Annotated in this window: 50 protein-coding genes and 1 pseudogene (2 of these 51 cut by a window edge); 30 read left to right on the top strand and 21 right to left on the bottom strand. The window is 71.3% G+C overall.

The features are described 5' to 3' along the window. Positions 1-360, bottom strand: the 5' end (the start) of a protein-coding gene (locus ACZ56E_RS18705; RefSeq protein ID WP_471215682.1) for a helix-turn-helix domain-containing protein. 516 nt of this gene lie to the left of the window's left edge; 360 of the gene's 876 nt are visible here — the first part of the coding sequence; its start codon is at positions 358-360; the stop codon falls past the left edge of the window. A gap of 192 nt (positions 361-552) precedes the next feature. Here ACZ56E_RS18705 and ACZ56E_RS18700 point away from each other — a divergent pair, with 192 nt between their 5' ends. Next, a complete protein-coding gene (locus ACZ56E_RS18700) occupies positions 553-690 on the top strand; it encodes a hypothetical protein (protein ID WP_471215376.1) in 138 nt (45 codons plus the stop codon). Positions 691-786: 96 nt separating this feature from the next. Here ACZ56E_RS18700 and ACZ56E_RS18695 read toward each other — a convergent pair whose 3' ends face one another. Further along, complete coding sequence (locus tag ACZ56E_RS18695; protein ID WP_468600371.1) at positions 787-1,038, bottom strand: hypothetical protein; 252 nt, start codon at positions 1,036-1,038, stop codon at positions 787-789. Positions 1,039-1,842: 804 nt separating this feature from the next. On the opposite strand from ACZ56E_RS18695, the pseudogene ACZ56E_RS18690 reads away from it, so the two are divergent. Next, positions 1,843-2,478, top strand: a pseudogene (locus tag ACZ56E_RS18690) (GntR family transcriptional regulator); the annotation flags it as partial. Between the two features lie 90 nt (positions 2,479-2,568). Here the strand turns inward: ACZ56E_RS18690 and ACZ56E_RS18685 are convergent. Continuing rightward, the gene (locus ACZ56E_RS18685) at positions 2,569-3,930 is read right to left on the bottom strand and encodes a glutamine synthetase family protein (protein ID WP_055564891.1); all 1,362 of its coding nucleotides are present in this window, start codon (positions 3,928-3,930) and stop codon (positions 2,569-2,571) included. Between the two features lie 350 nt (positions 3,931-4,280). On the opposite strand from ACZ56E_RS18685, the gene ACZ56E_RS18680 reads away from it, so the two are divergent. Then, positions 4,281-5,519: a globin domain-containing protein gene (locus ACZ56E_RS18680; RefSeq protein WP_471215374.1), complete on the top strand. Its 1,239-nt coding sequence runs from the start codon at positions 4,281-4,283 to the stop codon at positions 5,517-5,519. Between the two features lie 33 nt (positions 5,520-5,552). On the opposite strand, the gene ACZ56E_RS18675 is transcribed toward ACZ56E_RS18680, so the two are convergent. Then, complete coding sequence (locus tag ACZ56E_RS18675) at positions 5,553-6,020, bottom strand: RrF2 family transcriptional regulator (RefSeq protein ID WP_471215372.1); 468 nt, start codon at positions 6,018-6,020, stop codon at positions 5,553-5,555. A gap of 136 nt (positions 6,021-6,156) precedes the next feature. Between ACZ56E_RS18675 and ACZ56E_RS18670 the strand changes: the two genes are divergently transcribed. Together ACZ56E_RS18670 and ACZ56E_RS18665 are read left to right on the top strand one after the other, a co-directional pair. Next, complete coding sequence (locus ACZ56E_RS18670; protein ID WP_471215370.1) at positions 6,157-6,816, top strand: DUF3105 domain-containing protein; 660 nt, start codon at positions 6,157-6,159, stop codon at positions 6,814-6,816. Then, a complete protein-coding gene (locus ACZ56E_RS18665) occupies positions 6,813-7,436 on the top strand; it encodes a DUF305 domain-containing protein (protein WP_468600379.1) in 624 nt (207 codons plus the stop codon). Before ACZ56E_RS18670 ends, ACZ56E_RS18665 begins: the two co-directional genes overlap by 4 nt. A gap of 422 nt (positions 7,437-7,858) precedes the next feature. Here ACZ56E_RS18665 and ACZ56E_RS18660 read toward each other — a convergent pair whose 3' ends face one another. Next, positions 7,859-8,830: a hydroxyacid dehydrogenase gene (locus tag ACZ56E_RS18660; protein ID WP_471215680.1), complete on the bottom strand. Its 972-nt coding sequence runs from the start codon at positions 8,828-8,830 to the stop codon at positions 7,859-7,861. Between the two features lie 371 nt (positions 8,831-9,201). Here ACZ56E_RS18660 and ACZ56E_RS18655 point away from each other — a divergent pair, with 371 nt between their 5' ends. From ACZ56E_RS18655 to ACZ56E_RS18640, 4 genes are all read left to right on the top strand, one after another. Then, complete coding sequence (locus tag ACZ56E_RS18655) at positions 9,202-10,056, top strand: ABC transporter permease (RefSeq protein ID WP_468556710.1); 855 nt, start codon at positions 9,202-9,204, stop codon at positions 10,054-10,056. A 29-nt stretch (positions 10,057-10,085) separates the two neighbouring features. Continuing rightward, positions 10,086-10,949, top strand: a complete 864-nt coding sequence (locus ACZ56E_RS18650; protein WP_468601779.1) for a carbohydrate ABC transporter permease — start codon at positions 10,086-10,088, stop codon at positions 10,947-10,949. A gap of 57 nt (positions 10,950-11,006) precedes the next feature. Then, entirely contained in the window at positions 11,007-12,644 is a 1,638-nt protein-coding gene (locus tag ACZ56E_RS18645; protein WP_471215368.1) for an extracellular solute-binding protein, read from the top strand. Between the two features lie 121 nt (positions 12,645-12,765). After that, complete coding sequence (locus ACZ56E_RS18640; protein ID WP_471215366.1) at positions 12,766-13,830, top strand: LacI family DNA-binding transcriptional regulator; 1,065 nt, start codon at positions 12,766-12,768, stop codon at positions 13,828-13,830. 165 nt (positions 13,831-13,995) lie between these two features. Here the strand turns inward: ACZ56E_RS18640 and ACZ56E_RS18635 are convergent, their stop codons facing one another. From ACZ56E_RS18635 to ACZ56E_RS18625, 3 genes are read right to left on the bottom strand one after another with little or no spacing between them, the layout of a single operon-like run. After that, positions 13,996-14,793: an alpha/beta fold hydrolase gene (locus ACZ56E_RS18635; RefSeq protein WP_471215364.1), complete on the bottom strand. Its 798-nt coding sequence runs from the start codon at positions 14,791-14,793 to the stop codon at positions 13,996-13,998. After that, positions 14,790-15,542: a DUF998 domain-containing protein gene (locus ACZ56E_RS18630; protein ID WP_471215362.1), complete on the bottom strand. Its 753-nt coding sequence runs from the start codon at positions 15,540-15,542 to the stop codon at positions 14,790-14,792. The genes ACZ56E_RS18635 and ACZ56E_RS18630 overlap by 4 nt, the downstream gene beginning before the upstream one ends. A gap of 43 nt (positions 15,543-15,585) precedes the next feature. Continuing rightward, the gene (locus tag ACZ56E_RS18625; RefSeq protein ID WP_471215360.1) at positions 15,586-17,052 is read right to left on the bottom strand and encodes an APC family permease; all 1,467 of its coding nucleotides are present in this window, start codon (positions 17,050-17,052) and stop codon (positions 15,586-15,588) included. Positions 17,053-17,122: 70 nt separating this feature from the next. Between ACZ56E_RS18625 and ACZ56E_RS18620 the strand changes: the two genes are divergently transcribed. The 4 genes from ACZ56E_RS18620 (at position 17,123) to ACZ56E_RS18605 (ending at position 22,340) form a co-directional block, all read left to right on the top strand. Then, positions 17,123-17,638 carry a hypothetical protein gene (locus ACZ56E_RS18620; RefSeq protein ID WP_471215358.1) on the top strand — a complete coding sequence of 172 codons (516 nt, stop codon included), beginning with the start codon at positions 17,123-17,125 and terminating at the stop codon, positions 17,636-17,638. Between the two features lie 136 nt (positions 17,639-17,774). Continuing rightward, entirely contained in the window at positions 17,775-19,490 is a 1,716-nt protein-coding gene (locus ACZ56E_RS18615) for a multicopper oxidase family protein (protein WP_471215356.1), read from the top strand. 192 nt (positions 19,491-19,682) lie between these two features. Beyond that, positions 19,683-20,501 carry a DUF4190 domain-containing protein gene (locus tag ACZ56E_RS18610; protein WP_471215354.1) on the top strand — a complete coding sequence of 273 codons (819 nt, stop codon included), beginning with the start codon at positions 19,683-19,685 and terminating at the stop codon, positions 20,499-20,501. Between the two features lie 78 nt (positions 20,502-20,579). After that, positions 20,580-22,340: an NAD+ synthase gene (locus tag ACZ56E_RS18605; protein WP_471215352.1), complete on the top strand. Its 1,761-nt coding sequence runs from the start codon at positions 20,580-20,582 to the stop codon at positions 22,338-22,340. Between the two features lie 49 nt (positions 22,341-22,389). Here ACZ56E_RS18605 and ACZ56E_RS18600 read toward each other — a convergent pair whose 3' ends face one another. Further along, on the bottom strand, positions 22,390-23,601 hold the full coding sequence (locus tag ACZ56E_RS18600; protein WP_471215350.1) for an MFS transporter: 1,212 nt from the start codon (positions 23,599-23,601) through the stop codon (positions 22,390-22,392). 187 nt (positions 23,602-23,788) lie between these two features. After that, complete coding sequence (locus ACZ56E_RS18595) at positions 23,789-24,820, bottom strand: endonuclease/exonuclease/phosphatase family protein (protein ID WP_471215348.1); 1,032 nt, start codon at positions 24,818-24,820, stop codon at positions 23,789-23,791. A gap of 327 nt (positions 24,821-25,147) precedes the next feature. On the opposite strand from ACZ56E_RS18595, the gene panB reads away from it, so the two are divergent. The 3 genes from panB to ACZ56E_RS18580 all read left to right on the top strand — a co-directional run bounded on the left by panB (position 25,148) and on the right by ACZ56E_RS18580 (position 28,439). Continuing rightward, complete coding sequence (gene panB, locus ACZ56E_RS18590; RefSeq protein WP_471215346.1) at positions 25,148-26,029, top strand: 3-methyl-2-oxobutanoate hydroxymethyltransferase; 882 nt, start codon at positions 25,148-25,150, stop codon at positions 26,027-26,029. Between the two features lie 563 nt (positions 26,030-26,592). After that, the gene (locus ACZ56E_RS18585; protein ID WP_468600400.1) at positions 26,593-27,615 is read left to right on the top strand and encodes an ATP-binding cassette domain-containing protein; all 1,023 of its coding nucleotides are present in this window, start codon (positions 26,593-26,595) and stop codon (positions 27,613-27,615) included. Continuing rightward, on the top strand, positions 27,612-28,439 hold the full coding sequence (locus ACZ56E_RS18580) for an ABC transporter permease (protein WP_468600401.1): 828 nt from the start codon (positions 27,612-27,614) through the stop codon (positions 28,437-28,439). Before ACZ56E_RS18585 ends, ACZ56E_RS18580 begins: the two co-directional genes overlap by 4 nt. A gap of 26 nt (positions 28,440-28,465) precedes the next feature. On the opposite strand, the gene ACZ56E_RS18575 is transcribed toward ACZ56E_RS18580, so the two are convergent. Together ACZ56E_RS18575 and ACZ56E_RS18570 are read right to left on the bottom strand one after the other, a co-directional pair. Beyond that, on the bottom strand, positions 28,466-31,789 hold the full coding sequence (locus tag ACZ56E_RS18575; protein WP_471215343.1) for an ATP-binding protein: 3,324 nt from the start codon (positions 31,787-31,789) through the stop codon (positions 28,466-28,468). Between the two features lie 43 nt (positions 31,790-31,832). Beyond that, positions 31,833-32,558: a hypothetical protein gene (locus ACZ56E_RS18570; RefSeq protein ID WP_471215341.1), complete on the bottom strand. Its 726-nt coding sequence runs from the start codon at positions 32,556-32,558 to the stop codon at positions 31,833-31,835. A gap of 126 nt (positions 32,559-32,684) precedes the next feature. On the opposite strand from ACZ56E_RS18570, the gene ACZ56E_RS18565 reads away from it, so the two are divergent. The 3 genes from ACZ56E_RS18565 (at position 32,685) to ACZ56E_RS18555 (ending at position 37,276) form a co-directional block, all read left to right on the top strand. Then, positions 32,685-34,631: a trypsin-like serine peptidase gene (locus tag ACZ56E_RS18565; RefSeq protein WP_471215338.1), complete on the top strand. Its 1,947-nt coding sequence runs from the start codon at positions 32,685-32,687 to the stop codon at positions 34,629-34,631. A 91-nt stretch (positions 34,632-34,722) separates the two neighbouring features. Further along, positions 34,723-36,360: a M1 family metallopeptidase gene (locus ACZ56E_RS18560; protein WP_471215334.1), complete on the top strand. Its 1,638-nt coding sequence runs from the start codon at positions 34,723-34,725 to the stop codon at positions 36,358-36,360. 118 nt (positions 36,361-36,478) lie between these two features. After that, the gene (locus ACZ56E_RS18555; protein WP_471215331.1) at positions 36,479-37,276 is read left to right on the top strand and encodes a site-2 protease family protein; all 798 of its coding nucleotides are present in this window, start codon (positions 36,479-36,481) and stop codon (positions 37,274-37,276) included. A gap of 22 nt (positions 37,277-37,298) precedes the next feature. Here the strand turns inward: ACZ56E_RS18555 and ACZ56E_RS18550 are convergent, their stop codons facing one another. The 3 genes from ACZ56E_RS18550 to ACZ56E_RS18540 all read right to left on the bottom strand — a co-directional run bounded on the left by ACZ56E_RS18550 (position 37,299) and on the right by ACZ56E_RS18540 (position 39,453). Continuing rightward, entirely contained in the window at positions 37,299-37,505 is a 207-nt protein-coding gene (locus ACZ56E_RS18550; protein ID WP_468304084.1) for a hypothetical protein, read from the bottom strand. Positions 37,506-37,607: 102 nt separating this feature from the next. Further along, positions 37,608-38,324, bottom strand: coding sequence for an NADPH-dependent F420 reductase (npdG, locus tag ACZ56E_RS18545; RefSeq protein ID WP_471215327.1), 717 nt, complete (start codon positions 38,322-38,324; stop codon positions 37,608-37,610). A gap of 49 nt (positions 38,325-38,373) precedes the next feature. Further along, entirely contained in the window at positions 38,374-39,453 is a 1,080-nt protein-coding gene (locus ACZ56E_RS18540) for a sialidase family protein (RefSeq protein WP_471215323.1), read from the bottom strand. A 79-nt stretch (positions 39,454-39,532) separates the two neighbouring features. On the opposite strand from ACZ56E_RS18540, the gene ACZ56E_RS18535 reads away from it, so the two are divergent. Both ACZ56E_RS18535 and ACZ56E_RS18530 read left to right on the top strand, forming a co-directional pair. Then, the gene (locus tag ACZ56E_RS18535; RefSeq protein WP_471215321.1) at positions 39,533-40,135 is read left to right on the top strand and encodes a hypothetical protein; all 603 of its coding nucleotides are present in this window, start codon (positions 39,533-39,535) and stop codon (positions 40,133-40,135) included. A gap of 88 nt (positions 40,136-40,223) precedes the next feature. Beyond that, a complete protein-coding gene (locus ACZ56E_RS18530; RefSeq protein ID WP_471215319.1) occupies positions 40,224-41,507 on the top strand; it encodes an MFS transporter in 1,284 nt (427 codons plus the stop codon). A gap of 96 nt (positions 41,508-41,603) precedes the next feature. Here ACZ56E_RS18530 and ACZ56E_RS18525 read toward each other — a convergent pair whose 3' ends face one another. Next, positions 41,604-41,837, bottom strand: a complete 234-nt coding sequence (locus tag ACZ56E_RS18525) for a hypothetical protein (RefSeq protein WP_468600420.1) — start codon at positions 41,835-41,837, stop codon at positions 41,604-41,606. Positions 41,838-41,916: 79 nt separating this feature from the next. On the opposite strand from ACZ56E_RS18525, the gene map reads away from it, so the two are divergent. Both map and ACZ56E_RS18515 read left to right on the top strand, forming a co-directional pair. Beyond that, positions 41,917-42,774 carry a type I methionyl aminopeptidase gene (map, locus tag ACZ56E_RS18520; RefSeq protein WP_468600422.1) on the top strand — a complete coding sequence of 286 codons (858 nt, stop codon included), beginning with the start codon at positions 41,917-41,919 and terminating at the stop codon, positions 42,772-42,774. A 186-nt stretch (positions 42,775-42,960) separates the two neighbouring features. Continuing rightward, the gene (locus ACZ56E_RS18515) at positions 42,961-43,629 is read left to right on the top strand and encodes a biliverdin-producing heme oxygenase (RefSeq protein ID WP_471215315.1); all 669 of its coding nucleotides are present in this window, start codon (positions 42,961-42,963) and stop codon (positions 43,627-43,629) included. A gap of 43 nt (positions 43,630-43,672) precedes the next feature. Here ACZ56E_RS18515 and ACZ56E_RS18510 read toward each other — a convergent pair whose 3' ends face one another. From ACZ56E_RS18510 to ACZ56E_RS18500, 3 genes are read right to left on the bottom strand one after another with little or no spacing between them, the layout of a single operon-like run. Continuing rightward, positions 43,673-44,341: a PhzF family phenazine biosynthesis protein gene (locus tag ACZ56E_RS18510; protein ID WP_471215313.1), complete on the bottom strand. Its 669-nt coding sequence runs from the start codon at positions 44,339-44,341 to the stop codon at positions 43,673-43,675. Positions 44,342-44,356: 15 nt separating this feature from the next. Next, positions 44,357-45,871 carry an HtaA domain-containing protein gene (locus ACZ56E_RS18505; protein WP_471215310.1) on the bottom strand — a complete coding sequence of 505 codons (1,515 nt, stop codon included), beginning with the start codon at positions 45,869-45,871 and terminating at the stop codon, positions 44,357-44,359. Between the two features lie 53 nt (positions 45,872-45,924). Further along, a complete protein-coding gene (locus ACZ56E_RS18500) occupies positions 45,925-47,385 on the bottom strand; it encodes an HtaA domain-containing protein (protein ID WP_471215308.1) in 1,461 nt (486 codons plus the stop codon). Positions 47,386-47,519: 134 nt separating this feature from the next. Between ACZ56E_RS18500 and ACZ56E_RS18495 the strand changes: the two genes are divergently transcribed. The 5 genes from ACZ56E_RS18495 to ACZ56E_RS18475 all read left to right on the top strand — a co-directional run bounded on the left by ACZ56E_RS18495 (position 47,520) and on the right by ACZ56E_RS18475 (position 52,406). Then, positions 47,520-48,533 (top strand): heme/hemin ABC transporter substrate-binding protein, encoded by a 1,014-nt coding sequence (locus tag ACZ56E_RS18495; protein WP_471215305.1) that lies wholly within the window; start codon positions 47,520-47,522, stop codon positions 48,531-48,533. Positions 48,534-48,580: 47 nt separating this feature from the next. Further along, positions 48,581-49,669 (top strand): FecCD family ABC transporter permease, encoded by a 1,089-nt coding sequence (locus tag ACZ56E_RS18490; RefSeq protein ID WP_471215303.1) that lies wholly within the window; start codon positions 48,581-48,583, stop codon positions 49,667-49,669. Further along, entirely contained in the window at positions 49,660-50,517 is an 858-nt protein-coding gene (locus ACZ56E_RS18485) for a heme ABC transporter ATP-binding protein (protein ID WP_471215301.1), read from the top strand. Before ACZ56E_RS18490 ends, ACZ56E_RS18485 begins: the two co-directional genes overlap by 10 nt. A gap of 31 nt (positions 50,518-50,548) precedes the next feature. Beyond that, complete coding sequence (locus ACZ56E_RS18480; protein WP_471215298.1) at positions 50,549-51,334, top strand: FTR1 family iron permease; 786 nt, start codon at positions 50,549-50,551, stop codon at positions 51,332-51,334. 85 nt (positions 51,335-51,419) lie between these two features. Beyond that, the gene (locus ACZ56E_RS18475; protein WP_471215296.1) at positions 51,420-52,406 is read left to right on the top strand and encodes an SCO2278 family lipoprotein; all 987 of its coding nucleotides are present in this window, start codon (positions 51,420-51,422) and stop codon (positions 52,404-52,406) included. A 27-nt stretch (positions 52,407-52,433) separates the two neighbouring features. On the opposite strand, the gene ACZ56E_RS18470 is transcribed toward ACZ56E_RS18475, so the two are convergent. Beyond that, positions 52,434-53,171, bottom strand: coding sequence for a bifunctional DNA primase/polymerase (locus ACZ56E_RS18470; protein WP_468600444.1), 738 nt, complete (start codon positions 53,169-53,171; stop codon positions 52,434-52,436). 168 nt (positions 53,172-53,339) lie between these two features. Between ACZ56E_RS18470 and ACZ56E_RS18465 the strand changes: the two genes are divergently transcribed. Beyond that, on the top strand, positions 53,340-54,182 hold the full coding sequence (locus ACZ56E_RS18465) for a glycerophosphodiester phosphodiesterase (protein WP_468600446.1): 843 nt from the start codon (positions 53,340-53,342) through the stop codon (positions 54,180-54,182). Here ACZ56E_RS18465 and ACZ56E_RS18460 read toward each other — a convergent pair. Further along, complete coding sequence (locus tag ACZ56E_RS18460) at positions 54,154-54,801, bottom strand: TetR/AcrR family transcriptional regulator (protein WP_471215293.1); 648 nt, start codon at positions 54,799-54,801, stop codon at positions 54,154-54,156. The genes ACZ56E_RS18465 and ACZ56E_RS18460 overlap by 29 nt on opposite strands. A 235-nt stretch (positions 54,802-55,036) precedes the next feature. Here ACZ56E_RS18460 and ddaH point away from each other — a divergent pair, with 235 nt between their 5' ends. Continuing rightward, positions 55,037-55,588 carry the 5' portion of a dimethylargininase gene (ddaH, locus tag ACZ56E_RS18455; RefSeq protein WP_471215292.1) on the top strand. The gene runs 282 nt beyond the window's last position, so 552 of the gene's 834 nt are visible here — the first part of the coding sequence; its start codon is at positions 55,037-55,039; its stop codon lies beyond the right edge, outside the window.

Below are 55,588 nucleotides of genomic sequence, written 5' to 3'. Positions count from 1 at the left end.
CGCGTTTCTCAGGTCGTCGACGATCGTTTCCAGCTCCTCGATCCGTGCGCGCAGCTCCTCCACCTCCGTGACGAGGTCATTGGACGACGGCCGCCGACGCTCCGAATTTGCCCGGATCCACGCCTCGTGCCACGGCTTCCACGGCTGACGGCATCCCTCGGTGATGAACCTCTCGAAGGTGTCCTCGCGCGGGCAGGACCGCCCCTTGAACAGACCCGAGATCGTGCCCTCGGATAGCTCGCTGCGCTGAGCCACCTGATTCTGCTTCAGCCCGAGCGCCGCGACGAGCGCCTTGGCCGCGGCGGCGAGTCCGGCCGGCGACGACACCTGGGCCGGGTCGGGCAACTGCCCCCGCTTCATTCCCTGCACCGCACTCCCCTTCAGAGTTCAAAGCTTCACCACTCTAAGGTGAACCCCTCCCGTGAACAGGCGTTTCTTGCGAAGTCACCGCAACTTCGAAGCTGCCGTTCAGGAAGCCCCATGAACCCTCCCGTTCCTGCTGAAGTCATCGCGACGAAGCGATCGACATGGAGGTTCTCGGTGCACGAGGAAATGAGCTTGCGAGCCCTGGTGCTGCTGCTGGTGGGGGCACTGGGCACCTACGCGGCTCTGCACAACGCGGAGCTGGGAGCGGCACTGGTCGTCGGCGCGAGCCTGATGACCGTCCTCACTCTGATCATGCGCCGGTGAGCGTGGGCCCCTCGCGGGGAACGGAAGCCCGCACCGTGCAGCGTCTACAGCACCTACAGGTGCTTGCGGGGCTCGAACGCAGTGGCCATCGCAGGCTCATGGGCCGGAGCGCTCACGAGGCTGGCCAATCAGCGAGCGCAGCACCGGCACCGTGGAGCCGGCCGCGGTCAGCCCAGCAAGCACAGCGCCCGCCAGGGGGACATCCGTCAGCGCGGCGAGGGCGCCGACGACCAGCCCGAGCACGAGCGCGGTGAGCAGAACGACGGTGGTGTGCAGGGACAGAAACGGCGGCTCCGTTTCAGAGCCGCTCCGGCCGGGCTGCGCCGGCGGCGGTGTCATCTGGGTCATGCCAGCAGCATCACCCCAAACGTGCCGCCGACCTGCACCAATCGAACAAGCTGAGTCCTAGCCCGATCAGGACCGCCCCCTACCGAACACATCACCGTCGTGTTCCGGGTCGTTTCGCTGTGTCCAGTGCCGTTCCGGTCGGGTGGGTTTACGCTGCTGCCCACAAACACGCTCCGGGGGGACGACGTGGCAGCCAATGGCGGGGACGATGGAGGCAGTTACGCGGCGACGCTGCAGGAGCTGGCTGCGGCGTTCACCGAGCTGAAGCGGGATCGTGGAGCCCCCTCCTACGACCGCATCCTCGTGCGCGGAAAGAAGGTGTGCGGCGAGCGGCATGCGATGTCGAAGGGTTCGGTGAGCGAGGTGTTCGCCGGGCGGCGGGGCCCGGCCTCCCTGGACCGGCTGCTGTGGCTGGTGCGCGCCCTGTTCTCCTATGACGACGGAGAAGAGGTGAAACCACCCGACCGGCGTGACCCCGAACTCCAGGTCTGGAGGGACCATTGGCACACTCTGGAGCGCGCCAGAGCCGCTGCCCGCCGTGCGTCTTCGACGGATGACGCGGAAAGAGTGCTCGCGGCCGACCGGGACTCGGTTGCGGCCACCCCTCTGCTGGAGGGCATTGAGCCCGACGACACATTCTTGCGGTCCGGAAGGCATCAGCGCCGCAGCGCCTTTGAGCTCCCGAACGATCTCCCCACACCCGCCACACTGTCAGCGGGAGATGACAGCGCGGGCACAGCCAGCCGGGAGGCGCCGCCGCCATCGGATACCTCGTTCGCCACACCGTCGACCCTGCGCCTCGCGGAGGAGCCACAGCCGACGATGGTCGGGCTGCCACCGAGGCTCGCGCTGGCGTTCTCGGCGCCTGAAGTCCGCTTGGACGCGGCCTGCCTGACCGCGGAGACGCTGATGCTGGCGCTGGGTGAACCGGTGCGGCTGATCCACGAGGGCCGCATCCGCCCCCGGTCGATCGACGTGCGGATCCTGCTGCCCTCCCGAGAGATCAACCTGGCGTTCCCGATCTCTGTGCAGAGCCCCAGAGACACATCTGTGAAGATCCTCGACGGCGATCTGGTCCACCAGCGCTGGCTCGAGCAGCGCAACGTCCAAGGGCAAGTCCTGCGTCACAATCTGCTGGCGCTTCGCTCGTCGCACGGCATCGATGTCCGTGTGACTTTCCGCGCGCTGCCCTTCACCCCGTCCATGAAGCTGTACCTCCTCAACGGGACGGAGGCCCTGATGGCGTACTACATGATCACCAAGCGGGAGGAGGAGGTGGATAGCCAGACCCTGGAGATGTACGACACCTTCGGCGCTGCGTCCCTCCTCTTCTCCTACGAGCGTCGGGCAGGCATGCGGGACGCGGCTTTCGTCGACCAATCGCAGAAGTGGTTCGACGCCCTCTGGGAAACCATTGCGACAGACCTGACACTCTCCTAGTGCCAGCCCCAGGCAGACAGCCGAGAGGGCCCTCGGCCGGCGACCGTGGGCCCTCTCGGTGAAGCGAGCAAAGAGCGCTCTGACCTGTGCCTACAGCACCGGCAGGTTCTTCCGCAGTTCGAAGGCGGTGACCTCGCTGCGGTACTCCTCCCATTCCTGCTTCTTGTTGCGCAGGAAGAAGTCGTAGACGTGCTCGCCGAGGGTCTCGGCGACCAGTTCGGACTTCTCCATGAGTGCGATGGCCTCGCCGAGGTTCTGCGGGAGGGGCTCGATGCCCAGGGCGCGGCGTTCCGCGTCGCGCAGGGCCCATACGTCGTCGTCCGCGCCCGGCGGGAGTTCGTAGCCCTCCTCGATGCCCTTCAGGCCGGCGGCGAGCAGTACCGCGTAGGTGAGGTAGGGGTTGGCGCCGGAGTCGATCGAGCGGACCTCGACGCGTGCCGAGCCGGTCTTGCCCGGCTTGTACATCGGGACGCGGATCAGGGCCGAGCGGTTGTTGTGGCCCCAGCAGATGTACGAGGGGGCCTCGCCGCCCGCGCCCGCGGTGCGCTCGGAGCCGCCCCAGATGCGCTTGTAGGAGTTCACCCACTGGTTGGTGACGGCAGAGATCTCCGCGGCGTGCCGCAGCAGGCCCGCGATGAAGGAGCGGCCGACCTTGGAGAGCTGGTACTCGGCACCCGACTCGTAGAACGCGTTGCGGTCACCCTCGAAGAGGGAGAGGTGCGTGTGCATGCCGGAGCCCGGGTGTTCGGAGAACGGTTTCGGCATAAAGGTGGCCTGGACGCCCTGTTCGAGTGCGACCTGCTTCATGACCAGGCGGAACGTCATGATGTTGTCGGCCGTGGAAAGCGCGTCGGCGTAGCGGAGGTCGATCTCCTGCTGGCCGGGGGCGCCCTCGTGGTGGCTGAACTCCACCGAGATGCCCATGGATTCCAGCATGGTGATGGCCTGGCGGCGGAAGTCCATGCCCACGTTCTGCGGGGTGTGGTCGAAGTAGCCGGAGTTGTCGGCGGGGGTGGGCCGCGAGCCGTCCAGCGGCTTGTCCTTCAGGAGGAAGAACTCGATCTCCGGGTGGGTGTAGAAGGTGAAGCCCAGGTCGGACGTCTTGGCGAGGGCCCTCTTCAGTACGTAGCGGGGGTCCGCGAAGGACGGGGAGCCGTCCGGCATCAGGATGTCGCAGAACATGCGGGCCGTGCCCGGTGCCTCCGCGCGCCAGGGCAGCACCTGGAAGGTGGAGGGGTCCGGCTTGGCGATCATGTCCGACTCGTACACCCGGGCGAAGCCCTCGATGGCCGAACCGTCGAAGCCGATACCCTCGTCGAATGCCTGTTCCAGCTCGGCCGGGGCCACTGCCACCGACTTCAGGAAGCCGAGGACGTCCGTGAACCACAGGCGCACGAACCGGATGTCGCGCTCCTCCAACGTACGGAGCACGAATTCCTGCTGCTTGTTCATCTTCCGCTTCCACCCATCCTTGCTGGTCAGGCCGCCTGCATTCGCGCCCCGGGGCACACCGGGCACACGAGCATCCCACTCCTTGGTTTCGCGCGCGTTGCGGACCCCGGGCCGCGGTGTCCGCACCGCGCCGGTGGCCGCTTCGCCGCTGCGTGCCGCTTGCCGCTCTGTGCCCATAGTGCCTGCTCCACGGCGCGGCCGTAACGGCGGCAGGCGCAGCCCCCCGGCGACTATAAGTTGCATCTTAGATGTTAATTTGAGCTCCGAAACAGACAAGGGGGGCGCAACCCTCCCGTACCGCGTCCTGCCCATCGGCACCCGGCGGTGCCCATCGGCGTGAGGAGCCCACGTTGCTGTCAGAACAGTCGGCCGCGACCGTCCGTGCCACCCTGCCCGTCGTCGGAGCGGCCATCGGGGAGATCACCGAACGGTTCTACGACCGGCTCTTCGACGCCCATCCGGAGCTGCTGCGCGACCTCTTCAACCGCGGCAACCAGGCCGCGGGCACCCAGCGGCAGGCCCTGGCCGGCTCCATCGCCGCCTTCGCGGTCCACCTGGTGGAGCACCCCGACGAGCGGCCCGACGTCATGCTGAACCGCATCGCGCACAAGCACGCCTCGCTCGGCGTGGCCCCAGGCCAGTACGAGACGGTGCACCGGCACCTCTTCGCCGCCATCGTCGAGGTGCTCGGCGACGCGGTCACGCCCGAGACCGCCGCCGCCTGGGACGACGTCTACTGGCTCATGGCCAATGCCCTCATCGCCATCGAGGCCCGGCTCTACGCCGAGCAGGGCGTCACCGCGGGCGACGGCGGCTGGCGCGAGTGGGAGGTGGTGGACCGCGTCGAGGAGACCGCCGATGTCGCCACCGTCCGGCTGCGGCCCGCCGACGGGGCGCCGGCGCCGGGCTTCCGCGCGGGGCAGTACGTGTCCGTGCAGGTGCAACTCGGGGACGGGGCACGGCAGATACGGCAGTACAGCTTGTCGGGCGGGGCGGGAGGCGGGGCGGAGTGTGGGGCTGGGGCCGGAGTGTGGCAGATCAGTGTGAAGCGGGTGACGGGGGGTGCCGGGACGCCCGAAGGTGAGGTCTCGAACCATCTGCACGCGCGCGTGCGCGCAGGGGACGTCCTGCGCGTCTCCCCGCCGTACGGGGATCTCGTCCTCGACGAGACCGACGCCGACGTACCGCTGCTGCTCGCCTCCGCCGGCATCGGCGTCACCCCGATGATCGCCATGCTGGAGCAGCTCGCCGCCACCGGACACCGCGCGCCGGTCACCGTCGTGCACGCCGACCGCTCCCCCGCCGAGCACGCGCTGCGCGCCGACCACGAGGCGTACACCGGCAAACTCCCGGACGCCACCGCGCACTTCTTCTACGAGCGGCCCGAGGCGGGGCACCCCGCGGAGCTCACGGGGCTCGTCGATCTGGCCGTGCTTCCCGCGGTCGCGCCGGGCACGCGCGCGTACCTGTGCGGGCCGCTGCCGTTCATGCGGACGGTACGTTCCCAGCTGATCGGGCGCGGTGTCGCCGCCGCGGACATCCACTACGAGGTGTTCGGGCCTGATCTGTGGCTGGCGGCGCAGGACTGAAGGTGACGGCTGAGGGCTGAGTGGACGCGGGGCTCAGGTGTCGTCGCGGAGTGTCTCGGGGGTCGCGTCGCGGGTTGTGATGCCCAGGAGCAGGGGGCCCGTCGGGGCTGCCACGATGTCCGCCACCGTGAGCGCGTCCAGCGACGCGTAGAAGGCCTCTTGCGCCCTGCGCAGCGCGTCCCGCAGGCGGCACGCCGCGTTCAACGGGCACGGCGCGCCGCCGCCCTCGCAGTCCACCACGTCTCCCGTGCCCTCGAAGGCCCGCACCAGCGCGCCCACCGACGCCGTGCGGCCCGCCTCCGTCAGCGCGAGCCCGCCTCCCCTGCCCCTGCGGGCCACCAGCAGACCCATCTTCTGGAGCTCGGCGACGACCTTCGCCTCATGGGTGTACGGCACCGCCATGTCGGCGGCCACCTCGCGTGTCGTGGGGGCCGCTCCGGTCGCCACGGCCAGGCGCATGAGGGTGCGCAGCGCCAGGTCGGTGGATCGCATGAGCCGCATGTCCCCGAGCGTAGGTAATGCGCATCTGTGGCTCAAATTTTGCGCTCGGACGCCCTGTGGTACCGGCCCTTCCTCGCATTACGATCAGCGGACTCGTACGTCGTCCCGTTCGGCTCTTTCCGCAGAAGGACACATCATGGGTTCCGCCAAGAACACGAGCAATGCTTCCCGCAAGGCACGGATAGAGGAGATGCGCCGGGCGGACCGTGCGCGTGACCGGCGGGGCCGGGCCCTGATGATCACAGTCGGCGCGGTCCTCGTCGCGGCGCTCGGCGTGGGCGGCTTCTTCCTCTTCGACAACGCGTCCGACGACTCCGGATCGAAGGACGACGCGAAGGGCTGGCCGAAGTACAAGGTCTCCGCCGACGGCGAGAAGGTCTGGGGCAAACTCGGTCGTACGCACGTCGCGAAGAAGGTCGACTACCCCATGACGCCGCCCGTCGGCGGGGACCACAACCAGGTGTGGATGAACTGCAACGGCGACGTCTACGAGAAGGAGATCCCGGAGGTGAACGCCGTGCACTCCCTCGAGCACGGTGCCGTCTGGGTCACGTACAACGACAAGGCGAAGCCGGCCGACCTGAAGAAGCTCGAGGCGAAGGTCAAGGCCACGCCGTACTCGTTGATGAGCCCGGTCGAGGACCAGAAGGACCCCGTCATGCTGACCGCGTGGGCCCACCAGCGGACGGTCTCGGGGGCTGACGACCCGAAGGTCAAGGAGTTCTTCTCCAAGTACGTCCAGGGCAAGCAGACGCCGGAGCCGGGGGCGGCGTGCACGAGCGGGATGGCGCAGTGAGGCGGCGCACCGACTGGGTCGTCGGGGGCGTCGTCGCCGCGGTGGTCGCCGGGGGCGGCATCACGGCGGCGGTCGCCGCGACGGGCTCCTCCGACTCGGGGAGTACGCCCGCGAGTTCGTCGGCCGACGCGGGATTCGCGCGGGACATGGCCGTCCATCACCAGCAGGCCGTGGAGATGTCGTACATCGTGCGGGACCGCACCGACGACGAGGAGGTGCGGCGCCTCGCCTACGACATCGCGCAGACCCAGGCCAACCAGCGCGGGATGCTGCTCGGGTGGCTCGACCTGTGGGAGCTGCCGAAGGTTCCGGACGGGGCTCCTATGGAGTGGATGGGCATGGGGGACATGCCGCCCGGCAAGGACGGGGCGCTGATGCCCGGGATGGCTACGGGGGCGGAGCTCGAACGGCTGGGGAAGCTGAGCGGCAAGAAGGCGGAGGTGCTGTATCTGCAACTGATGACGCGGCACCACAAGGGTGGGGTGCATATGGCGCAGGGGTGTGTGGACCGGTGCGAGGTTTCCGCGGAGCGGAGGCTGGCTCGGGGGATGGTGGAGTCGCAGGAGTCGGAGATCTCGCTGATGTCGACGTTGCTGAAGGCGCGGGGCGCAAAGCCGTAGCGCTGGCGCTGTTCCTGGGCGGGGTTCGCCATTTGTTCGTCTGTGGGGCGGGGCCGCGGGGGTATGTGCGTACTCGCCATCCCTGCGCCACGCCGCCCGAACAAAGACGCCACAGCGCGCTCGGTGCTCCGTTCGCACATACCCCCACGTCCCCTCGCGAGCGCGAGCGGCTGCGGCCCGGTGGGGGCCTCGCCCCTACCCCTGCGGGCCGTCGCGGGGCAATCCCCACCCACCCGCCCCTACCCCCACAGGACGTCACAGGGCACACCCGCCCACCCGCCCCTACTCCCGCGGGACGTCGCGGGGCAAACGGGTGGGTGGGTGGGAAACATCCGCCGCGGAGCGGCGGGCTTGGGGCTCCTACCCGAGCAGGACGGCGCAGAGGGAGAAGGAGGTGCTCGAGGCCCAGGGGCCAGGTCGGGTCAGGCCAGGCGGGCCAAGTCCTCCCGGACGAGGACGCCCCGAAGCCGCTCCCCGGCAACATAGCGTTCGACCTCAGAGACCGCGTACTCCCCCAGCCTCCGCACCTCACTCCCCTGCGCCCCCGCGACATGCGGGGTCACCAGCACATTGGGCAGGCGGAGAAGCACGTGGTCCGCCGGCAGCGGCTCAGGATCCGTGACGTCGAGGAACGCGTCCAAGCGCCCCACCCCGCACTCCCGCGCCAGCGCCTCCGTGTCGACCAGTGACCCCCGCGCCGTGTTGATGACGACCCCGCCGTCCGGGATGCGCTTCAGCATGTCGGCGTTCAGGAGGCCCCGGGTCTCCGGGAGTTGCGGCGCGTGGACCGTGACGATGCTGCTGCGCTCGCACAGGGCGGGCAGGTCCACCAGCTCAACGCCCAGTTCCGCCGCCTCGGCGCGCCCCACGTAGGGATCCGTGAGCAGGACGCGGAAACCCGCGTCCGACCCCCGCAGCGCCGCGATCACCCGGCGGCCGATCCGGGACGCGCCGATGACGCCCACGGTGCGCGCGTCCGCCCCGGTGCGCTCGGTGAAGTGCGGCCACCCGGACGCGTACCCCGCCGCCGTCGACAGCGCCCCCTTCGCCGCGAAGGTGATCGCGGCGAGTGTGAAGGCGACCACCGGGTCCGCGTTGGCGTCCGCCGCCGAGGAGACGATGATGCCGCGGTCCCACACGGCCTCCGTCACCATCGGCTTGACGGAGCCCGCCGCGTGGACGACGGCCCGCAGGGCGGGTGCGGAGGCCAGGATCTCCGGGGTCAGGGGCGGGCAGCCCCAGCCCGTGACCAGTACTTCCGCCGTGGACAGGACGCCCGCCGCCTCGGCCGTGGCGAGGGGACCGGAGAGAAGGCGCGACCTCAACTGCACGCTACGGGCGAGCCGTTCGCGTAGATCTGCCGTGAACACGCGCTCCGCGACCTCGGCCCCCATGGCGAGCGCCGCGATGGGCGGACCGTCACCGTCCCGTTCTCGCCGATCCGCCCGCTCTGCCTGATCTGCCACGCGTGACCGTCCCTCGTAGTAACCGGTTACCAACCAGCGTCTGGAGGCTAGGACCAATCCGGGAGAGTGGTCAAGAGACAGCCAGGCAAGGGGGGTTGACCGGGCGAAGTAACCGCTTTAGATTCCGGGCACCTTATTCCGACGACGGAGGGGTTGCCGTGCCGACGGTGACGAAGGAACGGGCGGAAACCGAGGCGGTGAAGCCGCCCGGCAGGCGCGATACCGGGTCAGATAGCGGGAAATCGGTGCGCGATACGGCGTGGAAGCGGTTTCAGCGCACCCGTTTCCTCGTGCTGCTCATGGCGCCCGGGCTCGCGTACTTCCTGGTCTTCCACTACGGCGCCTTCGTCGCCAACGCGGTGGCCTTCAAGGAGTACGTCCCCTTCGACGGCCTCTGGGCCAGCCCCTGGGTGGGCACGGAGAACTTCTCGCGGATGTTCGGCGATCCGGACTTCTGGCACGCCACGTGGAACACCCTGTTCATCGCCGTGCTGCAGCTGGTCTTCTTCTTCCCCGCGCCGCTCGCCCTCGCGCTGCTCCTGCACAGTCTGACCTCGGATCTGCTGCGTCGTTTCACGCAGTCCGTGATCTATCTGCCGCACTTCCTGTCGTGGGTCGTCGTCGTGGCGCTCTTCCAGCAAGTGCTCAGTGACACGGGCCTGTTGAACACGTTCCTGAGCGACTCGGGGCTGCACACCGTCGACATCATCGGCAACCCGGACGCGTACAAGGCGCTCGTCGTCGTGGAGGTGATCTGGAAGGACGCGGGGTGGGGGACGATCATCTTCCTCGCCGCGCTGATGCAGGTCGACGAGCAGTTGTACGAGGCCTCCGCCATCGACGGGGCCGGGCCCTGGCGGCGCTTCTGGCACGTCACGCTGCCCAGCATCCGGCCCATCATCATCCTGCTGCTGATCATGCGGCTCGGCGACATCCTCTCGGTCGGCTTCGAACAGATGCTGCTGCAGCGGCAGTCGGTCGGGCCGGAGGTCGGCGAGGTGCTCGACACGTTCGTCTTCTGGCAGGGGATCGTCGGCGGCGACACCGGATACGCGGCGGCCGCGGGTCTGTTCAAGGGCGTCGTCGGCGCGGCGCTCGTCTTCACCGCCAACCGGATCGCCCACCGGCTCGGCGAGCAGGGGGTCTACAAGTGAGTACAGGTCACGTCACCAGGCCCGCCTGGATGGAGAAGCCGCGGTTCGCCACCAAGGCCGCCAAGGCCGTCGCGGTCGCGGTCGTTCTCGCGCTCGTGCTCGTGCCGTTCCTCGTCATCGTCTCGACCTCGCTCGCCTCCAACCGGGAGGTCGTGGAGAACGGCGGCTGGGTGCTGTGGCCGGGCGATCCGACGCTGCGCGCCTACCGGACCATCCTCGACGGCGGCATCGTCACCAAGGCGCTCGGTGTGAGCGTCGGCCTCACGGTCGTGGGCACGCTCTTCTCGCTCGCGTGCACCACATTCCTCGCGTACGCCCTGGCCCGCCCCGGTGTCTTCGGCGGCAGGCCCGTGCTGCTGCTCATCCTGTTCACGTTCCTCTTCCCGCCCGGCATGATCCCCGCCTTTCTGCTGGTCAAAGGCATGGGGATGATGGACACGTATGCCGCGCTGATCGCGCCCGTGCTGATCAACGTCTTCAATCTGATCGTGCTGCGCGGCTTCTTCCAGGGGATACCCGAGGAGTTGTACGAGGCCGCCCGGCTCGACGGCGCCGGTGACTGGCACATCCTGTGGCGGATCGTGCTCCCGCTGTCCAAGGCGGCCCTCGCCGTGGTCTCCCTCTTCTACGCCGTGAGCTATTGGAACGCCTGGTTCCATGCCTCCATCTACATGGAGTCCGGCCACTGGCCGCTGTCGCAGGTGCTGCGTACGTACGTCATCGGCGGCTCCCAGATCGCCGACACCGGGCTGAGCGAGGCCGGCCAGGTCTCCGCCCCGCAGACGACGCAGATGGCCGTCCTGGTGATCGCCACCGTGCCGATCCTGCTCGTCTATCCCTTCCTGCAGAAGTACTTCACCAAGGGCGTGCTCACCGGCGCCATCAAGAGCTGATACCTCGCCCCGTTGCCAACTCGTCCAGAAGGGCTCATCCACGTGTCCGGTTCCTCGATGTCGCGGCGTACCGTGCTCCGCTCCATAGCCGTCGGCGGCGCCGCCCTGGCCGCCCCGTCCGTCCTCACCGCCTGCTCGACCGGCTCCGGTGGCGGCGGCGACGTGGCCAACGCGGGCAAGAAGGCGGCGCCCTGGCCGACGTACACACCGGCGAAGGGCCCCACCCCCGACCTGCCGCCGACCGCCGAGGGCGTCCAGCCCGGCTACACGAAGTACCCGCAGAAGCTGGTGCGGGCGACGAGCGAGAAGCCGGGCACCGGCAAGCAGAAGATCAAGGTCATGACCATCACCTACGGCACCCCGCCGAAGCCGGTCGGCCGCAACGCGTACTGGCAGGCCGTCAACGAAGCGCTGGGCGTCGAGGTCGAGTTCACCGTCGTGCCGGACGCGGACTTCCGCGCCAAGATGTCCACCCTCATGTCCGGCGACGACCTGCCCGACATGATCAACTTCGGGGGCGGTTACGTCCTGCCGCGCGAGTCGCAGTTCGTGAAGTCGCGGTGCGCCGACCTGAGCGAGCACCTGTCGGGCGACGCGGTCAAGGACTACCCCAACCTCGCCAACATCCCCACGTACGCCTGGGAGGGCATGGGCCGCATCGCCGGGCGCATCTACGGACTGCCGATCGAACGCGCCAAGGTGCAGGGCGCGATGTTCATCAACCGCGAGGCGTTCGACCGGGCCGGGTACGAGCCGGGGATGTCCGCGCCCGACTTCCGGGCGATGGCGAAGGAGGCCTCACAAGGCAAGAAGTACGCCCTTGGCGCGTCCACGGTGGGCTTCTTCGGCTACCAGTACCACGCGATGTGGCACGGCGCGCCCAACCAGTGGCGGATCAAGGACGGCAAGGTCACCGACATGTACGGGACCGACGCGTTCAAGGCCGCCCTGGAGTACATGGCCGGGCTGCGCAAGGCGGGCTCGTACAACCCGGACGCCACATCGATCTCCCAGGTCGACCTGAAGACCCAGTTCTACAACGGCACCGTCCGCTCGATGACCGACGGCTGGGGCGCCGTCATCTCCAACGCGCAGGGCATCAAGGACGAGTTCACCCTCGACGTCGCCGAGCCCTACACGGTCGACGGCGCCACACCCGTCTACCAGCAGAACCGCGGCTGTTTCGGCTACACCGTCGTCAAGAAGGCCTCCAAGGAGCGGGTGCGGCTGATGCTGCGGGTGCTCGACTGGCTGGCCTCGCCGTTCGGCTCGAAGGAGTACGAGCTGATGCACTACGGAGTGGAGGGCACCCACTTCGAGTACAACAAGGACGGCGACCCGGTCGCCACCGAGCTCGGCCTGATCGACTCCAGGACCAACCTGCCCTTCCCGTACCTCATGGACGCGCCGCAGCCGCTGTACTTCCCCGGCTTCCCCGACCTCACCGAGCGGCTGCACGCCTGGGAGAAGAAGGTCGTCCCGCTCCTCGTGCCCGACGACCACTGGGGCCTCATGTCGGACACGTACAACCGGCAGGGCGCCTCCCTCCAGCAGGTCATCGAGGACGGCGTGACGGCGATCGTCTCCGGCCGCAAGAAGCTCTCCGACTGGGACGGCGTCTACGCCAAGTGGCGGTCGCAGGGCGGCAAGCGGGCCGCCGAGGAGTTCCTCGAGGAGTACGAGGCCGCGCACTGACCCGGTGGCGGGGCGCGGGATGATGGGGCCGGGGGCGGGCGCCGTGAGGGCAACTCGGCCCCGGACCCGGCGGGTCGGCCGCCGGACGGCGGCCGGCCGATGGCCAGGAGAGGGAGACACAGTGGGTGAGCGGGTCACCATCCGCGAGGTGGCCGCGCGTGCGGGCGTCTCGGTGGCGACGGTCTCGCGGGTGCTCGCGGGCAACTACCCGACGTCCACGGCGTCGCGCGCCAAGGTGCTGCGCGCGGTCAAGGACCTGGACTACGTCGCCAACGCGCACGCGCGCGCGTTGGCGGGCGCGGGCCGCAAGACGATCGCGGTGCTCATGTACGACGTGGTCGGGGCGTTCTACGCGCAGGTCGCGCAGGGCGTGGAGGTGGAGGCCGCCCAGCGGGGCCGCCTCACCCTCGTCGCGTCCACGGGCAGCGACCCGGCGCGCGAGCTGGCCCTGGTCCAGATGATGCGGGAACAGGCCGCGGAGGCCGTGATGCTGGTGGGCGGGGCCGTCCAGGACGACGAGTACCGGCAGCGGATGGCGCGGTACGCGGAGGCGCTCGCGGCGGCGGGCTCCCGGCTCGTCCTGTGCGGGCGGCCCGCGCCGACGCCCGACATGCCCGCGCTGGTCGTCGAGTACGACAACGAAGCGGGCGCCCACGCGGTGACCAGCCACCTTCTGGGCGCCGGGCACCGGCGGATCGCGCTGCTCGGCTACGAGCCGGGCAACACGACCGGCGAGGACCGGCTCGCCGGCTACCTGCGGGCGCTCGCGGACCACGGGGTGCCGCGCGAGGATGCCGTCCTGCACGGCATCGGCTTCGGGCAGAACCACGGCTATCGGGCGATGCGGGAGCTGCTCGACGCGTCGGGTGGCAAGCCCGACTTCACGGCGGTCTTCGCGGGCGACGACCGGGCCGCGGCGGCGGCGATCATCGCGCTGCGGGAGTACGGGTTGCGGGTGCCGGAGGACATGTCGGTGGTCGGCTACAACGATGACCCGGTGGCCGGTGACATCACTCCCGGCCTGACGACGGTCCACATCCCCGCGGAGGAGATGGGCCGCACGGCGGTCCGTCGCGCCCTCTCCGGCTCTCCGGCCGCGGGCCAGGAACGGCATGTTCTCGGTACGCACATTGTGATTCGGGACAGTGTGCGGGGGGTGCGGGGGCGCGGTTCTTCGCGTGCCTGAGGGGGCGGGTGTTGTGTTGTCCGGTGCGGGTCCGTCGTGGCTTTTCGCGCAGTTCCCCGCGCCCCTGAACAGGCCGTCTGTCGGGTGCGGGTTGAGTGTGGTTGCTCGCGCCGTTCCTCGCGCCCCTGAAGCATCACGCCCGGTCGGCGTCTACGTAGGGGGCGGTTATGGCCTTGTCGTCAGGATGGCCCCCACGACGGCCGTCGGGTGGTCGTGCATGATCAGGTGGCCTGAGGGGTGCGCTACCTGGAAAGTTGCGGCCAGGCTGCGGGACAGGGCGCGTTGGCGGTCCAGCCATCGCCGCGCGCCTCCCTTGTACGCGGCGAGTACGGTGACCGGGAGGCCGGTCGGCAGGGGCGCCCCGCGGCGGAGGACGGCCAGTTCGCGTGCCAGGTCGGCGTATGTCGCGTACTCCATGAGTGCTGCCCGCCATACGCGGCTGCTCCCGTACAGGTGGGCCCACGGCGTGGGTGCCGTCAGGTGGCGCAGGGCGGGGCCCGTCGCCCGTGGCAGGCCCGCCGCGCAGAGCAGCGTCCCGCACGCGCGCGTGGCCGGCACCCGGAGTCCGCGCGGCAGCAGGGCGCGCGGCCGTTCCTCGACGCTGGAGTCGACCAGGACGAGTCCCTCCGTACGCTCTGGATACAGCCGTGCGAACGCCTCCGCGTGGAATCCGGCGAGGGAGTGGCCGACCACGGTGGCCCGTTCCGCGCCGAGCCCGACCGCGTCCAGGACGTGCCGGACGCGGTCCGCCTCACCGCGCAATGTGGGTGCCACGCGCGCGTGGCCGCTGAGGCCGAGGCCGGGGCGGTCGAAGCGGACGACGGTCCGGTGCGGGGCCAGCAGCGGGACCACCGGGTCCCAGTCGAACCACCCGAGGCCGAGCCCGGCACTGAGCACGCACACCGGCCCGCTCCCCGTCACCTCGACATGGTGCGGCACTCCCCCGACACGTACGAAGGTCACTTGGCCCCTCCCGCCCCGCCTTCGCAAGGCGGAATCTTCGCCCCCCTCGACACTGACCACGCGAGTATCACCAGCCACACCGCGATCAACAAAACCTGGAGGCGCTGGCCGATGCCGAGCCCCCACGTCCCCCGCCCTGCCTCGAACGCGGCAACGGATGCCAGCGTCCAGCCCGTGGCGGCCAGTTCGAGGACGACGAGGAGGGGCCCGGTGCGCGCGAGCGCCGGCCGCGTACCGGCGTGACGGCGCGCGGCGACCGTGAGCAGCACCATGGCGACCAGCGCTCCGGTGACCGCCAGGCTGCTGCTGACCGTGTGTGCGGAGTGCGTCCAGGGGAGGGTGCCCGCGCGCTCGCGCGCGGCGCAGCCCGCGTCGGCGGTCGCCGAGCAGCTCAGCGGGAGACGCGAGTCGGCCGCCGTGGCCGCCCCGAACAGCGCGAGCCCGGCCCAGCCCGCCGTGGCCCACCACCCGCGGAGCGGCAGCCGGGTCAGGGCGATGGCCGCGCCCGTGAGGACGAGGAGCCCGGCGAGGAAGTCCGCGGTGCGGAAGAACGTCCCGTACGGCTGGTCCTCCGCGGCGAGTTCACTGACGTACGTCGTCCGTGGCGAGAGCCCGGTCGGCAGGAAGGCCTCGACCGACCACGTGCTGTACGCGAGGGCGGCGGCCAGCAGGAGCCCCGCGAGGGCACGTGCGGCGGCGGGGCGGCAGGGCCTGTCGGGCCGGACGGGGCGGACAGGACGTGCGTCCATGGGGGCGGCTGCCGTCGTGGCGGAGGGCACCGGCGGGCACACGCTATTTCTGCGCATGGGCCGGCCGGTGCTCGGGGTGGATCCAACTGGGCTTGCGGTACTTGAGGAAGGCCGCGGGTGCCAGGACGCCGAGCGCGAGGAGGCCGCCGCCGACGATCAGCAGGTAGCGCCACAGTGGGCCCTTGCCGAACTGGTCGGGCGGCACGAAGCCGATGGCCAGCGCGGCGAGCGACGCGACGAAGCCGACGGTCGCGACGAGCGTCACGGCGGGGACCACGAAGCCGCGCGGCACCTCCGGATGCGATTTCCGCAACCGTACGACGGCCACGAACATCAGCAGATACGCGATGAGGTAGATCTGCACGGTGATGACCGAGAACATCCAGTACGCGCTGGAGACGTCGTCACTGAAGGCGTAGAGGACACCGATCAGCGTGGTGATCACGCCCTGGGCGACCATGATGTTCCGGGGGACGCCCGCCTTGTTGAACTTCTGCAGGACGGGCGGCAGATAGCCCTCCTGCCGGGAGAGCGTCACCAGCCCCTTGGCGGGGCCCGCGAGCCAGGTGAGCATGCCGCCGAGCGCGGCCATGACCAGCATGATGCCGACGACCTTCGTCAGCCAGCCGACGTGGAAGTGGTCGAAGAAGGCCTGGAAGGCCTGCATCAGACCGGCGGTGAGGCTGAGCTCCCCCGACGGCATGACCCAGCTGATGGCCAGGGCCGGAAGGATGAAGATCAGCAGGACGAGGCCGGTGGCGAGGAAGATCGAGCGGGGGTACTCGGAGCGCGGGTGGCGCAGCGACGACACGTGGACGCCGTTCATCTCCATGCCCGCGTAGGAGAGGAAGTTGTTGACGATGAGGACCAGGCTGGCGAGGCCGGTCCACGGGGGCAGCCAGTGGTCGGCGCTCATGGGTGCGGCGGACGGGTTGCCCTGCCCCAGGAAGACGATCCCGAGCGCGACGAGGACGACACCGGGGACGAGGGTGCCGATGACGAGCCCCCAAGAGGACAGCCCGGCGACTGTTTTGGTCCCCCGGCATGTGACCCACACGCCGGTCCAGTAGATGACGACGATGACGATCGCTACGTAGAGGCCGTTTTCGGCGAGGCTCGGATGGACGACGTACGCGAACGTCGAGGCGACGTAGGCGAGCAGGCTCGGGTAGTACGCGATGGTCATGGCGAACTGGCACCAGACGGCGACGAACCCGAGCGGCTTGCCCAGGGCCTCGCTCACCCAGCGGTAGATGCCGCCGGACCACCCGGAGGCGAGCTCGGCGCCGACGAGGGCGGTGGGGAGCAGGAAGACGACGGCGGGCAGGAGGTAGAGGAAGACGGCGGCCAGTCCGTAGATGGCCATCGAGGGCGAGGGACGCAGACTGGCCACGGACGCGGTGGTCATCAGGGCGAGCGTCAGCCAGGAGATGACCTGCCGCGGAATGGCCGGGTCCGGCTCCGGCAGGGTACCCGCCCCGGTCTGTACCGGTTCGTCCTTTTTCGTCATGCGCTCATGATCGTCGGAGCGGCGGGGGCCCGCATGTCGCCGCATACCCGGCGGGGGTAGGGTTCGCCTCATGGCGAGGACGAGGAGCCGCACGGGGTACGGGCAGTTGCTGCTGCTCGTCGCGCTGCTCTTCGGGATCGTGACCATGCATACGTTGGGGCACCCTTCGGGGGGCTCCGGTGGGGGGCATGGGGGTGATCGGCACGGGGGTGACCGGCATGTGGCCGGTGAGTCCCTGCGTCACGGGGGCCTCGTGAACCCGGCACATCACGGGGACGTCATGACCCCCGAGCGTCACGGTGACCGTGACATGGGCGTGGCCGTGGCTGTGGCCGTCGTCGCGCCCGCGGCCGGGCCCGCCTCGGCCTCCGGGCCGCACGACGGCGGGATGGCGATGGACCCGCTGTCCGTGTGCCTGGCGGTGCTCGGCGCCTTCACGCTCGTCCTGCTGGTGCGGGCAGGCCTGCTGCGGCCGGGCCCGCGCGGTGCCCACCTGCGCGCCCCCGGGCGGCTCCTCCACATCCTGCGGCCCAACCCGCCGCCGCCTCGCATACTCCTCTCCCGTCTGTCGGTGCTGCGCATTTAGGCCTGCGCACCGGCTGCTTCGCGCTGCCCGCCGAACTCGTGGTGCTCCTGTGGGAACCCGCGGGGGTCGGGCGGTGTACCAGAAGCAGCAGATGCGCCCATCTGCACGCACCATCACGACGAGGTGTCACCCAGTCATGCGTAAAGAAGCTTCTCCGCACGTCCCGTCACAGGCCGAGCTCGCACAGCCCGTTCCCCTGCGGCCCGTTCCCCCGCAGCCCGTTCCCTCACGCGTCGTTCCCTCGCGGCGCACCGTGCTCGGTGCCGCGGCCGTCGTCGCAGGGGCGGGAGTCCTGACGGCCTGTTCCGACGCGGGCCAGAGCGGTGCCCACGGCGGGCACGGCCGGGGCGGCGCGTCCGGGCCCGAGGGCTATGTGGACCCGGCGGGCAAGGAGGTCGCGGCCGCCGAGCAGAAGCGCGGCAAGGGCGGCCGGACCCGCGAGGTGCGGCTGACGGCGGTGGAGACCAAGCTCGACCTGGGCGGGCCCACGGTCAGGTCGTGGGCCTATGGGGACCGGCTCCCCGGTAAGGAGGTCCGGGTCACCGCGGGCGACACCCTCGCCCTCACCCTGGCCAACCACCTCCCGCAGGCCACCTCCCTGCACTGGCACGGCATCGCCCTGCGCAATGACATGGACGGCGTCCCCGGCCTCACCCAGCAGGACATCAAGCCCGGATCGGACTTCACCTACCGCTTCGCGGTGCCCCACCCGGGGACGTACTGGTTCCATCCGCACTCCGGCACCCAGCAGGACCGCGGGTTGTACGCACCCTTGATCGTCGAGGACCCCAAGGAGCCGCTGAAGTACGACAAGGAGTGGGTGATCGTCCTCGACGACTGGGTGGACGGAGTGGACGGCTCGACCCCGGACGGCGTGCTCGCCGAGCTGAGCAAGGGCATGGCCGACCACGACATGGGCGGCGAGGACTCCGGCGGCCACGGCGGACACGACATGGCGAGCGCCCCCTCTGGCCCCTCTGGCCCCTCTGGCCCCTCTGGCCCCTCTGGCCCCTCTGGCCCCTCCCGCATGATGATGGGCGCCAAGAGCGACCTGCTGGGCGGCGACGCGGGCGACGTGGCCTACCCGCACTACCTCATCAACGGGCGTACGCCCGCGGCGCCTTCACAGTTCCGCGCCCGCCCCGGCGACCGCATCCGCCTCCGCATCATCAACGCCGGCGGGGACACCGCCTTCCGCGTCGCCCTCGGCGGCCACGAGATGACGGTGACGCACACGGACGGCTTCCCGGTGCGGCACGCGAAGACGGAGGCGCTGCTCCTCGGCATGGGCGAGCGGTACGACGTGCTGGTCACCGCCAAGGACGGCGTCTTCCCGCTGACCGCCGTCGCCGAGGGCAAGAAGGCGGCGGCGCTCGCCGTGCTGCGGACGGGCGGCGGGGCGGCGCCGACCGCGTCGACCCGCCCCGACGAGCTGAAGGGCCGTCTCCTGACCGCCGCCGAGCTGAGGGCGCACGAGTCGGTCGCCCTGCCCTCCCGCAAGCCGGACCGCACGATCAGGCTCCAACTGACGGGCGGCATGGCCGCGTACGACTGGGCCTTCGACAAGAAGCCCTACTCCCCCGGCCGACGCCACCCCGTCCGCGCCGGTGAGCGGGTCCGCCTGACCTTCGCCAACTCGACCTCGATGTGGCACCCCGTGCATCTGCACGGCCACACCTTCGCCCTGGCGAGCACCCCGGGCGGCCCCCGCAAGGACACCGCGATCGTCCTGCCGAACAGCAGCCTGACGGTGGACTTCGAGGCGGACAACCCGGGCCTGTGGATGATCCACTGCCACAACGTCTACCACGCGGAGGCGGGAATGATGACAGTCCTCGGCTACCGAAACTGACCACGCACCACCTCGCAGCCACATGCACGCACGCTGGCATGCACGCAGGCACGCACGCCCACAGGAAAGGTAGGCACTTATCACTGGAAGCGGGATAATAACGGCATAACAGCCGCCAGGCCTCCCGGCCCTCCCGGCCCTCCCGGCCCTCCCGGCCGGTAGGCCTCCCCCTTCCGAAGGGGGCCACTCCCCATGACCACTCCCGGCGCCCCTCAACAGCCGCCCCCGCAGCAGATCCGCAACGGCCTCGGTACCGCGGCCCTGGTGCTCGGCATCATCGGTGTGCTCTGCGGGCTGGTGCCGCTGTTGTTCTGGGCGGCGGGGGTCCTCGCCGTCCTGGCGTTGGTCTTCGGTTTCGTCGGGATCGGCAGAGCCCGCAGAGGTCAGGCCACCAATCGGGGCATGGCGATCTGGGGTACCTCGCTCGGGGCGGTCGCCGCGGTCCTTGCGGTCGTCGGTCTCGTCATCAGCGTCTCGGTCTTCAACGACACCGTGGACGAGCTGGACGGGACCGGCGGCAAGAAGGAGGCGTCGACCGCGCCCGCCGAGCCGTCCGGCTCCGACCGGGAGAGGGAGAAAGAGGCGGAGGGGGAGACAGGGGCGGAGGGTGACTCCGGTGAGCTCGGGTTCGGTGAGACGTTCGCGTACGACGACGGCGTGAAGGTGACCGTCGCCGGCCCCGCCTCCTACCAGCCGGGGCCGTACGCGGCGGGCCACACCCAGGGCCACAAGGCGCTGACCGTCAAGATCACCGTCGTCAACGGCTCGGGCGAGGCGGCCGATCTGGACCTGACCACGGTCACCTTCAAGGACGCCGACGGCGCCGAGGCGGAGAAGATCTTCGACGGTGACCTGCCGAGAGAGCTCGCCGGCAAGCTGGCGCCCGGCAAGCAGTCCGTCGCCACCTACGCCGTCAGTCTCCCGGCCGACGCCGCGCACACGCTGGAGGTGCAGGTCGAGCCCGGCTTCCTCCAGTACGACAACGCGACCTGGTCCGGAAGCACCAGGTGAGCGTGGAGACGTACGAGACGTACACCGCACGCCCGCCCTGGCAAGGCATCGCGTCGCTCTGACGATTACACTGATTCCGTGCCTCAACTACGCCTCGCTCTGAATCAGATCGACTCGACCGTCGGCGATCTCGCCGGGAACGCCGAGGCGATCGTCCACTGGACCCGGCACTCCGCCGAGCAGGGGGCGCATCTCGTCGCGTTCCCCGAGATGGTGCTGACCGGCTATCCCGTCGAGGACCTCGCGCTGCGTTCGTCCTTCGTCCAGGCCTCCCGGGCGGCGCTGCGCGCGCTCGCCGTGCGGCTACGGGACGAGGGGTTCGGAGAGCTGCCGGTCGTCGTCGGCTATCTCGACCGCACCGAGGAGGCCAAGCCGAAGTTCGGCCAGCCCGCGGGCGCCCCGCGCAACGCGGGCGCGGTGCTGTACCGCGGCGAGGCCGTCCTGACGTACTCCAAGCACCACCTGCCCAACTACGGCGTCTTCGACGAGTTCCGGTACTTCGTGCCGGGCGAGACCCTGCCGGTCGTGCGGGTGCACGGCGTCGACGTCGCGCTCGCCATCTGCGAGGACCTCTGGCAGGACGGCGGCCGCGTGCCGGCGACGCGCAGCGCGGGGGCGGGACTGCTGCTCTCCATCAACGCGTCGCCGTACGAGCAGAACAAGGACGACCAGCGCCTCGAACTCGTGCGCAAGCGCGCGCAGGAGGCCGGCTGCACCACCGCGTACCTCGCGATGATCGGCGGGCAGGACGAGCTGGTGTTCGACGGTGACTCGATCGTCGTCGACAAGGACGGCGAGGTCATCGCCCGCGCCCCGCAGTTCTCCGAGGGCTGTGTCGTCCTCGATCTCGATCTTCCGGCCGCGGCGCCCGTGCCGCCGTCCGGCGTCGTCGACGACGGGCTGCGCATCGAGCACGTCACGCTCTCCGACGAGCCGCTGCCCGCGTACGAGGCGGAGCTCACCGGCGGGTACGCCGAGCGGCTCGACGACGACGAGGAGGTGTACTCGGCGCTCGTCGTGGGGCTGCGCGCGTACGCCGCGAAGAACGGTTTCAGCAGTGTCCTGATCGGCCTCTCCGGCGGTATCGACTCGGCGCTGACCGCCGCCATCGCCTGCGACGCGCTGGGCGCGCAGAACGTGTACGGCGTCGCCATGCCGTCCCGCTACTCGTCCGACCACTCCATCGGTGACGCGGAGGAGCTGGCGCGGCGCACCGGGCTCAACTTCCGCACCGTGCCGATCGCTCCGATGTTCGACGCGTACATGGGTTCGCTGGGGCTCACCGGGCTCGCCGAGGAGAACCTCCAGTCGCGGCTGCGCGGCACGATGCTGATGGCGCTCTCCAACCAGGAGGGGCACATCGTGCTCGCGCCGGGCAACAAGTCCGAGCTGGCGGTCGGGTACTCCACGCTGTACGGCGACTCCGTGGGGGCGTACGGCCCGATCAAGGACGTCTACAAGACGGCGATCTTCCGGCTCGCCGAGTGGCGCAACCGCTCCGCGCGGGAGCGGGGGCAGACGCCGCCGATCCCGGAGAACTCCATCACCAAGCCGCCGAGCGCCGAGCTCCGCCCCGACCAGGTCGACACGGACTCGCTCCCCGACTATCCGGTCCTGGACGCGATCCTGGAGCTCTACGTCGACCGGGACCAGGGCGCCGACGCGATCGTGGCCGCCGGGTACGACCGGGAGCTGGTCGTCAAGACGCTGCGGATGGTGGACACCGCCGAGTACAAGCGGCGCCAGTACCCGCCGGGCACGAAGATCTCCGCGAAGGGCTTCGGCAAGGACCGACGCCTCCCCATCACCAACCGCTGGCGCGAGTCCTCCGCGGACTGACGGAGACGGTTCTGCGGGGCGCCCGGCTGGCGCCCCGCAGTCGTTGCGGCTAGTGGTGGACCCGTTCGCGGTCCAGGGACGATGCCACCACCCGCTCCGTGCCCGCCACGGGCCCCCTGCGGGCTTCCACCGCGTATGCCGCGCCGGCCACCGCGATGCCCAGGACGGCGAGGATCGCGCCCGTGACCGCGGGGGACGTCACGCCGAAGCCGGCCGCGAGGGCGAGGCCGCCGATCCAGGCGCCGCCCGCGTTGGCGAGGTTGAACGCGCCCTGGTTGGCCGAGGAGGCCAGAGAGGGGGCCGCCGCGGCCTTCTCCATGACCATGAGCTGCAGCGGCGAGCCCGTCGTGAACGCCGCCATGCCGAGCAGGGCGACACCGAGCGCCGCGCTCCAGCCGGCGCTCATGAGCAGCGGGAAGAGCGCGAGGACGACGGCCAGCGCCGTGAGTCCGCCGAAGAGCGTGCCGCGCAGGGAGTGGTCCGCGAGGCGCCCGCCCAGCAGGTTGCCCGCCGTCGCGCCCACGCCGAACAGCGCGAGGAGCAGCGTGACGCTGGACTCGGCGTAGCCGGCCGCGTCCGTCAGCATCGGCGTGATGTAGCTGTACGCCGCGAAGAGCGCACCGAAGCCGGCGACGGTCGTGCCGAGCGCCAGCCACACGGGGAGGCTGCGCAGGGCGCGGAGCTCGCCGCGCAGGCCCGCCGCGTCGCCGTGGCCGTGGTCGGCCGGAACCAGGAGGGCGAGCGCGGCGATGGCCGCGAGCCCGATCGCGCTCACCGCGAGGAACGTGGCGCGCCAGCCGAGCTGCTGCCCCATCGCCGTGGCCACCGGTACGCCCACGATGTTGGCGACGGTCAGGCCGAGGAACATCAGGGACACCGAGCGGGCCTTGCGCTCGGGGGCGACGAGCCCGGTCGCGACGACGGCGCCGACGCCGAAGAACGCGCCGTGCGGCAGCCCGCTGAGGAAGCGGGCTGCCATCAGGAGGTGGTAGTCGGGGGCCGCCGCCGACAGCGCGTTGCCGACCACGAAGAGCACCATCAGGCCGATCAGGACGCGGCGGCGCGGCAGCTTCGCGGTGACGGCGGCGAGGAGCGGGGCGCCGATGACGACGCCGAGCGCGTACGCGGAGACGAGGTGTCCCGCGGTGGGTATGGACAGGTGCAGGTCGTCGGCGACGTTGGGCAGCAGGCCCATCATCACGAACTCGGTGGTGCCGATGCCGAAGGCGCCCACGGCGAGGGCGAGCAGGGCCAGGGGCATGAAGAAGTACCTTCCAACGGAAGCGGGGGTGGGGGCGGGGGGCTGCTTCACTGAGAGCGTCGAGGGCGCGGAGAGCGCCGGGGACCAACGCAGAGTGAACCCATAAGTTTACGTACGGAACAAACCCGCGCCCGCCCAGTATTCCGTGCGCTCACATCCGCACGGTCACACCCGCACCACGCGCACGTTACGAGGAGAGGTCCACCCGCGCCGCGATCGGCAGGTGGTCGCTGCCCGTCTCCGGCAGCGTCCAGGAGGCGACCGGCTCGACGCCCTTGACCATGATCTGGTCGATGCGGGCCATCGGGAACGACGCGGGCCAGCTGAAGCCGAAGCCGTCGCCCGCCGCGCCCTGCGTGGAGCGCATCTGGGAGGTGACCGCGTTCAGGGCGCGGTCGTTCATCGTGCCGTTGAGGTCGCCGAGCAGGACGACCTTGCCGAGCTTCTCGTCGGCGATGGCCTCGCCGAGCGCGTCGGCGCTGTTGTCGCGCTGGTTGGCGGTGAAGCCCGCGTCGAGCTTCACGCGGACCGAGGGCAGGTGCGCGACATAGACGCCGACGTCACCCTTGGGGGTGTTGACGGTCGCGCGCATCGCCCGCACCCAGCCCAGCTTGATGTCCACGGGCCTCGCGTCGGTCAGCGGATACTTGCTCCACAGCCCGACGGTGCCCTTCACCGAGTGGTACTTGTACTCCCCTGCCAGCGCCTTCTCGTACGTGGGGACGGCGTCCGCGGTGAGCTCTTCCAGCGCGATGACGTCGGCGCCGGACGCGGCGACGTCCTGGGCGGTGCCGGTCGGGTCGGGGTTGTCCGCGTTCACGTTGTGCGTGGCGACGGTCAGGTCGCCGCCGGTGCCGCCCGACTTGCCGGTGATCAGGCCGCCGAACGAGTTGATCCAGATGATCAGGGGCAGCAGCAGGGCGATCAGCGCGGTGGCGGACTTGCGGACCACCGCGATGACGAGCAGCACCGGGATGAAGACGCCGAGCCAGGGCAGGAAGGTCTCGGTCAGACTGCCGAGGTTGCCCACGTTGTTGGGGATCTGCGCGTGGAAGAGCATCACCAGCGCGATCAGGACCGCGGCGCTCGCCGTGACGAGACCGCGCCGCCAGATGCCCGGGTCGCCCCGCCAGCCGTCGAGCAGGCGGCGGAACCGGGACCCCGGACGCTCGGGGCCCGAGCCGCCGCTGCCCGTCTCCGTCATATACGCCTGCGCCATGCTGTCGTCGCCTCACTGCCTGCCGTGCACACCGTCTGTCCCGCCCCCTGAAACCCTAGGCGATGATCCGGTGTCGTCCCTGCCGTCCACGACGGCCGTACAGGCACCAGGACGTCCGGGGCGGCGCGAGGGGTTCCTGAACTGCGAGGGAGAGCGCCCTCTGTGACGAAATGCGCACAACCCCGACGGGGGATCCGGTGGCCGTGTCGCCGCGCCCTCCCAGTAGCTGTGCGCTCCCACTAGCCCCGAGGCGGCACGTGGTGCCACCATGGAGGTGATCCGGGGACGCCGTCAGGGCGCCTCGAGATGACAGAAGGAGCCGTTGCGATGACGCAGCTTTCGGCTGCCCAGAAGAGCGCCGACGCCCCCACGAGCCCCGACAGCAGCAAGGCGCTGTACGGCGGCAAGGGCACCCGGCGCATCACTGTGCGCGACATCACCGCCGCCAAGGAGCGCGGCGAGAAGTGGCCCATGCTCACCGCGTACGACGCGATGACCGCGTCCGTCTTCGACGAGGCGGGCATCCCCGTCATGCTCGTCGGCGACTCGGCGGGCAACTGCCACCTGGGGTACGAGACGACCGTGCCCGTCACCCTCGACGAGATGACCATGCTCTCCGCCGCGGTCGTACGGGGCACTTCGCGCGCCCTGATCGTCGGCGACCTGCCCTTCGGTTCGTACCAGGAGGGCGCCGTCCAGGCGCTCCGGTCGGCGACGCGCCTCGTGAAGGAGGCGGGTGTCGGCGCGGTGAAGCTGGAGGGCGGCGAACGCTCCCTCGCCCAGACCGAGCTGCTCGTCCAGTCCGGCATCCCCGTCATGTCGCACCTCGGCCTGACCCCGCAGTCCGTGAACACCATGGGCTACCGGGTGCAGGGCCGGGGCGACGAGGCCGCCCACCGGCTCCTCAACGACGCCAAGGCCGCGCAGGACGCGGGTGCGTTCGCGGTCGTCCTTGAGCTGGTCCCCGCGGAGCTCGCCGCCGAGGTCACCCGTTCCCTGCACATCCCGACCGTCGGGATCGGGGCGGGCTCCGCGTGCGACGCGCAGGTCCTGGTCTGGACGGACATGATGGGCCTGACCGGCGGAAAGATGCCGCGCTTCGTGAAGCAGTACGCGGAGTTGCGGAACGTCATGGCCGGGGCGGCGCAGGCGTTCGCGGAGGATGTGGTGGGCGGGGTGTTCCCGGCGCCGGAGCACGCGGTCCACTGAGCCCCTGGGGCCCCATGGCCCCCTAAAACCACCACGGCACCACGGCAGCCCGTCGCCTTTCCCCCACCGACGGGCTGCCTCACCTCGCCCCTGGGCGCTTGAACAACTCCCTCGCCCTGGCCAGACTCGACCCGCACGACGCCTGCGGGCCCCCTCTCATCCCACCGCTCCACGGCGGACCACCCCCGCCCGGGTTGCAGCTCGCCTCGCAGGCTGCGGGCTCGGGGTGCCCTGTCCCGCCGCTTCGCGGCGGATGTTTCCCACCCACCCACCCGTGCACCCCGCACCGAGCGGGGCTGTAGGGGCCCCTACCTGGACTTGACTCGCGGGGCAAACGGGTGGGTGGGTGGGATGATCCGCCGCGAAGCGGCGGGACAGGGGGCGCCCCCACCGGGCCGGAAGCAGCGGGGCGATCGATGGGTGGGACCTCCGCCGCGAAGCGGTGGGGCAGGGGTCCCCCCCCCACCGGACCGGAAGAGGATCCCCCGGCCCGCGACCCCGGCGAGACCCCCTGTCGGTGGGATGTCGGTTGTTTGTCGGTGGGGGGTGACATCTTGTGGGGCATGACGCGAATCGACATGAACCCCGGCGGCGCAGGGAGCGCGGTCACCGTAAGGGGACTGGTCAAGCACTACGGCGAGACCAAAGCTCTGGACGGCGTGGACCTCGACGTACGCGAGGGCACAGTCCTCGGCGTACTCGGACCCAACGGCGCCGGCAAGACCACCCTCGTCCGCTGCCTCTCGACCCTGATCACCCCGGACGCGGGCACCGCCCTCGTCGCCGGGTACGACGTGGCCCGCCAGCCCCGCCAGCTCCGCCGAGTGATAGGCCTCACCGGCCAGTACGCCTCGGTGGACGAGAAGCTCTCCGGCCGGGAGAACCTGTACATGATCGGGCGCCTGCTCGACCTGTCCCGCAAGGAGTCCAGGTCCCGGGCCGACGGCCTGCTTGAGCGGTTCTCGCTCACCGAGGCCGCCAAGCGCCCGGCGAACACGTACTCGGGCGGTATGCGCCGCCGCCTCGACCTCGCCGCGTCGATGATCGGCAGCCCGGCCGTCCTCTATCTGGACGAGCCGACGACCGGCCTCGACCCCCGCACGAGGAACGAGGTGTGGGCCGAGGTCAAGCGCATGGTGGGCGACGGCGTCACCGTGCTGCTCACCACCCAGTACATGGAGGAGGCCGAGCAGCTGGCCTCCGAGCTGACGGTCATCGACCGCGGCAAGGTCATCGCCAACGGCGGCATCGAGGAGCTGAAGGCGAAGGTCGGCGGCCGCACCCTGCGCGTCCGCCCGGCCGACCCCCTGGAGCTGCGCCCGCTGGCGAACGCCCTCGACGACCTCGGTCTGACCGGCCTCGCCACCTCGACGGTCGACGTCGAGACCGGCACGGTCCTCGTGCCGATCCTCAGCGACGAGCAGCTGACCGCCGTGGTCGGCGCGGTCACCGCGCGCGGCATCACGATCGGCTCGATAGCCACCGAACTGCCCAGCCTGGACGAGGTGTTCCTGTCCATCACCGGCCAGAAGGCCAGTGCCCCGCAGGACGCCCGCCCCGCAGAACTCGAGGAGGTCGCCGTATGAGCGCCACCACACTCACGGCCCCCCTCAAGACGGGGGAGGCGGACGCCCGCATCGGTCTGCGCGGCCACGTCCGGCACACCGGCGCCCTGGTCCGCCGCAATCTGCTGTGGATCCGGCAGGACCCGGAGTCGATGTTCGACGCGGTCCTGATGCCGATCGTCTTCACGCTCCTGTTCGTCTACGTGTTCGGCGGCTCCATCGGGCAGGCGCTCGGCGGCGGCCAGGACCAGTACGTGCAGTACGTGGTCCCCGGCATGATGGCGATGATGAGCATGAACATCGCCATGGCCGTCGGCACTGGCTTCAACCAGGACTTCCAGAACGGCATCATGGACCGCTTCCGGACCCTGCCGATCGGTCAGGGCTCGGTTCTCTTCGCCAAGATCGTGGTGGAGCTGATGCGGCTGCTCATCGCGACGACGATCATGATGATCGTCGGTGTCCTGGTGGGCTTCGACATCACGAACTGGTTCGGTCTGCTCGCCGCCGTGGGCCTCTCCGCCCTGTTCGGCACGTCGATCATGTGGATCTTCCTGGTCCTCGGCGTCTCCATGAAGAGCGCCCAGTCCGTGCAGGCGATGGGCTTCCTGGTCCTGATGCCGCTCCAGTTCGGCTCGTCGATCTTCGCGCCGACGAAGTCGATGCCGGGCTGGCTGCAGGGCTTCACCGACTACAACCCGCTGTCCTCGCTCGCGGACTCCGCGCGCGGCCTGATGGTCGGCGGTCCCGTCGCGCACGACGTGTGGGTGACGGTCGGCTGGTCGGTGGCGCTCACGCTGGTGATGGCGCCGATCGCGATCCACAAGTTCCGCACGAAGAACTGATCACCGGGTCAGCGTTCACCGTGGGGTCACTCGGCCCACGCGGCGCACAGGGCGGCGGCCTCCTCCAGGGAGAGGCCGCCGCCCTCCGCGTACGCCGCTTCGAACGCGTCGTCCCCGAGTGCGGCCCGGCACCGCTCCCGCGCGCCGTCGCGGATCTCCCGCTCCATCGTGCTCGCGAAGTGGCGCGGCGGCAGCTCCCGGTCAGCGACCGCGAGGATCCGCGCGGCGTCACGCGCACAGGCGCCGCCCCCGGCCGCAGCCCCGGCCCCGTCCCCGGCCAGCGCCATCGCGATGAGCGACAGCTGGACCGAGACCATCTGCGGGGCGACCATGCGCGACAGCGGGTCGAGTGCCTTCTCGAGGGCCTCGCGCGCCCCGGCGAGCCCCTCGGCGTACCGCCCGTCAAGGACGTGGAGCCAGGCCCCGACGCCGAGCACGGAGCTGTCGAAGATCGCGTAACCGATGCCGTTGAACTCCTGTCGCAGCAGCCGGAGTTGCTCACGCGCCTCGTCGGTGCGGCGGTCATGGCCCAGCGCGCAGGCGAGGAAGAGCCGGGCGGCGGGCATGACCTCGCCCGTGGGGTGCCTGCCCGGTTCCTCGAGGATCTCCCGCAGCAGCGCCTCACCCCGGTCGAAGAGGTCCCGCTGCTCCGTCGAGCTCGTCAGGATCGCGCCGAGGCGGGCCTTGAGCAGGCCCACCTGGGTCTGGGCGCCGAGCTGTTCGGCGTACTCGACCGCGGCTTCGTAGTCGACGGCGGCCGCAGTGAACTCGCCGCGCCGCTCACGTGATTCACCGCGCGCGGAGAGCGCCTCCGCGATGCCCCACACGTCACCGAGCTTCCGGAACCCGCTCAGCGCCTCGTCCGCGTCCCGGATGGCGTCGCCCGCCCAGTCGCTGCGGTTGGCGAGGATATTGGCGCGCATCTGGAGGGCGGCGGCGAGCTCCCAGTCGTAGCCGAGTGCACGGCACGCGGTGACCGTCTCGTCGAGGGTGACGCGCAGCAGGTCCATGTCGCCGCCGAGGAGCACGGCGTAGAACCACAGGTTGCCGGGGGTGCGGCAGGTCTGCGGGAGGCCGGGCCGGTAGGCGCGCCTGATGCCGGCCAGCTTCTCCGTCGCCTCCGGCGACTGCCAGTCGATGCGTTCCAGCTCCATGCAGGAGAGGCGGAGCAGATGCGCGCCCCGGCGGGCCTCCACCAGGACCTCGGGGCTCATCGGCGGGGGCGCGGCCGTGCACGACTCGTGGAGCGGGGGCGCGGGGGCGACGGGCGGGGCGAAGGGGTCTGGGCCGAGGGCCGTGACGTCGCGGGACCAGTTGCGGGTCTCCATGCGCATGCCGCGCATCTGCCAGTACCAGGAGAGGGACAGGACGAGGCAGAGCGCTTCCTGTTCGTCCCGCGCGGCGAGCGCGTGCCGCAGGGCGGTGCGCAGGTTCTCGTACTCCACCTCGAGGCGCTCCACGGCCGCCAGCTGGCCTCGGCCGCGCAGTTCGGGGTCGGTGGTCCTGGCGACCTCGCGGTAGTGCACGAGGTGCGCCCGCTCGGCCGCGGCCCGGTCACCGGCCTCGTCGAGCCGCTCGCCCGCGTACTCGGCGACGGTCTCAAGGAGCCGGTAGCGCATGCCACCGCCGTACGCCTCCGAAGGGGCCGCCACGACAAGGGACTTGTCGACGAGGGAGCCCAGCAGGTCGGCGACGTCGTGCGTACTCCCGGCGGCCGCGCACACCTCCTCCGCCGCGGTCAGGTCGCAGCCGCCCGCGAAGACCGAGAGCCGCCGCAGCACGGTCCGCTCGGCGTCGTCGAGGAGGTCCCAGGACCAGTCGACGACAGCCCGCAGCGTCTGCTGGCGGGGCAGGACCGTGCGGGCGCCGCTGGTGAGCAGGCGGAAGCGGTCGTCGAGACGGTCGGCGATCTGGCGCGGGGTGAGCAGCCGCAGGCGCGCGGCGGCCAGCTCGATGGCGAGCGGCAGACCGTCGAGCCTGCGGCAGATCTCGGCGACGGCCGCCGGATCCCCTTCGACGGTGAACCCCGGCCGCGCGGCGGCACCGCGCTCGGCGAAGAGCCGCACCGCCACCGGCTCGGGCAGCGGCTCGACGGGCCGCAGCAACTCCCCCGGTACGCCGAGGGGTTCACGGCTGGTGGCGAGCACCGTCAGGCCGGGGCAGCGGGCGAGCAGTTCGTCGGCGAGGCGGGCGGCCGCGTCGACGACGTGCTCGCAGTTGTCGAGGACGAGCAGCATGCGGCGCGGGGCGCAGTGCTCGACGAGCCGGGCGACGGGGTCCTCGCCGTACCGTTCGGAGAGGGCGCGCAGCTCCTCGGCGCCGGCGCCGCGCAGCACGGTCTCGCGGGCGCCGACCGCGGTGAGGACGGCCGCGGGGACGTCGGCGGGGTCCTCGACCGGTGCGAGTTCGGCGAGCCACACGCCGTCCGGCAGGCCCGGGGCGACGGTCTCCGCGGCCTCCTGCGACAGCCGCGTCTTGCCGGCCCCGCCGGGCCCGAGCAGCGTCACGAGCCGCGCACGCGCGAGGTCGTCTTGCAGGACATCGATGTCGGCCTCGCGCCCGACGAAGGACGTCAGGCGGGCCCGCAGATTTCCGGCCGGGCGGCCGCGCGCCGGTGCGGGCGCCGCCGCGTCGCCCCGCAGCAACTCCTCGTAGAGCCCGGCCAGTTCCGGGCCCGGGTCGGTCCCGAGCCGCTCGGCGAGCTCACGTCGTACGCCGTCGTACGCGGCGAGCGCCTCCGCCGGGCGTCCCGTGTCGCGCAGCGCGCGCAGCCGCAGGGCGTGCAGGGGCTCGTCGAGGGGGTGGGCCTCGCAGAGGGCGGCGAGCTCGGGCAGGGCCCGCTCCGCCTCGCCCAGGGCGAGCGCCGCGGCCATCCGGGCGCGCCGGGCGTCGAGGTGGCGGGCGTGCAGGCGGGCGGCGTCCGCGGTGTGTTCCGGCAGGTCGGCGAGGGGTTCGCCGGTCCACAGGGCGAGTGCGTCGTCCAGGACGGCGGCGGCCTTCGCCGGGTCGCCGTCGGCCAGCGCGCGGCCGCCTTCGCCGACCAGCCGGTCGAACCGGAACGCGTCCACGTCGTCGGGGCGCGCGCCGAGGCGGTAGCCGCCGTCCACCGAGGCGACGGCGTCCGCGCCGAGGGCTCTGCGGAGCCGCCCGACCAGTGCCTGCAGGGCGCCGGCCGCGTCGGCGGGGGGTTCGCCGGCCCACACCTCCTCGACCAGGGCCGGGGCGGGGACGGGGCGACCCGCGTGCAGGGCGAGCGCGGTCAGGAGGGCGCGCAGGCGGGCGCCGCCGACGGGAACGGTGGTTCCGTCGGCGCGGACAGCTCGGGTCGGCCCCAGGACGCGGTATCGCACGGGCCCATTGTCCCTTGGCGGCGGCGGCCGGGAGACGAGGGCTTCACGGGCGGGGCAGTTTGCGTTCGGCTCGGGTGCCCTGATCGGCGCTGGTCACGGTGACCGTGCCCGCGCCCTCGTCGCCGTCCCACCAGTCGGCGAACGCCTTCCCCAGGGCGTCGACGTTCCGCTGGGTCTTCTTGTCCTTGTACGTGAGGTAGTCCGTCGCCACGGTGACCGCGCCGGCGCCCTTCGCCCCGTATCCGATGGTGAGTTCCGTGACGTGCGGGGCGAGGCGCGCGCCGTCCGGGGAGTGCTTCGCCGTCCAGGAGTGGAACTCCTCCGCGAGGTTCGACGGTTCGTCACCGTCGTACAGCGTGAGGGTCTTGGCGGTCTTTCCGCCCTGCCCGAGGATGCGGGCGCTCCCGGCCGCGGGGTCCTCGTCCCACCACTGTGTGAACGCCTCGGCGAGCGGCCCGACCTGCCCCTCCGCCTCGCCCCACGGTCCGTAGTCCGTGAGGACCCGGACGACTCCGTCGCGGTCGCCGGGCCGGTAGCCGAGGCTGATGTGCAGGGCGTGGCCCGCCAGCGCGTCGTCGCGCGCCGAGTCGTTCGTCTTCAGCCAGCTGCGGAACCCGCGCAGCGGATTGGGGTCGTCCTTCGCGGCTCCGCCGTCACCGTCACCGCCTCCGGAGCACCCCACCGCCAGGAGCAGCGCGCCTGCCGCGAGCGCTCCCGCGCGCGTTCCGGTCCGGGCGGAGCGCCCCGTCGTCCCCACTGTTTTCTGCAAACTGCTTTCTCCAAACAAATCGACACATCATCAGATGCATGCGTAACGTAACTTCTCGTTTGATGTGTACCAATCGGACTCCGGTTGCCCGGGGTCCGTTTTTCGTGGGGGAACACCACTGTGAGAATGAGACGCAGTCTGACTGCGACAGCCGCTGCGGCCGCGCTCCTGGCCGCCGCGGCCCCGGCGTGGTCCGCTCCGGACCCGACGCCGACTGCGCCGACGTCCTCGGCGAAGCCCTCGTCCAAGCCCTCGAAGTCGCCGTCGCAGGCCCCTGACCAGGGACTGGCCCGCGCGCTCGAGAAGTTCTGGACGCCGGAGCGCATGGCCGAGGCCGAGCCGGTCGAGCCGCAGCAGACCCGCGAGGCCGCGGCCGCCGAAGACGCCGAGGAGAAGGAGGACGCGGCGCCGCGCAAGGGCATGCTGCGCTCGCCCTCCCGCCCCTTCAAGGGCATCAAGGAAGTCGGCACCTTCTACTGGGCCGAGAAGGCGGGCAACGACTTCCCGGACCGCTACGACTACCGCTTCTGCGGCGGCACCGTCGTCCCGTCCCCGGGCAAGAACCTCGTCGTGTCGGCGGCGCACTGCTTCGACAGCAACGCCCGCCAGGAAAACTTGATCTTCGTGCCGCAGCACAGCGCGAGCAACCCCATGCCGCACGGCATGTACCCCATCAAGAAGAGCCGCATCTTCAAGGACCCCGGCTACACCGGGTCCAGGAAGAGCGAGGAGAACTACACCGCGGTCGACGTCGCGTTCCTCGCCACCGAGCCGCGTGCCGACGGCAAGAAGGTCGAGGACGTCGTCGGGTCCATTCCGATGGGCTTCGACACGGGCTTCCGGCACACCGCGCAGGTCATCGGTTACCCGTACATGTACGGCGGCGACCGCTACAAGCCGAAGCAGGACCCGCTCAGCTGCACCACGCCGACGAAGAAGTACACCACCGGCAACGTCAAGGACAGCGGCGGCCGGCTCTGGCGCGGCGGCACCTTCACCGAGATCGACTGCGACGGCTATGTCGGCGGCACCTCCGGCGGCCCCTTCATCACCACGGGCGACGAGCCGGCGAAGCTGATCGGCGTCATCGGAGGCTGGATGACGGGTGGCCACAGCGCGGACACCTCGTACTCGTCGTACTTCGGCAAGGACGTCAAGCGGATCTACGACGCCGCGAAGGCGGGCGAGCAGCCGGCGAGCATCGACCCGCCGCCGATGACGGACCCGGTGCTGCCGGGCGCCGGCACGTGGAAGCGCGCCAAGACCATCGTCAACGGCCACTTCACGGTCGACGGGCCGGCTTCCAAGGACCGCATGGACATGCTCGTCATGGGGTCGGACGGCGGGCTGAGCCTCTACCGGGGCGCGGGCAAGGACAAGAACCACTTCGACAAGGAGTTCAAGGTCCAGGGCCCGAGCGCCCTGTGGCGCGACCACGCCAAGCAGGTCGTCGCGGGCGACTTCACCGGTGACAGCGGCTCGGACCTGATCGTCCGCTGGTCGGACGGCGAGGTGACGCTCTACCCGTCGGTCGACGAGAAGGGCTTCCACGGCGAGCACCGGCTGGTCGCCGCGAACAGCACCTGGAAGCACGCCGAGGTGATGACCGCGGGCCGCTTCGGCGGCAACAAGCGGCAGGACGACCTGGTCGTGCGCTGGTCGGACGGCGAGGTCTCGCTCTACCGCGACACCGGCGGCAACAAGAAGCTCGGCAAGGAGATCAAGGTCGTCCCGCCGGGCTCGGCCAAGACCGGCACGTGGAAGCACGCGACCCAGATCGCCGCGGGCAATTACTCGGGAGGCGACACCTGGGACCTCGTCGTGCGCTGGTCCGACGGCGAGCTGACGCAGTACCAGGACTTCACCGGCGCCGGCTCCCTCCGGGGCGAGCACAAGTGGCAGGCCCCGAACAGCCTGTGGAAGCGCGCCCTGATCGTCAGCGGCGGCGACTTCACCGACAACCACAGGCCCGACGACACCATCGTGCGCTGGTCGGACGGCGAACTGACCCTCTACGCCGACGGCAACGCCTCCGGCATCGGCACGGAGAACCGGCTCGTGACGCCCGCGTAACCGTGGGAAAAGCCCCTGAAGCGAGGGGCGGCGGCAACCTCAGGATGCCTCCGCCCCTCTTCCCCGTCGTGCAACGGGACGGAGACCCCTCATGAAGCGCGCCCTCACGACCGCGGCGGCCCTCTGCCTCGCCCTGACGGCGTGCACCGGCACGCAGCCCCCGGACGCCCCCGTACGGGAGTCCAAGCACCGCCTCCTGGAGCAGTTCCGCGCCTGGGCCCGTGACACCGGCGAGTCCCGCACGGCACGCCACGCGCAGGCCGTGCACACGGTCGAAGTCACCGATTCCTCCTACGACGTGGAGGTGCGGACCGACCTTCCCGCGAAGTCGGCCGAGGCCAAGCAGGTCGCCGCGCTCTTCCGCACCTGGTGGGACGGTGACGACGGCGAGGGCACCGTGCGGGACTTCGTCCTGCTCGACGCACGCGGGAAGCGCGTCGACGACCACCTGTTCCCGGCCCTCGGCAACGGCGGCTACGACGTCACGCACTACGCCCTGACCCTCGACTACACCCCGGACAGCAACCGGCTCACCGGCACCGCGGTGATCACCGCGCGGGCCACCCGGGACCTGCCCCGCTTCACCCTGGACCTCGCGGGCCTGCGCGTGCGCGATGCAGAGACCGACGGCTCCGAGGCAGGCGTCAGCAGAAAGCAGAAGAACAAGCTGACGCTCACCCCCGCCCGGCCGATCAGCAAGGGGAAGACCTTCAAGACCACCGTCCGGTACGCCGGGGTGCCCCGGATGCTCACGGCGAGCGACGGCGGCGACGAGGGCTGGATCGAGACGGACGACGGAGTGGCGGCGCTCGGCGAGCCCCGCGGCTCCATGACCTGGTTCCCCGGCAACCACCACCCGTCCGACAAGGCGACGTACGACATCGACGTCACCGTGCCGTCCGACTACACCGCGGTCAGCAACGGAACGCTGCGCGAGACCCGTCGGCACGGCAGGCGCACCACGTTCCGCTGGCACAACCCCGAACCCATGGCGAGCTACGTCGCGACGGTCGTCACCGGCGTCTTCGACGTCTCCACCGGTGAGACCGACGACGGCCTGCCCCTCTACACGGCCGTCGACCCCGACGAGGCGGACGGCCCCGTCGACGTCCCCGAGCTGGTGCCCGAGGTCCTCGACTGGGCCGCGGACCGCTTCGGCCCCTACCCCTTCTCCTCGGCAGGCGCCGTCGTCGACCACCTCCCCGACCTCCGCTACGCCCTGGAGACCCAGACCAAGCCGTACTTCGAGGAGGCCCCGGACGCCCTCCTCGTCGTCCACGAGCTGGCCCACCAGTGGTTCGGCAACTCCGTCACGCCCCGCACCTGGCAGGACATGTGGCTGAACGAGGGCTTCGCGACGTACGCCGAGTGGCTGTGGGACGAGGAGCACGGAGGCCCCACCGCGCAGGAGACCTTCGACTCCTTCTACGACGGGACGCACCCGGACAGCGACGGCATCTGGGCCTTCCCACCCGCCGACCCGCCGACCGCCGCGCGCGTCTCGGACTCGCCGGTGTACGGCAGGGGCGCCATGGCCCTGCACCAGCTGCGCGAGGCCGTGGGCGAGCACGCCTTCTCCACCATCCTGCGCACCTGGGCGCGCGAGCACCGGCACGGGAACGCCGACACCGAGCAGTTCATCGCCCTGTGCGAGAAGGAATCGGACCAGGACCTCTCGGACCTCTTCGACACGTGGCTCTTCTCCGCCGGGAAACCCGACGCCACCTGAGGCAGGAGCAGGAACCCGGGTCAGGAGCAGGAACCCGGCCCCCGGACCGGACGTTGTCACCGCACGGACCCGATAGCGTCGGGCACGCCAGGCCGTCGGACTCCAGGAGCACCGCCCCATGACCACTGCCCCCATCCGCCGCAGCGACCGGCGGATCAGCCCCGTCTTCCTGGGGATCGCCGCCGTCACGGCGGTCTCCGGCTGGGCCGCCTGGACCGGCTTCGCGGACAACCCCGGGCTCGCCGTCTTCCTCTTCGTGACGGCCGCCTGGATCGTCTCGCTCTGCCTGCACGAGTACGCGCACGCGCGCACCGCCCTGCACAGCGGCGACATCTCCATCGGCGCCAAGGGCTATCTGACGCTCAACCCGCTCAAGTACACGCACGCCCTGCTCAGCATCGTGCTGCCGGTGCTGTTCGTGATCATGGGCGGCATCGGTCTGCCCGGCGGCGCGGTCTTCATCGAGCGGGGCAGAATCCGGGGCCGCTGGAAGCACAGCCTGATCTCGGCGGCCGGCCCGCTGACGAACGTGGCGTTCGCCGTCGTCTGCACCGCGCCGTTCTGGCTGGACGCCCTGGACGGCGTCCCCGACACGTTCCGGTACGCGCTCGCGTTCCTCGCCCTGCTCCAGGTGACCGCCGCGATCCTGAACTCCCTGCCCATCCCGGGCCTGGACGGCTACGGCGTGATCGAGCCCTGGCTCTCGCACAAGATCCGCCGCCAGGTCGAGCCGTTCGCGCCGTTCGGACTGATCGCGGTCTTCGCCGTGCTGTGGATCCCGGAGATCAACCACGCGTTCTTCGACGCCATCGACGCGATCCTGCGCGCCCTCGGCGTCAGCGAGTGGGACACCTACTGGGGCCAGGACCTGTACCGCTTCTGGCAGACCTCGGAGGAGATTCCCCCAGCGGCGTGAGTCCGGTGCGTGGGGAGTCGGGTCAGTGCGCAGAAGGAGAGGCGGCCGCGGCGGCGGCCGCGTCCCGCTGCAGCTTGGCCCGCCGCAGGTAGAACCACGCCATGTTCGACGAGAGGCCCGCGAGCAGCACCCACACGACACCGAGCCAGCTGCCCTGCACGAACGAGATCACGGCCGCGGCGACGGCGAGGGCGCAGACGACGAGGGCGTACACGGCGAGGCGGGGCATGGGGAACGGCTCCTGTCCGGTGAAGCGTGGCAAGCACGGTTGCGTACGCGTGCGCGTACGCAACCAGTGTCCCCCATGCCCGCCCCCGCCCGGCACGGGTCCCTACACGTCCGTGACCCGCAGCCCCGCGTGCGCCTTGTAGCGCCGGTTGACGGAGATCAGGTTGGCGACCAGGGACTCCACCTGGTGGGCGTTGCGCAGCCGCCCGGCGAAGACGCCCCGCATGCCGGGGATGCGGGCGGCGAGCGCCTGCACCACGTCGGTGTCGGCGCGGCGCTCGCCCAGGACCATCACGTCGGTGTCGATCTCCTCGACGTCCGCGTCCTGGAGGAGGACGGCCGACAGGTGGTGGAAGGCGGCGGTGACGCGCGAGTCGGGGAGCAGCGCGGCGGCCTGCTCGGCCGCGCTGCCCTCCTCGGGCTTGAGGGCGTACGCCCCCTTCTTGTCGAAGCCGAGCGGGTTCACGCAGTCGACGACGAGCTTGCCGCTCAGCTCCTCCCGCAGGGATTCCAGGGTCTTCGCGTGCCCCTCCCAGGGCACGGCGACGATCACGATGTCGCTGCGCCGCGCGCACTCCGCGTTGTCGGCGCCCTCGACGCCGAGGCCGAGCTCGTCGGCGGCGGCCCGGGCCCGGTCCGCCGCGCGGGAGCCGATGATCACTTTCTGCCCGGCGCGGGCGAGCCGGTAGGCGAGGCCGCGCCCCTGGTCACCGGTGCCGCCGAGGACACCGACGACGAGCCCGGACACGTCGGGAAGCTCCCACGGGTCCTTGGCGGGGGCCTTCGCGGGAGCGTTCTGCGCACTGTCTGTAGAGGTCATGGGGCGACCTTACGCACCGGTTCCGCACCCGGTAATCACCGGTCATCGGCTACCCGGCGAGTTCCGCCACCGGGATCCGGCGGAACGAGATCGTCTCGTAGGCGCTGAAGTCACCCGTCTCGTAGAGGAGTCCCACGGTGTGCTCGTCGGCCCGTACGAGATCGGAGTAGGCGGCCGGCAGCCCGTCGACCGTGTGGGCGGTCCGCCAGGTGGTGCCGCCGTCGGTGGAGCGGCGCACGGTCATCAGCGCGCGGAAGCCGGGGTCGGCGGGGCCGGAGAACAGCAGCACGTCGGGGTCGCGCAGTTGCAGGACGCTGCACTCGACGACGGGGCCGGTGAGGGAGGCCTGCGGGCGGAACGGCTTGACGAGGCTCTGGCCGCCGTCGCGCGAGTGGGCGTCGGCGCGGTTGCCCGGTGCCGGGGAGTCGTTGCGGGTGTTGAAGTACAGGCGTCCGTCGGGGAGTTCGGCCGCGGTGGTCTCGTTGACGTTGATGTAGCCGTTGACGTTGTCGTCGATGTAGCCGATCCGCCAAGTGGCGCCGGCGTCGTCGCTCAGCAGGCAGTGCCCGCCGTTGTACTTGCCCTCGGTGCCGTTGTCGGTGCCGGTGGGCGGCAGGGAGTGGTTGGCGGGGACGACCACGCGGCCCGTGGTGAGCTGCACGGCGTGCCCGGGCGTGGTCGCGTACCACCGCCAGTTCGCCCGCTTCACCTGGCCGGTGATCTCGCGCGGCGCCGTCCAGGTGAGGCCGTCGTCGTCGCTGTGCTGCACCCAGACGCGGCGTCCGTTGGCGGCGGAGACCTTGCCGCGGCGGATGGCGTCCTCGGTGGCCGCGGCGGCGTTGCGCACGTGGACGAGGAGGACGCGGCCGGTGTCGAGGACGACGGGCGCGGGGTTGCCCGCGAGGTCGGCGCCGTTCTTGCCGACGACCTGGAGCGGGCCCCAGGTGCGGCCGCCGTCGGCGGAGCGTTTGAGGACGATGTCTATGTTGCCGAAGTCCTCCTGGGAGCCGACACGGCCCTCGCAGAAGGCGAGGACGGTGCCGGAGGCCGTGGTGACGACGGCCGGGATGCGGAAGCTCGCGTAGCCCTCGCGGCCCGCGCGGAAGGGAACAGACGTCTCATAAGTCATCCTCCGCGCCTCCCCATCCCGGGGGAATTCGCGGTGAACTCCCGGTGACGACTGGCATGTTGGGGCAGGATGCGTCGCCATGGACGCCGTACGGGTCGCGCTGCTGCGCGAAGTGCTCGCCGGGACCGAGTGGCTCGGCGCCACCCGCCGCTTCGCGGGGACGCTGCGGTCCTCCGTCGTGCCGCACGGCGGCGGGCTGCTCCTGGTGGGCACGCGGGCGTACGAGCCGTGGCACCTGGCCGCCCACCTGGTCGACGAGGCGGCCTGGTCGGGCACGCCTGAGCTGACTCCGACACTCGTACGCCACCGGGTGCACGCCTGCGATCCCGCGCATCTGTCGACCGGGCTCGGCCGGATCGAGGCGGCGCGGCGCGGCGAGACGCTGCTCGTCGTGGCGCCGGACGCGCCGGATCCGGAACTGCTCACGCGGGTGCACGACGCGCGGCGCGCGGGGGCGACGGTGCTGGCGCTCGGCTCCGGCGACCGGGACCTGGGCGCTCTGTCGCACGAGGCGCTGACGGTGCCCGAGACGCCGGACCTCGACCTCGACACGGTGCAGCACCTGGTGAGCGCGGCGGCCGGGGAGAACGCGCTGCCGCAGGCGCGGGGCCGCAGGCGGCTGCGCGACCGTCTGTCCCGCCTCGCCGACCAGCTGACGTCGCCGCCGCCGACGCGCTGGTGACGTACCGCGGCTGCCCGTGACCTGGCGAGGACGCTCAGGGGGAAATTCGGTTGCCCGCGGCACCGGCCCGCCCTGAACATGGCTTTTCGTGCCTCTCTCCGCGATACTGCCCGATCTCTCCCCCTGGCGTTCCACGCGCGACTTCCGCCTGCTGTGGATCCAGGGTCTCGTCACGTACTTCGGCAGCTTCATGGCGATGGTGGCCCTGCCGCTGCAGATCAAGGAGCTGACGGACTCGCCGGTCGCGGTCGGCGCGATGGGCGCGGTCGAGCTGGTGCCGCTGATCGTCTTCGGGCTCTACGGCGGCGCGCTCGCCGACGCCGTGGACCGGCGCAAGGTGATCCTCCTGACCGAGGCGGCGCTGGGGCTGCTGGCCGTCATCCTGCTGGTGAACGCGCTGCTGCCCGACCCGATGCTGTGGCCGCTGTACGTCGTCGCGGCGGGCGTCTCCGCCCTCGCCGGTCTGCAGCGCCCCGCGCTCGACTCCCTCATGGCGCGGATCGTGCCGCACCACCAGCTGACGGCGGCCGCCGCGCTGAACTCCCTGCGCTGGAACGTGGGGGCCATCGCGGGCCCCTCGCTCGCCGGCCTCGTCGTGGCGTACGCCGGGCACGCGTCCGCGTACGCGATCACGATCGGCTGTTTCGCGGTCTCCGTGCTCCTGTGCACCCGTCTCTCCCCCGCGCCGGCCGCGCACGACGCGGAGAAGCCGTCGCTGAAGGGCCTGGCGGAGGGCGCGCGGTACGCGTGGTCGCGGCCGGTGCTGCTCGGTACGTACGCGATCGACATGGCGGCGATGTTCTTCGCCTTCCCGAACACGATCTTCCCGTTCCTCGCGGACGACCTGGACGCGGAGTGGGCGCTCGGCCTGATGTACGCGGCCGGGGCGGTCGGCTCGCTGCTGTTCAGCCTCACCAGCGGGTGGACGTCGCGGGTGCGGCGGCACGGGCTGCTCGTGGTCTTCGGGGCGGCGGGCTGGGGGCTCGCGGTCACGGCGGCGGGCTGGTTCGCGAACATCTGGGTGGTGCTGGGCTGTCTCGCGCTGGCGGGCGCGGGCGACATGGCGAGCGGTCTCGGCCGCTCCACCATCTGGAACCAGACCATCCCGGACGAGCTGCGGGGCCGGCTCGCCGGGATCGAGGTCCTGTCGTACAGCGTGGGCCCCCAGCTCGGCCAGGTCCGCGCGGGCGCGGCGGCGGGCTGGACGGGCACGCGCCCCGCCATCTGGTCGGGCGGCCTGGCCTGCGTGGCCTCGGTCACCGCCCTCGCAGCGGTCCTGCCACGACTCCTCTCGTACGACGCGACAACAGACCCGGACGCGAGGCGGCGCCGGGAGCAGGGGGAGAGGACGACGGAGGGGGTCGCTTCCTGACGGGGGGGGCCGGGCGACCGGCGGTGACAGGTCCCCCCCCCGAAGGGGCCGGGCCCTGCGGAGGCAGGTCGCGCCCCCGTCGTAGCCCGGGTGAGGTCAGGCGGTGTCGTCCTTGTTGCCGGCTGCCGTGTCGTGCCACCGGGGGTCGTTCTCCCACTGGAGATTGCGCTCCGCGGCCGTCCGCATCGCCTGCTCCGCCTCCTGGCGCGAGGCGTAGGGACCCATCCGGTCCTTGCCGGGGCAGTCGGGGCCCTCCTCGACCTTCTGGTGCTCCAGGCAGTAGAACCACTCGCCCGGCTTGCCGACGGTCCGCTTCTTGAACAGCGCCATGCCCCGCTCCTTCCGTCCCCTATCGGGTCACGTTCTCTGAGGCCATGCTGCCCCACGACGGCTGGCTAGACTCGCTGGCATGTCTGGCCAGTCACTGCTCGTCCCAGGGGAGCTCTCCCCCATCCGTTCCGTACCCGGCAACATCAGGCGCCCCGAGTACGTGGGGAAACCCGCGCCGACCCCGTACACGGGGCCCGAGGTGCAGACCCCCGAGACCATCGAGCTGATGCGCACCGCGGGCCGCATCGCCGCCCGCGCCATGGAAGAGGCCGCGAAACACATCGCGCCCGGCGTGACCACCGATGAGCTGGACCGCGTCGCGCACGAGTACATGTGCGACCACGGCGCCTACCCCTCGACGCTCGGCTACCGCGGCTTCCCGAAGTCGCTGTGCAGCTCGGTCAACGAGGTCATCTGCCACGGGATCCCCGACTCCACCGTCCTGAACGACGGCGACATCATCAACCTCGACGTGACGGCCTACATCGGCGGCGTGCACGGCGACAACAACGCCACCTACCTCGTCGGCGACGTCGACGAGGAGTCCAGGCTGCTCGTGGAGCGGACCCGGGAGACCCTGAACCGCGCCATCAAGGCCGTCAAGCCCGGCCGGCAGATCAACATCATCGGCCGGGTCATCGAGTCGTACGCCAAGCGCTTCGGCTACGGCGTGGTGCGGGACTTCACCGGCCACGGCATCAACACGTCCTTCCACTCCGGCCTGATCGTCCCGCACTACGACAGCCCGCACGCCACGACCGTCATCCAGCCCGGCATGACGTTCACGATCGAGCCGATGCTGACGCTCGGCACGTACGAGTACGACATGTGGGAGGACGGCTGGACCGTCGTCACCAAGGACCGGAAGCGGACCGCTCAGTTCGAGCACACGCTGGTGGTGACGGAGACCGGGGCGGAGATTCTCACGCTGCCCTGATGCGGAAGAGCCCCCGGTAGCGACCCGGAAGATCGCTGAACGCGAGGTTCCGCGGGGCGGGAGCGGGTAAGTCTTTTACCGACAGGGTGTCGGGAACCGGTTGACTTAGGTAAGCCTAACTTGCATGATCTGCAGAGGTCACCGGTTTCCGCCGCCCCGTCCTTCCCGGCTCCCCTGGAGGTCTTCATGGACTCGCCGCTCACGCCCTTCTCGACGGTCATCCGCACGGCGTCCCACGAGCAGCACACCGAGGCCGAGACCTCGACCTTCATGAGCGACCTCCTCGGCGGCGGCCTCGGCGTCGACGCGTACACGCGCTACACCGAACAGCTGTGGTTCGTGTACCGCGCCCTGGAGGACGGCGCGCAGTCCCTGCGCGAGGACCCCGTCGCGGGCCCCTTCATCCGGCCCGAGCTGCACCGCGTGAGCGAGCTGGAGCGCGACCTCGCGCACCTGCGGGGCGCGGACTGGCGCACCGGCCTCACCCCGCTGCCCGCCACGGAGGCGTACGCGGCACGGATCGCGGAGTGCGCCCGCACCTGGCCCGGCGGCTATGTCGCCCACCACTACACGCGCTACCTCGGCGACCTCTCCGGCGGCCAGATCATCCGCGGCAAGGCCGAGCGGACCTGGGGCTTCGCCCGCAAGGGCGACGGCGTGCGGTTCTACGTCTTCGAGGGGATCCCCAACCCGGCCGCGTTCAAGCGGGGCTACCGCGAACTGCTCGACGGGATGGACACGGCGATCACGGACGACCTGGAGAAGCGGCGGATCGTCGACGAGTGCAAGCGCGCTTTCGCTTTGAACACGGCGGTCTTCCGCGAGCTCGGGGAAGAGTTCCCCCTGACCGCCTGACGGAGCCCCCACCTCGGAGGCTCCGCCCCCGGACCCCCGCTCCTCAAAAGCCGGAGGGGCTGAACTGTCGGAACAGGCGGACCCGGCCGCCGACCTCGATCGAGTCCCCCGGCCCCGGGGCCGTCAGAAGCTGGGAGCCGCGGCCCTGGGTGATGTTGAGGGCGCGGCTCAGTTCGTGGGTGAGCAGGAGTGCCGCCGCGCCCGTCGCCTCGTCCTCGTCGATGCCGTCGCCCCGCCCGGGGAAGCCCCTCGCGCGCACGCGGCCCGCGGCCTCGTCCTGCCAGGCCCAGGCGTAGATCCACTCGCCCGGCGGCGGCACGTCGAGCGCGTCGACCTCCGCCACCGTCCCGTACTGCCGCAGCGTCCTCGGCGGCGCCCAGTCCGCGCGTGCCGTGATCCAGCTGAACTCGCCGTCGTAGCGCGCCTCGACCACGCCCGCGGGTGTCACGAGCTCCGGCACGTCGAGGAGCCAGGCCGTGCCGACGCAGGGGTGGCCTGCGAAGGGCAGCCTGAGTGTCGGCGTATAGATGTCGATGATGCCGCGCTCGGGGTCGTCGACGAACACCGTCTCGCTGAAGCCGAGTTTCCCTGCGTACGCCTGGCGGTCCGCCGGAACAGGCATGCGGGCCCCGTCGCGCACGACACCGAGTTCGTTGCCGTGCCGACCGTCGGGCCCGCAGAAAACACGCAGTACGTCGAAGGGTTCAGTCACCCGCGCATTCAAGCATCACACCGCTTCGGCGCTCCCCCGCCGCCGTGCCACGACGACCGCGCCCGCGCCCGCCGCCAGCGCCACACCCGCCACGCCGAGCAGCGCGGTCGAGGGGACGGAGGAGCCCGTGTCCGCCAGCGAGCCCGCGCCGCCGACGGAACCGCCGCCGCCCACGGACCCGGAGCCGGAAGAGGAAGCGGAACCGGAGCCGGAGTCCGTCGTCCCTGTGTTGCCGCCGGCCGGGAGCACCGCGCCCGCCGACGAGGACAGCGCGACCGTCACCGGGTCGAGCTTCTCGCCCGGCCGGTACGGAGAGCCGGTCGTGTCGTTGGCGAACTGCTTCGCGCCTGCCGCCGTCAGGGTCGCGGGCACCTTGTCGAACAGCACGACGTCGTTCTTCGCCTTGTAGGAGACGCCGGAGAGGTCGAGCGCGGCGAACTTCACGTCGTTGTTCGTGCCCTGGGGCGTGGTGACGTCGGCGAGCAGGGTGCCCTTGGCGCCGTTCGCCCGCACCTTGAGGTCGCTGAACTTCATGTCGATGCCGTGCGCCTTGTACGTGAAGCGGACGCTGCCCCCGAAGGAGGCGTCGGCCTTCTTGGCGGTGGAGTCCAGGTCCGCCTTGGCGTAGGGGAACCGGTAGCCGTCGGAGATCTTCTTGGCGCCGCCCGCGACGGTCGCCTTCCCGCCGGTGGATATGTACTTCCGGAAGCTCTCCTTCAGCCCCCAGGAGAGGCGGCCGCCGACGACCTCGCCCGTGGACCCTCGTGACGCCTGCGACGACTGCGACGGGGTGGGCTTCGGGGCCTTGTCGGGGTCGGAGGGGCCGCCGGTCGGCTTCTGGGTGGGCCGCTGCGTGGGCTTCTGCGTCGGCTTCTCCGTCGGCTTCTGGGTGGGCTTTTCGATCACCGGCCCGCCCGCCGTCACCGTCAGCGTCGCCGGGTCGAGCTTCTCGCCCGCCTCGTACATGCCGTTGAACGCCTTCGCGCCGTCCGCGGTCAGCGCCGCAGGGATGTCCTTGAAGACCATCGCGCCGCCCTCGCCCTGCCCGGGCCTGACCGTGCTCAGGTCGAGCGCGGCGAGGTCGATGTCGTTCTGGACGGTGCCGTTCAGGGTCACGTCGGCCTGGATGGCACCGGTCTTGCCCTTCGTGCGGACCTTGACGTCGGTGATGCCGATGTCGAAGCGGTGGAGGGTGGAGGTGAAGCGGACGCTGCCCTTGAAGGCGGTGTCGGTGGCGTGCGTACCGGTGTCGTACGTGCCCTTGCCCCCGGAGAACGTGAACACCCCGTTGCCCGCGGCCTGCTGGGCGCCGTCCTTGGCCTCGATCTTGCCGTGGGCCATGCCCGTGACGTACTTCCGGAAGGACTCCTTCAAGCCCCACTGAAGCGTGCCGTCCTTGAGCTCCAGCTTCGGCGGGGCGGCCGTGCCGGTGTCGGCGGCGACCGCCGGCAGCGTGAAGGCGCTCGCGCCCAGGGCGACGGCGGTCGCGACGGCTGCCGCGAGGACGGTGGGACGACGGGTGGCGGCCATGATCAGGCTTCTCCTTGAGAGGGGGGAGGAGGGGGCGGGCAACAGTGAGGCGGTCAGGCGTCCGGGGTGTCCGGGGTGTCCTGCGCGTCCGTTGCCGTGCGCTTCTTGCGTACGACTCCGAAGGCGACCGCCGCGGCGAGCAGCACCGCGACGCCCGCGCCGACACCGATCGGCACGGCGTTCGAGGAGGAGTCGGAGGACCCGGCGGCGTTCTCGGTGCGGGGCGCCGCCGCGGACTTCGAAGAGTTCGAGTCCGTCTTCGGGTCCGGCTTCGGCGCGGACTTCGCGGTCGAGCCGAGGTCCGGCAGTGCGGGGAGTTCCGCGTCGGCGTCGAGGGCGACGGCGAGCGAGAGCGGGTCCATGGCGGAGCCCGCCTTGTACATGCCGCCGAACGCCTTGGCGCCTTCGGCGGTGAGCTTCGACGGGACCTCGGTGAGGGAGACGAGGCCGTCCTTCGGCCGCAGCTCCTTCGCGGCGAAGGTGACCAGCGAGGCGTTCTTCAGGGTGGTGCCGCGGTCGCCCTTGCCGTCGACGTCCGCGGTGAGCGTGCCCTTGCCGTCCTCGACCTGGACGGCGACCCCGGCGAGCGTCAGGTCGAGGCCGTGCTTGCCGGTGAACCGGACCGCCCCCGCGAAGTCCGCGGTGAGGGTGCCCTTCTTCTCGTCGTACGTTCCCTTGCCCCGGGGGAAGCGGAAGAGCGCGCCGCCGTCCTGGGCGCCGGCGGACAGCTTCCACTCGCCCTTGGCGATGGGCCCGGTGACGTACTCGCGGAAGGTGCGGCGCACGCCCCAGTCGACGGCGGCATCCTCGATGCGGCCGGCCCGGCCCGTCTCCGCCTTCTTCTTCCCCTTACTCGTGCCCTTGCTCTTCGGGGGGTTCTTGGCGACGAGGTCCGTCGACAGGCTCACCGGGTCCAGGGCCGTGCCGGCCGTGTAGTACCCGGCGAAGGCCTTCGCCCCCTGCGAAGTGAGCTTCGCGGGAAGGTTGTTGAGGGCGATCGGGCCCGTGCCGCCCGTCATGTCGATGCCGGAGATGTCGAGCGAGGCGAGCGGGACCTGTGCGGTCCTGGTGACCTTGCCGGTGCCCTTCTCCTTGCTGACCATGTCGGCGTAGAGCGTGCCGGAACCGCCGGCGACCTTCACCGTGGGGCGGCTCACGGTGAGGTCGAGCTCGTACGAGCCGCCCTTCTTGTGCCCGGTGAAGCGCACCCCGCCCGAGAACCCCGCGGTGAACCTCCCGCTGTCCGGGTCGTACGAGCCCTTCGCCGAGTGGAAGCGGAACTGGCTGCCGCCGACCGTGGCCGCACCCCCTTGCAGGGTGGAGGCGCCGTGGGCGATGGGTCCCGTGACGTAGCTCTGGAAGGAGGACTTGATGCCCCAGTCGAGCCGCCCGCCCTGGACCGTGCGGTCCTCGGCGTGCGCGGCGGCCGCCGGGAGCAGCGCTCCGACGAGTGCGGTGAGCACGGCCACGGCTCCGGCGCGAACGGTGGCACGCGCCTGTCCGGACGACGGCATGGGACCCCTCCAGCGGTCTGGCGAATTAGGTAAGGCTAACCTAACTACGAACGCTTCGGGCTGGAACCCCCAACCGGAACCCAGCCCTCGGAGCAGCCCTCAACAGCTCGACAGGACGGTGGACTTCGGTGCGTATGCCGCGCTCACTCCGCATCGCCGGCGCATGGGCCGCCGTGCTCGCCCTCGGTCTCACCGGGTGCGGAACACCGGACGACGGCGGCGGCCCGAATGCGCGGCGGGCGCAGGCGAAGACCTCCGCGCCCGACCGGGTCGAGCCCCTGAAGACCGAGCCGAAACCGGTGCTCCCCGCCACCGTCACCTCCGCCGACGGCCACAAGGTGACGGTTGAGGACTCCAGCCGCATCGTGCCGCTCACCGGCAGCCTCAACGAGATCGTCTTCACCCTGGGACTCGGCAGGAACGTCGTCGCCCGCGACATCACCGCCACCTTCGAGCAGGCGAAGAAGCTGCCGGTGGTGACCCGCGCACACGACGTCTCGGCGGAGAGCGTGCTCTCCCTCAAGCCGACCGTCGTCCTCGCGGACACCACCACCGGGCCCGCCGAGGCCATCGACCAGATCCGTGACGCGGGCATCCCCCTCGTCGTCCTCGACCCCGCGAAGAGCCTCGACGACGTGGGCCCACGCATCGAGGCGGTGGCCGACACGCTGGGCGTGCGGAAGGCGGGCGCCGAGTTGACGGAGCGCACGCGGCAGCGGATCGCGGCGGTCCGCGAGGACATTCCGGCGGAGAAGGGGAAGAAGAAGCCGCGGGTCGCCTTCCTCTATCTGCGCGGCTCGGCCTCCGTCTATCTGCTCGGTGGGCGCGAGTCCGGGGCGAGTTCGCTCCTGGAGGCGGCGGGCGCGGTCGACGCGGGCAAGGAGTCCGGGCTGCGGAAGGACTTCACGGCGATCACGAGCGAAGCGCTCGCGAAGGCCGCGCCCGACGCGATCCTGGTGATGCGGAAGGGACTCGCGTCGGTGGACGGCGTGGACGGGCTCCTGAAGGTCCCGGGCGTCGCCGAGACCCCCGCGGGCCTGGACCGGCGCATCGTCTCCATCGACGACGGCGTGCTCCTCAACTACGGGCCACGCACCGACCAGGTGCTGAAGTCCCTGGTGGAGCAGTTGTACGGGGACGCCGCGTGAGCGTGCTCGCCAAAACCAAAGCCAAAACCAAAGCCACGGACACGGACATGGACACGGACACGGTCCCGGACGTCTCCGCCACCACCCCGGACGGCGCGGCCCCCCGCCGCCGCGGTGCCGCCCTCCCCCTGACCGCGGCGCTCGCCGCCGCCCTCGTCCTGCTCTGTCTGGTCTCCGCGGGCACCGGCGCGTACGACATCCCCCTCGGTGACGTCGTCTCCTCCGTCCAGCACCGCCTGGGACTCGGCGGGTCCTCGCTCGACCGGGTCGGCGAGAGCGTGCTGTGGAACGTGCGGCTGCCGCGCGTCGTGCTCGCCCTCCTCGTCGGCGCCTCGCTCGGCTGCGCGGGCGCGCTGATGCAGGGCGTGTTCGGCAATCCGCTCGCCGAGCCCGGCGTCATCGGGATCTCGTCGGGCGCCGCGGTGGGCGCCGTCGCCTCCATCGCGCTCGGCCTCGGCTTCCTCGGGAACTGGACGGTGACCGTCTGCGCGTTCGTCGCCGGGCTCGCGACCGTCCTGCTCGTGTACGCGATGTCGCGCGAGGGCGGCCGCACGGAAGTCGTCACGCTGATCCTCACCGGCATCGCGGTGAACGCCTTCGCGGGCGCCCTCATCGGCCTGTGCATCTTCTTCGCGGACAACGCGCAGATCAGCCAGATCACCTTCTGGCAGCTCGGCTCGCTCGCCCAGGCGACCTGGCCGAAGGTCCTCGCCGTCCTGCCCTGCGCGCTCATCGGGCTCGCCGTCGCGCCGTTCCACGCGCGGAAGCTGGACCTGCTCGCGCTCGGCGAGCGGCCCGCCCGGCATCTGGGCGTGGACGTGGAGCGGCTGCGGCTCGTCCTCGTCCTCGTGGTGGCGCTGCTGACCGCGGCCGCGGTGGCCGTCGCCGGGATCATCACCTTCGTCGGCCTCCTCGTGCCGCACCTGCTGCGGATGGCCGCGGGCCCCGGGCACCGCTTCCTCGTGCCCGGCAGCGCGCTCGGCGGAGCGCTGGTCCTCGTCGCCGCCGATCTGGCCGCGCGCACGGTGGCCGCGCCCGCCGAGCTGCCGCTGGGCGTGCTCACCGCGCTCTTCGGCAGCCCGTTCTTCTTCTGGCTGCTCCGCAGGACCCGTCGCAAGCAGGGTGGTTGGGCGTGATCGGACAGCTGAGCAGGAGGCTCTTCGGAGGGCGGGAGCGCGCACTGCCCGGGCCCGTCGCGCGCGGGGACGTCCTCGCCGAGGCCGAGGGGCTGTGGGTGCGGCTCGGCGGCCACGCGGTGCTGCGCGGGGTGTCGCTCGCCGCCCGCGCGGGCGAGGTGCTCGCCCTGGTCGGCCCCAACGGCGCGGGCAAATCCACCCTGTTGGCCGCGCTGGCCGCCGACCTCCCGGCCGACGAAGGGGTCGTACGCGTCTGCGGCCGGCCCGCCCCCGACTGGCCCGCGCCCGAACTCGCCCTGCGCCGCGCCGTGCTGCCGCAGTCCGCGGCGCTCTCCTTCCCCTTCCCGGTGGCGGAGGTCGTACGGATGGGCCGCGCGCCCTGGGCCGGAACCCGGGCGGCGGACGACGACGACCGGGTGGTGCGCGCGTCGATGGCGGCCACCGAGGTGGGCGACTTCGCCGCGCGTCCCTTCTCCGCGCTCAGCGGCGGTGAGCGCGCCCGGGTGGCGCTGGCCCGCGTCCTCGCCCAGCGCGCCCCGCTGCTGCTGCTCGACGAGCCGACCGCCGCGCTCGACCTGCGCCACCAGGAGCTGGTGCTCCGCATCTGCCGTGAGCGGGCGGCCGCGGGTGACGCGGTCGTGGTGGTGCTCCACGACCTGGGCCTCGCGGCGGCGTACGCGGACCGGGTCGCGGTGCTGCGCGGCGGGACCGTCGCGGCGGAGGGCGCCCCCGGCGACGTGTTCGAGGCGACGCTGCTCTCCGAGGTGTACCGGCAGCCCGTCGAGGTGTTCCCGCACCCGCGCACGGGCGCCCCCGTGGTGGCCCCGCTCAGGGACAGCGGGCAGTGACGGGAAAAGGGGCGCGGCTACTCTTCCGGGGATGTTCGACAACTATCTGATCGGGCTGCGCGACGGCCTGGAGGCCGGTGTGGCCGCGGGCCTCCTCCTCGCCTTCGCCGCGCGGACCGGGCGGCGTGACGCGCTGCGGCCCGTCGGGGCAGGCATCGGCGTCGCGGTGGCGCTCGCGCTCGGCTTCGGCTGGGCGCTGACGTTCGGTTCGCAGGAGCTGACGCCCCGGGCCCGGGAGACGTTCGGCGGGACGCTGTCGCTCGCCGCCGTGGGCCTGTTGACGTGGGTGGCCCTTCGGGTGCGGCGCGCGGAGGCGCGGCACATGACGGCTCTGCTCGCGGTGACCGCGTTCTTCGCGGTGGGCCGGGAGGCGCTGGACACGGCCCTGTTCTTCTGGGCGTCGGTGCGGGCGTCGAGGGACGGTGCGCACGGGCCGCTGCTCGTCGTCGCCCTGGGTCTGCTCACCGCGCTCGTCCTGGTCGGGCTGCTCCACCTGGGCGCGGTCCGCGTCGACTTGGACCGGTTCCGCCTCTGGTCCGGCGTCGCGCTGATCGTCGTGGCGGCGGGTTTCCTCACGCACGGTGTGAACGCCCTGCAGGAGGCCGAACTCCTCGGCGGCTCGCGGAACGCGGCGTTCGACATCGGCGGGGCCGTCCCGCCCGACAGCTGGTACGGCACGCTCCTGGCGGGCACCTTCAGCTTCCGCCCCGACCCGACGCCACTCCAGCTCGTGCTCTGGCCGCTGTACGCGGTCCCCGCGCTGCTCCTCCTCGCACGTGGCTCGAGGGCGCGTGCGACGCGCCTCCAGAAGATCTGACCGGCACCCGCACACCCCTTCCGCACGGCTCTTTTCCGGGCCCGATAAGGTTCGGGCCCGGGAAGGGGTAGGTGGAGGCATTCCGATGAGCAACGTTCGCAGGGTCCGTGGTCCCGGCCGGTCCGTCGTCGTGTCGGCGGCGGTGGCGGCCCTGGCGTTCACGGCGAGCGGCTGTGTGACCGTGCACGGGGAGCGGGAGATCGTCCCCTCGGCCACCAAGTCCGAGGCGGACCGCGCCCTCAAGGAGTTCCTCACCGCGTACAACAAGGCGGACAAGGCCTACGACCCGGCCGCGGACGCCGCCCGCATCACAGGCCCGCTGGGCGCCATCAACCAGGGCGGTCTGAAGTCCCGGCGCGTGCAGCACCCGCAGGGCAACCCGAAGCACGTGCCGCTCGAGCTCACGGACGTGACGTACTCCATACCGAAGAAGGCGGGCTGGCCGCGCTGGTTCCTGGCCGACACCAAGGCCAACCGCCGCTCCGACCTGCGGTGGCTGTGGGTCTTCACGAAGAGCGGCCCCGACCAGCTGTGGCGGGCGACCTATCTGAACCTGGTGTCGCCGGAGAAGATGCCGAAGCTGAAGAAGGACGGGGACGGCTGGGCCGAGCCGGTGGGCGTGCGGGCGAAGGATCTCGCGCTGGCCCCCGCCGACCTCGGCGAGGAGTACACGTCGTACCTCAAGTCGGGCGGCGACGCGTTCGCGCCGAGCGACCACACCTCGCGCTGGAAGGCCTACCGCGACCGGAACTCCAAGCGGGCCGGCCTCGCCGTGCAGTACCTCGACGAGCCGGAGAACGGCGGCACGTTCGCACCGCTGGGCCTGCGCACCGCGGACGGCGGCGCGCTGGTGTTCTTCGCCACCCGCCACTACGAGAAGCAGACCGCGTTCAAGGGCCTCAGCCCGAAGGTCGACGCGGACGCGAAGGCACTGCTCAAGGGCGAGGTGCGGCAGTCGCTGCTGCTGCACCGGGTCTCCAACCAGGTGGTCGTCGACCCGAAGAAGCCGGGCGGCGACAAGGTGGCGTTCCTGGGCCGCCTCCAGGGTCTGACGGGCGCGACGGGCGAGTAGGCCGCCTTCCCAGTCAGGTCTCCGGGGTCAGCCCCGCAGGGGCCAGGCGGCGACGTCCTGCTGGGGCTCGCCCGCCACGCGCGCGCACTCGTCGGTGAGCGTCGCCAGGAGCGTCAGCGGGTCGGGCAGCGGATGCTCGGGGCCGCGGATCCAGCGCACCTCCTGGTCGTCGGGGAGCCGGGCGGGCGGCACCAGGACGTACGAACCGCGGCAGTGCCAGCGCAGGCCGGGGTGCTCGTCCATCGTCTCGGGATGGCAGTCGAGCTCGCACGGCCACCACTCGTCCTCGTCCTCGGGGGTGCCGCGCGTCGCGGTGTAGAACAGCAGCCGGCCCTGGCCGTTGCTGCCGCCCGACTCGGCGACGGGGCCCACCTCGATCCCGGCGGCGAGCAGCCGCTCGAGGGCTTCGAGCCCGGCGTCCAGCGGCACGTCCAGGACGTCGTGGATCATGCCGGTCGCGGTGATGAAGTTGGCCTGCGGCTGGTGGCGGGCCCACCGCTCGATCTGGCCGCGGTCCGTCGTGGACTGCGTCTGCCAGGCGAAGGAGACCGGGTGCCGGGCGGGGGTGGGACAGCCGATGCGGTCGCAGGAACATCGGTACCCCGACGGATACGCGGCCGGGGCCAGCGGCAGTCCGGCCGCCGCGGCGGCGAGGAGCAGCTCCTCGCGGGCCCGGTCATCCGCGGCCGTGTCCTTGGGGCGCCGGCGGAGCCACTGGGAGAATTTGCCCTGTCCGCCGGACCGGCTGCCGAACTCCGCGCCCATCTAGCCCCTCACCTCGCCGTTGTGCCGAAAGCATGACCCATGGTCCCACCATCCTGCGCCTCCGGGGGCCGGAGGCCACATCCGGGGTGCCCGGGGTATGCCCACCCCGGGATGACATAGCGCGTCTTTCCGGTGCAAGTTTGGATTTACCCGCCTACCGTGGTCGCCATGGTCATTAGGACTGTGCTGACGGGCCTCACGGCGCTGACCCTCACGGCACCGAACGGCTTCCTCGCCCCGATCGAGTGGAGCGGGCCGCTGACCGTGGACGCGCTGCCCCGCGTCGTCTACACCGCGCACCGCGGCGGTGCCCTGGAGGTACCGGAGAACAGCATGTCGGGCCTGCTGGCCGCCTATGAACGCGGTACCGCCCAGGTCATCGACTTCGACACGCGGATACTGCGCGACGGGACGCCGGTGGTCATGCACGACGCCACCCTGGACCGCACCACGTACACGTCAGGCCCGGTGCGCCGCCTCGACCGGTGGGGCTGGCTCGCCGTGCGGCTGCGTCCCCCGGCCACGGTGCCCGGCCGCTGGCGCCCGGAGCGGCCGCCGACGGTCGCGGAGGTCCTCGACCGGTTCGGCGGGCGGGTCATGCTGATGCTGGAGGCCAAGGACCCGAAGAGCCTGGAGCCGCTCGCCCGGCTGATCCGGGCCCGCGGGCTCACCCGCTCGGTCTTCGTGAACACCAACGATCCGGCGGTCGCCCGCCGTGCCCACCGCCTAGGCCTGCTGGCCCAGCTGTGGCGCTCGAAGGCGCAGATGCGGCGGGACCGCCCGAAGGAGTGGGCGTCGTTCGTGGACGTCCTGGACGTGGACTACAAGGCGCGCGACAGCGATCTGCTGCGCGCGGTGAACTCGGGCGTCCCCCGGGTGTGGGCGCACACGGTGACCACTCCGCAGCAGCGCGACCGGGTGCTGCGCCTCGGCTGCAACGGCGTGATCACGGACGCTCCGGGCCTGCTCTCGCGTACGCCGGTCAGGAAGCGGAGTACGGCCGGGGCGTGATGCCGTACAGCGCGTACTCGACGAGCGTGTCGACGTAGGCGTGGGTGAGGGGGCCCGAGCGCATCAGCCAGCGCTGGGCGAGCGGGCTCGACCACAGTTCGAGGGCGATGCGGGGGTCGATGTCGGGCACGACGTGGCCCGCCTCGCGGGCCTGCTCCACGCGCTTCACGAAGAGCTGGAGCTGCGGCTCCAGGAGCTTCTCGACGAACTCGGCGCCCAGCTCGGGGTTGAGCAGCCCCTCGGCGGCGAGCGCGCGGTAGGGGGCGTCGTACCTGGGGTCGTTGAACTCGTCGACGGTGGCGCGCATCACGTACTTGAGGTCGGCCTCCAGATCCCCGGTGTTCGGGATCTCGGTCTCGATCTCGTTCTTGCCCGCGTTCTCACTGGCCTCCCGGGACGCCTGCTCGGCCAGGTCGAGGAAGGCGTCGAGCAGGACGGCTCCCTTCGACGTCCACCAGCGGTAGATCGTCTGCTTGCCGACGCCGGCGCGGGCCGCGATGGCCTCGACCGTCAGCTTCGCGTAGCCGACCTCGCCGACGAGGGCGAGGGCTGCGTCGTAGATCGCGCGGCGCGAGCGTTCGCTGCGGCGCGTGGAGTCGGAGGTGGTCTTCTGGGCCATGCCGTCGAATGTAGCAGCGGCCGAACCGAGACGTACCGTCTAGACAAGACGCAACGTCTCGCCCTTGGAGGTCGTGCGGGGCACCCCCCGTTCACCCCCGTCCGGCACCATCCGTTCGGCCAATCTCGCAACCACCCGTTCGGTTCACTGCGCGGAAGCTCTCCCAGACCGCACTATGGGCATCAACTGCCCCACCATGGGCAGCACATGACCTGCGGTACGTGAGGAGCCTTCATTGTCCCGTTTTCCTCGCTCTCCTCGGCGCGCCACACCCCGGCGCTATCTGATGTGCCCACCGGCACACTTCAGGGTCACCTACTCCATCAACCCCTGGATGGACCCCGGCAAGCCGGTCGACGTCCCCCTCGCCGTCGCCCAGTGGGAGGACCTGCGCGACCGGTACGTCTCCCTCGGTCACACCGTCGAGGAGCTCACCCCCCGGCCCGGACTCCCGGACATGGTCTTCGCGGCGAACGGCGCGACCGTCGTCGGCGGACGCGTCCTCGGCGCGCGCTTCGCCTACCGCGAGCGCGAGGAGGAGGCCGCGGCCCACCTTGAGTGGTTCCGCACCCACGGCTTCACCGAGATCCACGAACCCACCCACATCAACGAGGGCGAGGGCGACTTCGCCGTCACCTCCTCCTACGTCCTGGCCGGGCGCGGCTTCCGGGCCAGCCCGCTCTCGCACGGCGAGGCGCAGGAGTTCCTCGGCCGCCCGGTGATCGGGCTCGACCTGGTCGACCCCCGCTACTACCACCTGGACACCGCGCTCGCCGTCCTGGACGAC

The sequence above is a fragment of the Streptomyces sp. NPDC039480 genome (assembly GCF_055597165.1).
The sequence above is the reverse complement of the archived record's forward strand: the minus strand, read 5'-3'. Positions and strand labels throughout refer to the sequence as shown.

What these genes read in the sequence shown, in the direction of transcription:
- ACZ56E_RS18700 (WP_471215376.1), top strand. Translation starts at nt 553, where the DNA reads ATGAGCTTGCGAGCCCTGGTGCTGCTGCTGGTGGGGGCACTGGGCACC.
- ACZ56E_RS18695 (WP_468600371.1), bottom strand. Translation starts at nt 1,038, where the DNA reads ATGACCCAGATGACACCGCCGCCGGCGCAGCCCGGCCGGAGCGGCTCT.
- ACZ56E_RS18685 (WP_055564891.1), bottom strand. Translation starts at nt 3,930, where the DNA reads ATGAACAAGCAGCAGGAATTCGTGCTCCGTACGTTGGAGGAGCGCGAC.
- ACZ56E_RS18675 (WP_471215372.1), bottom strand. Translation starts at nt 6,020, where the DNA reads ATGCGGCTCATGCGATCCACCGACCTGGCGCTGCGCACCCTCATGCGC.
- ACZ56E_RS18670 (WP_471215370.1), top strand. Translation starts at nt 6,157, where the DNA reads ATGGGTTCCGCCAAGAACACGAGCAATGCTTCCCGCAAGGCACGGATA.
- ACZ56E_RS18660 (WP_471215680.1), bottom strand. Translation starts at nt 8,830, where the DNA reads ATGGGGGCCGAGGTCGCGGAGCGCGTGTTCACGGCAGATCTACGCGAA.
- ACZ56E_RS18655 (WP_468556710.1), top strand. Translation starts at nt 9,202, where the DNA reads ATGGCGCCCGGGCTCGCGTACTTCCTGGTCTTCCACTACGGCGCCTTC.
- ACZ56E_RS18650 (WP_468601779.1), top strand. Translation starts at nt 10,086, where the DNA reads ATGGAGAAGCCGCGGTTCGCCACCAAGGCCGCCAAGGCCGTCGCGGTC.
- ACZ56E_RS18645 (WP_471215368.1), top strand. Translation starts at nt 11,007, where the DNA reads ATGTCGCGGCGTACCGTGCTCCGCTCCATAGCCGTCGGCGGCGCCGCC.
- ACZ56E_RS18630 (WP_471215362.1), bottom strand. Translation starts at nt 15,542, where the DNA reads ATGGACGCACGTCCTGTCCGCCCCGTCCGGCCCGACAGGCCCTGCCGC.
- ACZ56E_RS18625 (WP_471215360.1), bottom strand. Translation starts at nt 17,052, where the DNA reads ATGACGAAAAAGGACGAACCGGTACAGACCGGGGCGGGTACCCTGCCG.
- ACZ56E_RS18620 (WP_471215358.1), top strand. Translation starts at nt 17,123, where the DNA reads ATGGCGAGGACGAGGAGCCGCACGGGGTACGGGCAGTTGCTGCTGCTC.
- ACZ56E_RS18615 (WP_471215356.1), top strand. Translation starts at nt 17,775, where the DNA reads ATGCGTAAAGAAGCTTCTCCGCACGTCCCGTCACAGGCCGAGCTCGCA.
- ACZ56E_RS18610 (WP_471215354.1), top strand. Translation starts at nt 19,683, where the DNA reads ATGACCACTCCCGGCGCCCCTCAACAGCCGCCCCCGCAGCAGATCCGC.
- ACZ56E_RS18600 (WP_471215350.1), bottom strand. Translation starts at nt 23,601, where the DNA reads ATGCCCCTGGCCCTGCTCGCCCTCGCCGTGGGCGCCTTCGGCATCGGC.
- ACZ56E_RS18595 (WP_471215348.1), bottom strand. Translation starts at nt 24,820, where the DNA reads ATGGCGCAGGCGTATATGACGGAGACGGGCAGCGGCGGCTCGGGCCCC.
- panB (WP_471215346.1), top strand. Translation starts at nt 25,148, where the DNA reads ATGACGCAGCTTTCGGCTGCCCAGAAGAGCGCCGACGCCCCCACGAGC.
- ACZ56E_RS18585 (WP_468600400.1), top strand. Translation starts at nt 26,593, where the DNA reads ATGACGCGAATCGACATGAACCCCGGCGGCGCAGGGAGCGCGGTCACC.
- ACZ56E_RS18580 (WP_468600401.1), top strand. Translation starts at nt 27,612, where the DNA reads ATGAGCGCCACCACACTCACGGCCCCCCTCAAGACGGGGGAGGCGGAC.
- ACZ56E_RS18565 (WP_471215338.1), top strand. Translation starts at nt 32,685, where the DNA reads ATGAGACGCAGTCTGACTGCGACAGCCGCTGCGGCCGCGCTCCTGGCC.
- ACZ56E_RS18560 (WP_471215334.1), top strand. Translation starts at nt 34,723, where the DNA reads ATGAAGCGCGCCCTCACGACCGCGGCGGCCCTCTGCCTCGCCCTGACG.
- ACZ56E_RS18555 (WP_471215331.1), top strand. Translation starts at nt 36,479, where the DNA reads ATGACCACTGCCCCCATCCGCCGCAGCGACCGGCGGATCAGCCCCGTC.
- ACZ56E_RS18550 (WP_468304084.1), bottom strand. Translation starts at nt 37,505, where the DNA reads ATGCCCCGCCTCGCCGTGTACGCCCTCGTCGTCTGCGCCCTCGCCGTC.
- npdG (WP_471215327.1), bottom strand. Translation starts at nt 38,324, where the DNA reads ATGACCTCTACAGACAGTGCGCAGAACGCTCCCGCGAAGGCCCCCGCC.
- ACZ56E_RS18540 (WP_471215323.1), bottom strand. Translation starts at nt 39,453, where the DNA reads ATGACTTATGAGACGTCTGTTCCCTTCCGCGCGGGCCGCGAGGGCTAC.
- ACZ56E_RS18535 (WP_471215321.1), top strand. Translation starts at nt 39,533, where the DNA reads ATGGACGCCGTACGGGTCGCGCTGCTGCGCGAAGTGCTCGCCGGGACC.
- ACZ56E_RS18525 (WP_468600420.1), bottom strand. Translation starts at nt 41,837, where the DNA reads ATGGCGCTGTTCAAGAAGCGGACCGTCGGCAAGCCGGGCGAGTGGTTC.
- map (WP_468600422.1), top strand. Translation starts at nt 41,917, where the DNA reads ATGTCTGGCCAGTCACTGCTCGTCCCAGGGGAGCTCTCCCCCATCCGT.
- ACZ56E_RS18515 (WP_471215315.1), top strand. Translation starts at nt 42,961, where the DNA reads ATGGACTCGCCGCTCACGCCCTTCTCGACGGTCATCCGCACGGCGTCC.
- ACZ56E_RS18505 (WP_471215310.1), bottom strand. Translation starts at nt 45,871, where the DNA reads ATGGCCGCCACCCGTCGTCCCACCGTCCTCGCGGCAGCCGTCGCGACC.
- ACZ56E_RS18500 (WP_471215308.1), bottom strand. Translation starts at nt 47,385, where the DNA reads ATGCCGTCGTCCGGACAGGCGCGTGCCACCGTTCGCGCCGGAGCCGTG.
- ACZ56E_RS18495 (WP_471215305.1), top strand. Translation starts at nt 47,520, where the DNA reads ATGCCGCGCTCACTCCGCATCGCCGGCGCATGGGCCGCCGTGCTCGCC.
- ACZ56E_RS18490 (WP_471215303.1), top strand. Translation starts at nt 48,581, where the DNA reads ATGGACACGGACACGGTCCCGGACGTCTCCGCCACCACCCCGGACGGC.
- ACZ56E_RS18480 (WP_471215298.1), top strand. Translation starts at nt 50,549, where the DNA reads ATGTTCGACAACTATCTGATCGGGCTGCGCGACGGCCTGGAGGCCGGT.
- ACZ56E_RS18475 (WP_471215296.1), top strand. Translation starts at nt 51,420, where the DNA reads ATGAGCAACGTTCGCAGGGTCCGTGGTCCCGGCCGGTCCGTCGTCGTG.
- ACZ56E_RS18470 (WP_468600444.1), bottom strand. Translation starts at nt 53,171, where the DNA reads ATGGGCGCGGAGTTCGGCAGCCGGTCCGGCGGACAGGGCAAATTCTCC.
- ACZ56E_RS18465 (WP_468600446.1), top strand. Translation starts at nt 53,340, where the DNA reads ATGGTCATTAGGACTGTGCTGACGGGCCTCACGGCGCTGACCCTCACG.
- ACZ56E_RS18460 (WP_471215293.1), bottom strand. Translation starts at nt 54,801, where the DNA reads ATGGCCCAGAAGACCACCTCCGACTCCACGCGCCGCAGCGAACGCTCG.